This is a genomic window from Chitinimonas lacunae, assembly GCF_042650885.1.
Classification (GTDB): Bacteria; Pseudomonadota; Gammaproteobacteria; order Burkholderiales; family Chitinimonadaceae; genus Chitinimonas_A; species Chitinimonas_A lacunae.
The window spans coordinates 4,103,800-4,161,315 of sequence record NZ_JBHSBU010000001.1; the positions used below are offsets into that span (position 1 = coordinate 4,103,800).

Sequence of the window (57,516 nt, forward strand, 5' to 3'; positions counted from 1 at the left end):
TCAGGTCGGCGATCCGGTTGGAGTTGACCATCAGCTCGACCGCCGGCACCAGCCGGCCTTGCTTGTTGCGCACCAGCCGTTGCGAGATCACGGCGCGCAGCGCCACGCTCAAGTCCATCAACAGGGCTTCGCGCGCGTCGTGCGGGAAGAAGTTGATGATCCGGTTCATCGAGTGGTAGCTGTTGTTGGCGTGCAGCGTCGAGATGCACAGATGGCCCGCCTGGGCGTAGGTCAGCGCGTGCTGCATGGTCATCTTGTCGCGGATCTCGCCGATCATCAGCACATCGGGCGCCTCGCGCATGGCGTTCTTCAGGGCGTCGGAGAAGCTGTGGGTGTCGATGCCGACTTCGCGCTGGCTGACGATGGACTTGCGGTGCGGGAAGATGTATTCGACCGGGTCTTCGATGGTCAGGATATGGCCGCTGTGGTTGGCATTGCGGTGTTCCAGCATCGCCGTCACGGTGGACGACTTGCCCGAGCCGGTCGAGCCCACCACAAAGATCAGACCGCGCTTTTCCATGATCAGCGAACGCAGCGCCTCGGGCAGCCGCAGCTCTTCGATCGAGGACGATACCGAGCGGATATAACGCACCACCACGCCAACACTGCCGCGCTGACGGAACACGTTGACGCGGAAATTGCCCACTCCTTCCACCGGATAGCCGAAGTTCATTTCCCATTCCGACTCGAAAGTCTGGATCTGCTCTTCGCTCATCATCTCGTAGGCCAGCCGCTTTGAATGCTCGGGCTGCAACACCTGCTGGTTGACCGGATGCAGGATGCCCTGGATTTTGACCTGGATCGGCGCACCGGCGGTGACGAACAGGTCGCTGGCCTGGCGTTCGGCCATCATCTTGAAGAAAGGTAGTAGGTTCATGGCGATAGTCCGACGGGATGCAAGATTTTGCGGCAGTTTACCACGTTGTCATGACGGCCAAACTGAGCCGATGGGGCGACGCGATGCTTTACTCTAGCCCGGCCATTGCCGCTTTGCCCCGCCGCAAAATCACAGCCCGCCGAATGGCGGGCTGTGGCGGAGCGCGATAACGATACCGGTTCTATTGCTGATTGAGCTTGGCCATTTCCTCGTCACGCAAGGCGCGACGCAGGATCTTGCCGACGTTGGTCTTGGGCAGCTCGGCGCGGAATTCGACGAAGCGCGGCACCTTGTAGCCGGTCAGATTCTTCTTGCAATGCTCGATCAGATCGCGGTCGGTCAGGGTCGGATCTTTCTTGACCACGAAGATCTTCACCACTTCGCCCGACTTGTCGTCGGGCACGCCGATACAGGCCACTTCGAGCACGCCCGGATGCATGGCCACCACGTCCTCGACTTCGTTCGGATAGACGTTGAAGCCCGACACCAGGACCATATCCTTTTTGCGGTCGACCAGCTTGACGAAGCCGTCGGCGTGGATCACCGCCATATCGCCCGTGCCGAACCAGCCGTTGCTGTCGATCGACTTGGCCGTTTCTTCGGGACGGTTCCAGTAGCCCTTCATCACCTGCGGTCCGCGCACCCACAGTTCGCCAGGCTCTTCAAAGCCCAGGGTACGGCCTTCGGCATCGCGCACTTCGATCTCGGTCGAGGGCACCGGCAGGCCGATGGCGCCGTTGTACTCGCGCAGATACATCGGGTTGATACAGACGGCCGGCGAGGTTTCGGTCATGCCATAGGCTTCGATCAGCGGCACGCCGGTCAGTTGGCGCCAGCGGTCGGCCACGGCCTTTTGCACGGCCATGCCGCCGCCCAGGCACATCTTCCAGGTCGAGAAATTGAGCTTGAGAAAGTCCGGGTTATTGAGCAGCGCATTGAACAGGGTATTGACCCCGGTCATGCAGGTGACGGGATAGCGGCCCATTTCCTGGATAAAGCCGGGAATGTCGCGTGGGTTGGTGATCAGCACATTGAGGCCGCCGATCTTCGAGAACACCATGCAATTGGCGGTCAGCGAGAAGATATGGTAGAGCGGCAGGGCCGTGATGATGATCTCCTGGCCTTCCTGGACCAGGGGTTTGAGCCAGGCATGGGCCTGTTGCATATTGGCGATGATATTGCGGTGCAGCAGCATCGCGCCCTTGGAGACCCCGGTGGTGCCGCCGGTGTATTGCAGGAAGGCAATATCCTCATGGCCGATCGTCACCGGCTTGAGTTCGCGCCGGCGGCCCAGATCGAGCGCAGCACGGAACGACTTGGCCTGGGGCAGGGAGTAGGGCGGCACCATCTTCTTCATCTTCATCAGGAAGTTGAGGATGCTGCCCTTGAAGCCGAACAGGTCGCCCATTTCAGTGAGCAGCACATGCTTGACCTGGGTACGTTCGATCACTTCGGCCAGCACATGGGCGAAATTGGCCACGATCACGATCGTGGTGGCGCCCGAGTCCTTGAGCTGGTGTTCCAGCTCGCGCGGGGTATAGAGCGGATTGACGTTGACCACCGTCATCCCGGCACGCAGCGCGCCGAATACGGCGATAGGGTATTGCAGCAGATTGGGCATCATGATCGCCACGCGCTCGCCCTTGGCAAGGCCGAGATCATTTTGCAGATAGGCGGCGAAGTCGCGCGACAGCGCATCGATCTCGCCATAGCTCATCACGCGATGGGCGAATTTGATGGTGTTGGCAAAAGCGGGACGGTCCCGGAATTTCTCGGCGCTTTTCTCAAACACCTCGCTGACCGATTGGAACTCGTTGAGGTCAATTGTCTCGGGCACCCCGGACTGGTAGTTCTTCAGCCAGACTTTCTCCATCGCTTGTCTCTCCGTTTTGCTTGGCATAAGTCCGGGCCTGGCCGCCGCAACGACCTCGGTCCGGGGAAATTCTATATAAATCGTTCGGCGGGAATGTACCGGAATCGCGCGGCGCAAGCCAAGTCCTAGCGAGCGCCTGCTCGGGTTTTGCTGCGTCGCTATCTAGGCATTCCGTTCAATGCAATAACTTGATAGAATTACGAAGATTTTCGATTCTTAGTTTTCTAGGATGGGCTCAACGGCCCATTTTTTATTTCCGCTTCGCGCGGGGGCAAGATGGATTTGCAAGGTCTTTTGGAAAGCACGCTGCCGGGGATGGGTTACGAACTGGTCGACCTGGAGTTGGCCCACAACGGCCTGGTACGCGTGTTCATCGACAAGTCCGAGGGCATCACCCTCGATGACTGTGTGACGGTCAGCAATCACCTGACCCATCTGTTTACGGTCGAGAATATCGACTACGAGCGGCTGGAAGTCTCGTCGCCCGGTCTCGATCGGCCTCTGAAGAAAGAGGCCGATTTCGTCCGTTTCGCCGGCCAGCAGGTCAAAATCAAGCTGCGCCTGCCGCTTGACGGTCGCAAGAACATCCAGGGTGAACTCAGGGGGATGCTCGATGGCGCCGTACAGGTGGCGACCGGCCCTGAGTCCATTGTGTCGATCCCGCTGACCCAGATCGATAAGGCCCGGCTGGTGCCTCAGTTCTGAGCACGGAGCGGATCAAGGGATTGGGCGACTGCCCGACGGAATTTGGCTGGAGGTATGCGAAAAATGAGTCGTGAGATCCTGTTGCTGGTCGACGCTCTGGCACGCGAAAAAAACGTGAGCCAGGACATCGTATTCAGCGCTCTGGAAATGGCGCTGGCGTCGGCTACCAAGAAGCGCTTCACCGATGAGGTGGACGTGCGCGTTTCCATCGACCGCCAGACGGGCGATCACGTCAGCTTCCGTCGTTGGGAAGTGGTCGAGGATAACGATCACGAAGAGCCGTCGCGCCAACTGGCGATTACCGATGTGCTCGAAAAGAACCTGAAACTCGAGATCGGCGACTTCTACGAAGAGCCGCTTGAACCGGTCGAATTCGGCCGTATCGGTGCCCAGACGGCCAAGCAGGTCATTTTGCAGAAGATCCGCGACGCTGAGCGCGAGCAGATTCTCAATGACTTCCTGCAACGGCGCGAACACCTGGTGACAGGCACGATCAAGCGCATCGAGCGCGGCAATGCCATCGTCGAGGTCGGCAAGCTCGAAGCCAAGCTGCCGCGCGAACATATGATCCCGAAGGAAAACCTGCGGGTTGGCGATCGGGTCCGCGCTTATCTGCTCAAGATCGACCGCGACGGTCGTGGCGCCCAACTGGTGCTGAGCCGTACCGTTCCCGAATTCATCATGAAGTTGTTCGAACTCGAGGTACCCGAGATCGAGGAAGGCCTGATCGAGATCAAGGCCGCTGCCCGCGATCCCGGTGCCCGAGCCAAGATTGCCGTCAAATCCAACGATCAGCGTGTCGATCCGCAAGGTACTTGCATCGGTATGCGTGGATCGCGGGTACAGGCAGTGACGGGCGAGCTGTCCGGCGAGCGCGTCGATATCGTGTTGTGGTCCTCCGACCCGGCCCAGTTCGTGATCGGTGCGCTGGCGCCGGCCGAGGTCAATAAGATCATGGTCGATGAGGACAACCACAGCATGGATGTGGTGGTGGACGAGGACAACCTCGCCATGGCCATTGGGCGCGGCGGCCAGAACGTGCGTCTCGCCTCCGAACTGACCGGCTGGAACCTCAATATCATGACGGTCGAGGAAGCCGAGCAGAAGCATCAGGTCGAGTTCTCGCGCGTGCGTGAACTCTTTATGGCCGCGCTGGATGTCGATGAGGAACTGGCCGACGTGCTGGTGCAAGAAGGCTTCTCGACGCTGGAAGAGGTGGCCTACGTACCGATCCAGGAAATGCTCGATATCGAAGGCTTCGATGAGAGCATCGTCAATGAATTGCGCAGTCGCGCCCGCGATGCCCTGCTGACCCAGGCCATCGTCAAGGAAGAACAGGTCGAGCATGGCGCTGAAGAGCTGCTGGGACTCGACGGTATGACCCAGGAAATCGCTCGTGCCCTAGCCGCCAATGGCGTGGGGACGCGCGACGATCTGGCCGAGCTTGCCGTCGATGAACTGACCGAGATGACCGGTATGGATGCCGACTCGGCCAAGCAACTCATCATGACCGCTCGCGCCCACTGGTTCGAGCAACAGTAAGGACGCGCCCGCTCGTCTGACAGGAGAAAGAATGACCCAGCTGAACGTGAGCCAATTCGCGGCCGAACTGAAGATGCCGCCGGAACAGCTCTTGGAACAATTTCGTGCCGCAGGCGTGGATAAACGCAGCGCGGCCGATCCGCTGACCGAGGCCGACAAGGCCCGGCTGCTGGATTATCTGCGCCGTATGCATGGCCAGAACGACGAAAAGCAGCGGATTACACTGGCGCGCAAGCAGACCACCGAGATCCGCAAATCAGACGCTACCGGCAAGGCCCGTACCATCCAGGTCGAGGTCAAGAAGAAGCGGGTAGTGCTGGCCAACGATGTGATGCCGGTGTCCGCTGAAGAACCGGCAGAAGAGCCGGTCGAAGCAGTCGTCGAGCCGGTGCAGGAACTGGCCCCGATCGAGCCGCCGGCACCCGAGCCGGTGGTCGAGGTGGTGCCCGAGCCCGAACCGCTGCCCGAGCCGGAACCCGAGCCTGAGCCGGAACCCGAACCGGTGGTCGCCCCGGAAGTGGAAGCCGAACCGGCAGCCGAAGCCAAGCCGGAACAGTCCGCTCCATCGCCGACCCCTCTGTCGCGTGCAGCGGTGCTGGGCGCCGCCGAGCTGGCCCAGCGCGAGATCGAGGCTCGTCGGCAGCAGGAGCTGCTGGCCCGTCAGGCTGCCGAATTCAAGGCCAAGCAAGAACGCGAACAAGCGCGCCGCCGCGCTGCCGAGCAGGCCGCCCAGGCCAAGCTGGCCCCGCCGGCACCCGCCCCGGCCCCGGCTGCGGCTCCGACGGGCAAGCTGAGCGCACCGGCCAAGCCTGCGGCGAAAACCGCGGCGACCGACCATACCCTGCATAAGCCGCAACCCAAGCCTGCGACCGAGCAGAAACCGGCTACCCCGGCGCCCAAGCCCGAGAGCAAGGAAGCCAAGAAAGACGCCAAGAAGGAAGTCAAGAAGGAAGGTTGGAACGAAGGCGCCAACCGCCGTGGCGGCCTGAAGACCCGTGGCGGTGATACTTCCGTTGGTGGCTGGAAATCCAAGAAGGGCGGCAGCAAGCACAAGGGCAATGACAGTGCGCATGGCTTCCAGGCGCCGACCGAGCCGGTGGTGCGTGAAGTGCTGGTGCCCGAGACCATCTCGGTGGCCGATCTGGCCCATAAGATGGCGGTCAAGGCCGTTGAAGTGATCAAAGTGCTGATGAAGATGGGCATGATGGTCACGATCAACCAGGTGCTGGACCAGGAAACGGCCATGATCGTGGTCGAGGAAATGGGCCACAAGGCCACCGCCGCCAAGACCGACGATCCGGAAACCTATCTCGACGCCACCGCTGAAGCGGCTGAGCACGAGATGACCACCCGGCCGCCGGTCGTGACCGTGATGGGTCACGTCGATCACGGTAAGACCTCCTTGCTCGACTATATCCGGCGCGCCAAGGTGGCTGCCGGCGAAGCGGGCGGGATTACCCAGCATATCGGTGCCTACCATGTCGATACGCCACGCGGTGTAGTCACCTTCCTCGACACCCCGGGTCACGAGGCGTTTACCGCCATGCGAGCCCGTGGTGCCAGCGCGACCGATATCGTGATTCTGGTGGTGGCTGCCGACGATGGCGTAATGCCCCAGACCATCGAAGCGATCCACCATGCCAAAGCGGCCAAGGTGCCCATCGTGGTGGCGGTCAACAAGATCGACAAGCCCGAAGCCAACCCGGAAAAGATCCGCCAGGAACTGGTGGCCCACGAAGTGGTGCCGGAAGACTGGGGTGGCGACGCCATGTTCATCGATGTCTCGGCCAAGACCGGCCAGGGTATCGACGATCTGCTCGAAGGCATCCTGCTACAGGCCGAAGTGCTGGAACTGCGTGCTCCGGTCGATGCGCCGGCCAAGGGCATCATTATCGAAGCCCGTCTCGACAAGGGCCGTGGTCCGGTAGCGACCATGCTGGTGCAGTCGGGTACGCTGCGTAAGGGTGATGTGGTGCTGGCCGGTGCCGTATTCGGCCGGGTCCGTGCCATGCTGGACGAATCGGGTCGGCCGATTACCGAAGCCGGTCCGTCGATCCCGGTGGAAATCCAGGGTCTGTCCGACGTCCCCAATGCCGGCGAAGACGCCATGGTGCTGACTGACGAGCGCAAGGCGCGTGAAATCGCCCTGTTTCGTCAAGGCAAGTTCCGTGATGTGCGACTGGCCAAGCAGCAGGCCGCCAAGCTGGAAAACATGTTTGCCCAGATGGCCGAAGGCGAGGTCCAGACCCTGCCGCTGATCATCAAGGCCGACGTGCAGGGTTCGTTCGAAGCGCTGAGCCACAGCTTGCAAAAGCTGTCCACCAACGAAGTGCGGGTCAACATCCTGCACTCGGGCGTTGGCGGCATCACCGAGTCGGACGTCAACCTGGCGCTGGCCTCGAAGGCGGTGATTATCGGCTTCAACGTGCGGGCCGACTCGGCTGCACGCAAGCTGGCCGAATCCGAAGGGGTTGATCTGCGCTACTACAACATCATCTATGACGCCGTAGACGATGTGAAAGCTGCCCTGTCGGGCATGCTGGCCCCCGAGAAGAAAGAACAGATCATCGGTCTGGTCGAGATCCGTCAGGTGTTCCATGTGTCCAAGGTGGGCGCAGTGGCCGGCTGTCTGGTTCTCGACGGCGTGGTCAAGCGTGGCGCCGGCGTGCGTCTGCTGCGCAACAACGTGGTGGTGCACCAAGGCGAGCTGGAAAGCCTCAAGCGCTTCAAGGATGACGTCAAGGAAGTCAAGGCCGGCTACGAATGCGGTCTGCAACTGAAGAACTACAACGACATCCAGGAACGCGACCAGCTCGAAGTGTTCGAAATCGTCGAAGTGGCCCGCACGCTCTGATCGCGGCCGGCCATACCGCCTCGGGGAGGGGGAAGAGCGAGGGGAGGGGCGACAGCCCCGTCCTTCCTTCTTCCCCCTTCCCGTTTACCTATTCACGACCAGGATTCGTTTCACTATGCCCAAGGATTTTTCCCGGTCCGACCGGGTAGCCCAGCAGATCCAGCGTGAGCTGGCCGAACTGCTGCAAATGGAAATCAAAGACCCGCGTCTGGGCTTCGTCACCCTGACCGGGGTCGAAGTCAGCCGCGATATGAGTCATGCCAAGGTGTTCTATACGGTGCTCAACGGCGACGGCGAGGAAACCCGCCGCATCCTGCAACGCTCGGCCGGCTTCCTGCGCAGTGAGCTGTCGCGCCGGATCAAGCTGTTCAAGATGCCGGAGCTGCATTTCGACTACGATCATTCGGTCGAGCGCGGCCTCAGCCTCGACAAACTGATCGATGAAGCCGTCAAGACCCGTGCCGCCGACGATGACAGCGAAGCGCAGTAAACGTCGTCTCGATGGCGTGCTGTTGTTCGACAAGCCGATCGGTATGTCGAGCAACCAGGCACTCCAGAAGGCACGTTGGCTGTTCTGTGCCGAAAAGGGTGGTCATACCGGCGTGCTCGACCCCCTGGCCACCGGCTTGTTGCCGCTGTGCTTTGGCGAGGCGACCAAGTTTGCCCAGCGCATGCTCGATGCCGACAAGCGCTACATCGCCACCGTGCGGCTTGGTATGACCACGACCACCGGCGATGCCGAAGGCGAGGTGGTGCTCAATCGACCGGTGGCGGTGACGCCGACGGCGTTGACAGCCGCCCTGGCCGGTTTCGTCGGCCCGATCGAGCAGACGCCGCCGATGTATTCGGCGCTCAAGCATCAAGGCAAGGCGCTCTACGAGTACGCCCGCGACGGTATCGAGATCGAACGGGCGGCGCGGTCGGTAACGATCTATGCCATCGAACTGCTCGAGTTCGACGGCGCTGCTACCTTCCGTATCGATGTGCGTTGTAGCAAGGGAACGTATATCCGTACCCTGGCCGAAGACGTTGGCGAAAAACTCGGCTGCGGCGCTCATCTGATCGGTCTGCGCCGCACCGAAACGGCGGGTTTCCGGCTGACCGAGGCGGTGACGCTGGAAGCGCTCGAAGCCATGAGCGAGGCCGAACGCGATGCCTTGTTATTGCCTCCCGACGCGCTATTGGCCGATCTGCCCGAACTCACGCTCGATGCCGCCCTGACGGCCCGAATGCGTCATGGAATGTCCGTGCGCTATCCGGGTAAAAGTGCGATAATCCCGGCCTTGCGTCTGTACGGTGACGTCGGCGACGGAAGTCGCTGTTTTCTCGGTCTGGGCGAACTGACCGAGGACGAAATCGTCCATCCACGCAGATTGCTATCGACCATCGTCGCCTGATGGTCGAAATTTTGAGGAGTCGGGAGGGGTCAAGGCTCGCCCGGCTTGTCCGCGCCACCAGGCGCACCGTAACTGGAGTTTGTAGAAAAATGATCACCGTCGAACAAAAAGCTGAGATCGTCAAGCAGTACCAACGCGCTGCTGGTGATACCGGTTCCCCCGAAGTGCAAGTCGCCCTGTTGACCGCTCGGATCAACGACCTGACCGCCCACTTCAAGGCCAACCAGAAGGACCACCACAGCCGTCGCGGTCTCCTGAAGATGGTGAGCCGTCGTCGCAAGCTGCTCGACTACTACAAGCGCACTAACCTCGAAGGCTACCGCGAGCTGATCGCCCGCCTGGGTCTGCGCAAGTAAGCATCACCAAAAGTCGCGGGAAACCGCGACTTTTTTGTTTTATACATAAGACGTTCTTCGCTCTTCCCGCAGCTTCTCCACATTTTTTATGTTGCGCACGTTCAGTGATTCCAGCGGCGTGCGCTGTCCACGGACCGGACGACCCCGGCACGCTGCCTCCCCTGGGAGCAGCGCGCGCGATCGGCCGGCCGGTAGTCGGCTGGAATCCCGGTGTCCGCGCCAGCGGAGTTCAGCGCGCCGGACGGCTACTCGTCGCCGACGCTGACGGCGGCATGTCGTGTGAAAAAAAGGACAGACGCGTGTTCAATCGCATCCAGAAATCGTTTGCCTATGGCAAACACACTGTCACCTTCGAAACTGGCGAGATTGCCCGCCAGGCCTCCGGCGCCGTGATGGTGTCGATGGACGATACCGTGGTGCTCGTCACCGTGGTAGGCGCCAAGAATGTCAAACCCGGTCAGGATTTCTTCCCGCTGACCGTCGATTATCAGGAACGCACCTACGCCGCCGGCAAGATCCCAGGCGGCTTTTTCAAGCGTGAAGGCCGGCCTTCGGAAAAGGAGATCCTGACTTCGCGTCTGATCGATCGCCCGATCCGCCCGCTGTTCCCTGATGGCTTCTACAACGAAATCCAGATCGTCGCCACCGTGTTGTCGGTCGATCCGGAAATCGATCCCGATATCCCCGCCATGCTGGGTGCCTCGGCTGCGCTCGCCATCTCGGGCGTGCCGTTCCAGGGCCCGATCGGCGCTGCCCGCGTCGCCTATATCGACGGTCAGTATGTGCTCAACCCCTCGGCCAGCGAACTCAAGGTCAGCGAGCTTGACCTGGTGGTCGCCGGTACCGAGCAAGCCGTGCTGATGGTCGAATCGGAAGCCAAGCAACTGCCCGAAGCCGTGATGCTGGGCGCCGTGGTGTTCGGCCACGAACAGATGCAGGCTGCGATCAAGGTGATCAACGAGCTGGCCGACGAAGTCAACCCCGAACTATGGGACTGGGCTGCTCCGGCCCAGGACGAGGCGCTGCAGGCCCGTATCGCCGAGCTGGCCGAAGAAGGTCTGAAGCAGGCTTTCCGCATTCCCAAGAAGTCCCTGCGCTCGCAAAAGATCAACGAAGTCTGGGATGGCGTCGCCGCAGCCCTGATCAACGAAGAAACCGATACCACCACCGCCAACCAGATCAAGGATATCTTCCACGGTCTGGAGGCCCGGATCGTGCGTAACCAGATCCTCGACGGCTACCCGCGTATCGACGGTCGCGATACCCGCACCGTGCGTCCGATCGTGATTCGCTCGGGCGTGCTGCCGCGCACCCACGGCTCCGCCCTGTTCACCCGTGGTGAAACCCAGGCACTGGCCGTGGCGACACTGGGCACCAAGATGGACGAGCAGATCATCGACGCGCTCACTGGCGAATACAGCGAGCGCTTCATGCTGCATTACAACTTCCCGCCCTACTCGACCGGTGAAACCGGCCGCGTCGGTGCCCCGAAGCGCCGCGAAATCGGCCACGGCCGTCTGGCCAAGCGTGCTCTGGTGGCCGTGCTGCCGACCCCGGAAGAGTTCAGCTACTCGATGCGCGTGGTGTCGGAAATCACCGAATCGAACGGCTCCTCCTCGATGGCCTCGGTCTGCGGCGGCTGCCTCAGCCTGATGGACGCCGGTGTGCCGCTCAAGGCCCATGTGGCCGGTATTGCCATGGGTCTGATCAAGGAAGGCAACCGCTTTGCCGTGCTGTCCGACATCCTCGGCGACGAAGATCACCTGGGCGATATGGACTTCAAGGTGGCCGGTACCGAGAACGGTGTCACTGCCTTGCAGATGGATATCAAGATCAACGGTATCACCAAGGAAATCATGCGCGTGGCCCTTGACCAGGCCAAGGAAGGTCGCATGCATATCCTCGGCCTGATGCGCGAAGCGATGGGCGGCCACCGTGCCGAAGTCAGCCAGCACGCCCCGCGCCTCTACACCATGAAGATCAATCCGGAAAAGATCCGTGATGTGATCGGCAAGGGCGGCGCCGTGATTCGTGCCATCACCGAAGAGACCGGTACCACCATCGATATCCAGGACGACGGCGTGATCACCATCGCCAGCGTGTCTTCGGAAGGCGCCGATGAAGCCCGTCGCCGTATCGAGCAGATCACCGCCGAACTCGAAATCGGCAAGGTCTACGAAGGCACCGTGGTCAAGATTCTCGACAAGAACGTGGGCGCCATCGTCCAGGTCCTGCCGGGCAAGGACGGTCTGGTCCATGTGTCGCAGATCGCCAATGAGCGCGTCAACAACGTCGCCGATTACCTCAAGGAAGGCCAGCAGGTCCGGGTCAAGGTGATCGAGCAGGACGAAAAAGGCCGCGTCCGTCTGTCGATCAAGGCCGTCCTGAACGACGAGGCTCCCCCGCCTGCCGAAACGCAGGAGTAATCCTGCCCCGGCATCCAAGCCCATCGACCGCAGGGTGCGTCAGACCGAAGGTCGTCACGCACCGCTGTGTCCGATCTCACTGCGGTGAGTGACGGACACGGAAGCCGGTCAAAGCCTGCGATGCCCATGGGGATACGGCTGCGTTTTCCGCCGTTCAATGCCAGTCAGCCCTGCTGACTGGCATTTTTCATGATGGAAGACGAAAAGACGCGCGAGGAAGAGGAGGGCGGGCCGGCAAATGCTCCTCGCTGAAAAATGCAGGAGCGAGTCATCCCGTTGCAGCCTCCAGACCTGTCGATCGTAGGGGGCGTTAGACCGAAGATCGTAAGGCACCGCTGTGTCCGATCTCGCTGCGGTGAGTGACGGAGGCAGAAGCCGGTCAGCGCCTGCGATGTCAATCGGGAGACGACTGTGTGCTCCACCGTTCAGTGTCTTTCATGATGGGAGACAAAAGGGAGCAGGGAGGAGAGGCGGACGGGCCGGTAAGTGCGCGTCACTCAAAAAGCTGGGGAAAATAAATGTTTTACGCATAATATATGCTAATTAATTAGCCAAATATAAAGAAAAAATATAAAAATACGCAGTATCCGCTTCCAGCAGTACCTAATCTCCTTCCCCGCTCTCCCCCGCTGATTCCCCACCAAAGAACCCGCGCTTTTCTCATATAAAGCAAAGGTTTGCGCAAAGCAGGGGGCTGACCAATACTGCAAGCACGTCTTTGCCCGGCGCCCGCTCCATGGTTGTCAGCTCCCCTCCGCGCCCTACCTCATTGCCGGGAACCACCTACTGGTTATCGTTGCCGCTACTGTGGCTGGCGGGCCTGCTGCTGCCGGTGTTGCCCATGGTGCTCGGGCCGGCGCTGGTGTTGTGGTGGGGACCGCGCGTCCTGCCGGCGCTGTGGCTCCATGGTGCTTGGATGGCCGATAGCGCCGAGCCGTGGCGCTGGTTTGGTTCCGGGATGGCCGAAGCGTTGCCGGCCGGTCTGGCTGCCTGGATTTTTCTGCGTCACTGCGGCGGAGAGGCGGCGCTGACGCAGCGGCGTGATCTGCTGCGTTTTATCGGCTTTGCCTGTCTGATGCCGCTGGCCCTGGGTTGCATGCTGGACGCGCTATGTCGGCCGGCCGCAGCGCAACAGGGTTGGCCGGCGTTGCTGGTCTGGCGGCTGCTGTTGCTATGCGTAGTGGTGGTGCCGTTGCTGTCGTTGAGCAGCGCTGCCTTGGCACGACGCGGCTGGAGTCGTCTGGCCAGCCATGAGCGGGTCCGCTTCGAGCGCATTCGAGGCTGGCGCCGGCTCGAATTGCTGTTGTGGCTGGCCCTGCCGCTGCTGCTTGGCTATTGGTTGCCGCTGACCGAGTACTACTACGGTTATGGTCTGCTGCCACTGCTGGTCGCCCTGCGCTTTGGCAGCGCCGGCGCGCTGCTGGCCAATGGCTGGCTGGCTTGGCTGATCCTGACGCCACTGGTGCAGCATGGGCCGGCTGACAGCGAACTCGACGTCGTGGTCTGGCTGGCCTCGACCAGCTTTATCGCCCTGGTCTGTGGCAGCACCATCGACAGTCTGCGCCGGGCGGCGATGGCGCAACGGGCCAGTGCTGCCGAACTGGCAGCCGCCGAGCGCGGTCTGCGCCGTTATCGCCAGATGGTGGAAAGCAGCGCCGATCTGATGAGCTTTATCGATCGTGACGGCTATTACCGGATCGCCAATCCGGCGCTGTGCCGCAGCCTCGACCTGCCCTCCTCGGCCCTGATCGACCGGCCGCTGGTGGAAGTCTGGGGCGAAGACCATGTTGCCCGTTACCAGACGCTGCTTGATCGGGTCATGCAGGGCGAGCATCTGGACTTCCAGGTCTGGACCCAGCTTCCCGGCCGTGGCCGCTGCTTTCTCGATGTCCATTACGACCCCTACCGTGACGAACAGGGTCTGATCGTCGGCATGCTGGTGACTTCGCGCGACCTGACCAAGGAAGCGCGGCTGACCGAACTGTTGCAGCAGACCCAGCGGCTTGCCGGGGTGGGGGGATGGGAATATCTGCCCGACAGTGGGGTCTGCCTGTGGAGCGAGGAACTGTTTCGCCTGCTGGGGCTGGATCGCCAGACCGAACCGAGTCTGGCGGCCATCGGCGACTGTCTGGGGCTGGTGAGCCGGGGAATATGGGAGGAAGCGGTGCGGGAGGCACTGGCCAATGGCCGGCCCTTCGATCTGGAACTGGAACGACTGGTCCGCGGCCGGGAAGCGCAGATGCTGCGTATGACTGCCCAGCCGCTCTATGACGGCGAAGCAATGGTGCGGCTGATCGGCGCCTGCCAGGATGTCACGGCCCACCGGGCGGCGGAGGCCAACTGGCGGCTGGCGGCCCAGGTGTTCTCGACCAGTCAGGAGTCGATCCTGATTACCGATGCCAACCGCCGGATCGTCCTGACCAACGATGCCTTCAGCCGGGTCAGCGGTTATACGGCCGAGCAGGCCCTGGGGCGGGAGCCGGATTTCCTGCTGGCCCAGATCGAAGACGACGAGGCGCGTATCGCACGCTGGCAGTTGGTCGAGGCGGGCAACCCATGGCAGGGCGAGTTATGGCAGCGCCGGCCCGATATAGGCACCTACCCGGTCTGGTGCAGCATCACCCCAGTCTTCGACCCGGCGCAGCGGCTGACCAACCATATCGTGATGTTTACCGATATCAGTGCCCGCCGGGCGGCCGAGGCACAGGTCGAGCATCTGGCCCACTACGATGCGCTGACCGATCTGCCCAACCGAGTGCTGTTCAGCGACCGCGCCACCCAGGCGCTCACCGCGGCGGCGCGCAGTGGCCGGCGAGTGGCGCTGCTGTTTATCGATCTCGACCGTTTCAAACATATCAACGATTCGCTCGGCCATGGCGTCGGCGACGAGGTGCTGCGTCAGGTGTCCACCCGGCTGCGCTGGTGCCTGCGCGGCAGCGATACAGTAAGCCGGCTGGGTGGCGACGAGTTTGTGGTGCTGTTGCCCGAGCTCAATGACTGCGACGACGCGGCGGCTGTGGCGAGCAAGATTCTCGATACCACCGCCTGGCCTTTCCAGGTCGAGGGCCATGAACTGTCGGTGACGCCTTCGATCGGCATCGCCCTCTACCCTGATCATGGCGAGGATCTCGACGCCTTGCTCAAATGCGCCGATACCGCCATGTACCACGCCAAATCGAGCGGTCGAAACAATTACCAGTTCTTTGCCCCGGCGCTGCGCAGCTATGGCTTTGAGCTGCTGCAGTGGGAAGCGGCCTTGCGCCGGGCCATCGAGCGACAGGAATTCGTGCTTCATTACCAGCCACAGGTATCGCTGGGCAGCGGCGCCCTGATCGGGGTCGAGGCATTGGTGCGCTGGCACCATCCCGAACATGGACTGGTGGCGCCCGATCGTTTTATTCCGCTGGCCGAGGAGTCGGGCCTGATCGTGCGGCTCGGGGAATGGGTGCTGCGCGAAGCCTGCCGGCAGAACCGTGCCTGGCAGATGGCCGGGCTCGCGTCGGTTCCGGTGGCGGTCAATCTGTCGGCGCAGCAGTTCCGGCAGGATATCTGCGCCCTGGTCGCCGCTGCGCTCGACGAGAGTCAATTGGACCCGGCCTGTCTCGAACTCGAATTGACCGAACGGGTGCTGATGGACGACGAGGTGCTGAGCACGCTCCAGGCACTCAAGCGCATGGGGGTGGGCCTGTCGATCGACGACTTCGGCACCGGCTATTCCTCGCTGGGCTATCTGAAACGTTTTCCGCTCGACCGGCTCAAGGTCGATCGCTCCTTTGTGGCCGATATCGGCCAGGATGGCGATGACGAGGCCATCGTCCAGGCGATTGTTCAACTGGGCCGCACACTGCGCCTGCGGGTGGTGGCCGAAGGGGTGGAAGCCTGGCGGCAATGGCGCTTTCTGGCGGCGATCGGTTGTGACGATGTGCAAGGCTTCCTGACCGGACGGCCGGTCGAGGCGGGGGAACTCGAACGGCTGTGGCGTGCCTGGCGACCGGCTGAATGGTTGCAGCACCACAGCAAGAATTAAGAAAGTATTTATTTTTTGTTATTTGGCGCTATCTGTCTTGCAATCATATTACCTATATTTTTATTTTTGGCTTGACGCGTCCCATGGCGGCGCATGCTTTGCCATTTACGGAAAATCATGGGAATCTGACGGCAAGATTGCGCCGCCGGGCGGTGCGTTGGCGTTATTGGACAGGCTGCTAAGCTGATAGGAATTGCTGCGATGCCTCAATGGCGCGCTGCACCTATTCGCCCATGAAGCTTCCTCTCACTAGAAGCGCGCTATGCAGCCAGAGCCTCATTCCGAGCTTTCTGCGGCAGATGATCCCGAGTCCTCCAGCAATACGCTTCCTTGGCGCTGGTTGGGGCGGCCCTGGCATTGGCTGCGCAGTTGGCTGACCCGGCTGTCGATGCGGCAGTTGTTTGTGCTGGCGGTACTTGCCGGTCTGGGCCTGCCTGGTGTGCTGGTCACGCTGGTCAACCGCGAATTCCGCCGCCAGGAGCTGGAAAACCAGTTCCGGATCGAACAGGAGCGGGCGCTGGAAATCCTGTCGCTGGGGATGCGCCAGCCGCTATGGGATCTGTCGCGGCTGACCGGCAAGCCACTGGTCGAGTCGGTGATGAAGGACGAGCGGGTCGTGGCCGTGCGCATCGATGGCAGTTTCTCGAACGAGCCTTTCCTGGCGGCGGTCGAGCCCTCGCGCCAGACCGGCCAGTTGGCGCGGCTGACCCGGCAGGTGTTCTATGACGGCCAGAGCATCGGCAGCGTCACCATCGATTTCGACGACGGCCATTTGCAGGCCCGCCTGGCCAAACAGACCGTCGAATACACCTTGTTGATCGTGCTGGAGCTGACCGCCAGCCTCGGTCTGATCCTGTTCCTGCTCGATGCCCGCTTTCTGCGGCCGCTGCGACGACTGTCACTCCAGGCATCGGCGCTGACCCAGCGCGTATTCCAGCATGCCTTCGTGTGGGACCGCAGCGATGAAATCGGCGACGTGGGGCGCCAGCTCGAATGGTCGCGCCGCGAATTGCTGCGCTTATTTGACGAGCTGCACCACAAGAACCGCGAACTCGAACTCGACATCATCGAGCGCAAGAATGTCGAAGTGGCGCTGCGCGCCTCGGAGGGCAAATATCGCGAGCTGTTTCTGTCCAACCTCGACGGTATTTTCGTGGTCGATCTCGACGGACGCTGCCTCGATGCCAATCCGGCCATGGAGGCAATGCTGGGCTATCCCACCGGCCGGCTCGCCGGAGTGGAGAGCGACCAACTGGTGCCGTCGCGCTGGCGCGACTATGACCGCGATATGCGGCACAGGGTGCTGCTCGACGGTCATTGCGGTGAATATGAAATCGAATTGCGTTGCTACGATTGCAGCGTGATTCCCGTCAGCGCCAAAGGGGTGCTGATGCGCGACGAACAGGGCCGGCCGGTCGGCGTCTGGCGCATCATGCGCGACCTGAGCGAGCGGCAGGCATCGGCCGCGCAGATGGAATTGGCCTCCAAGGTATTCGACAACACCACCGAGGCGATCCTGGTCACCGATCAGGATTCGCAGATCATCTCGATCAACCGTGCCTTCACCGATATGTTCGGCTACACGCCCGACCAGCTGGTCGGCCGCGATACCGAAGTGCTGCGCGATCTGGAGCGCGATGGCGGCGCCTACGCGCTGGCACGGCAGTCGCTGCTGCGCGACGGGGCCTGGCAGGGCGAACTGCCGCTGTGCCGGCGCGACGGAGAGAGCTTTACCGCCTGGGTCCAGGTCAATGTGGTGCGTAATGTTACGGGCCAGATCAGCAATGTGGTGATGCTGATGCGCGATATCAGCGCGATCAAGGTGGCCAATGAGCGGATTCTCCATCTGGCCCGTTTCGATGCCCTGACCGAACTGCCCAACCGCGCCTATTTCCGCGAACTGGTCGACGCGGCCATCACGGCCACTGCGCGCCACGATGATCGCTTCGGACTGCTGTTCGTCGATCTCGACCATTTCAAGACCGTCAATGACTCGCTGGGTCATGCGGTGGGCGATGCGCTGCTGCGCGGCGTGGCGCAATGCCTGAACGAGGCGATCCGCGCCGGTGATGTGGTCGGCCGGCTCGGCGGGGATGAGTTCGTGGTGCTGCTACAGCGGGTAGACAGCAATAACGACGCCGCCTTTGTCGCCGCCCGCATTCTTGAGCGGCTGGCGCAGCCGTTCCGGATCGGCGAACACGAGCTGGTCGTTACCCCATCGGTCGGGATCGCGCTCTATCGCGAAGACGGCGAAGACTACGACACCCTGATCCGCAACGCCGACGCCGCCATGTACCACGCCAAGGAGTCGGGCCGGAACAACTACCAGTTCTATACCGCCGATATGAATGCGCGCGCCAGCGAAATCCTGCTGGTCGAATCGCAGTTGCGCCGGGCGCTCGAGCGCGATGAGTTCGTGCTGCACTACCAGCCCCAGGTCGATATGCGCAGCGGCCGGCTGGTCGGGGTCGAGGCGCTGATCCGCTGGCAGCATCCCGAGCGTGGCCTGGTCGGCCCCAATCAATTCATTCCGATTGCCGAAGAGCGCGGCCTGATCGCGGCGATCGGCAACTGGGCCTTACGCGAAGCCTGCCGGCAGAACAAGGCCTGGCAGCGCGCGGGGCTGCCGGCGATCGAGGTGGCGGTCAATCTGTCGGCCCTGCAATTCCACCATCAGGACATCGCCAACTTTATCGCTGCCCAACTGGCCGAGTTCGAACTCGATGCCTGCCATCTGTGCCTCGAAGTCACCGAGAGCATCATCATGGAAGATGCCGAATCGACCGTCAGCACCATGAGCGTGCTCAAACAGATGGGGCTGCGGCTGGCCATCGACGATTTCGGCACCGGCTATTCCTCGCTGTCCTATCTCAAGCGTTTCAAGGCCGACAAGCTCAAGATCGACCGCTCGTTCGTCGCCGATGTCCCCGGCGACAGCGACGACAGCGCCATCACCCGCGCCGTGATCAGCCTGGCACGCAATCTCAATCTCCAGGTGATCGCCGAAGGTGTCGAAACGGCGGCGCAGTGGCAGTTCCTGCAAAGTGAAGGCTGCGATGAGGTGCAGGGCTATCTGATCAGCCGGCCCTTACCGGCCGCCGAGCTGGGACTGCGTCTGGCGGCCGGCGAGTGGCTCGGGCGGGAGATCCTGGCTTGAGATGGGCCAGACCATGCGGTGTCAGCGTGCCCGGAGGCGGGTAACGCTCAGCCAGGCCGGGCAGTGCCGCCGGTTTACCCGGACATGCGGTAAAAGGAAAATTTCAGGAAGAAAGACTGCAAGATATTTTGCGGTATACAAACAAAATGGATTGCAAAGTGCAATCCATTTTGTTTGGGCCTGCGGGCCTGCGCCAACTGTCCGGGGCGGCCCCGCAAGCTGTCCCGGCTGCCTTAACGACTTTCCTGCAATTGTTGCAGGATGGCCGGATTTTCCAGCGTCGAGGTGTCCTGAGTGATGGTCTCGCCGCGGGCGATGGCGCGCAGCAGGCGGCGCATGATCTTGCCCGAACGGGTCTTGGGCAGATTGTCGCCAAAGCGGATGTCGTCGGGCTGGGCGATCTTGCCGATCTCGTGCGCCACCCAGTTGCGCAACTGCTCGCTGATCTGCCGGGCCTCCTCCCCCTGCGGCCGCGCGCCCTTGAGCACCACGAAGGCCACCACGGCCTCTCCCTTGATATCGTGCGGCTTGCCCACCACGGCGGCTTCCGCCACCAGCGGATTGGCCACCAGCGCCGATTCGATCTCCATGGTCCCCAGCCGGTGGCCCGACACGTTCAGCACATCGTCGATCCGGCCCATGATCCAGAAATAGCCGTGCTCATCACGGTGGGCCGAGTCGCCCGCCAGATAGAACTTGCCGTTGAATTCTTCGGGGAAATAGGTCTTGCGAAAGCGCTGCGGGTCGCCCCAGATCGTGCGCACCAGCGAAGGGAAGGGCTGCTTGATCACCAGATAGCCACCCTTGCCCGGTTCAACCGGTGCGCCGGCCTCGTCGACGATATCGGCCATGATGCCGGGCAGCGGCAAGGTGCAGGAACCGGGCTTGGTGGCAATCGCGCCCGGCAGCGGCGAAATCATGGCCGAGCCGGTTTCGGTCTGCCACCAGGTATCGATGATCGGGCAGCGGCCACCGCCTACCGTTTCGTGATACCAGATCCAGGCTTCCGGATTGATCGGCTCGCCCACGGTGCCAAGCAGACGCAGACTGGACAGATCGTGCTGGCGCGGCAGGTCGGCACCGAGCTTGATCAGCGAGCGGATGGCGGTCGGGGCGGTATAGAAGATCGTGACCTTATGCCGGGCGATCATCTGCCAGAAGCGGTTGGCATCGGGATAAGTCGGTACCCCTTCGAAGATCACCTGGGTCGCGCCATGGCCAAGTGGGCCGTAGCAGACGTAGCTGTGGCCGGTGATCCAGCCCACATCGGCGGTACACCAGAAGACATCGTTGGGCTTGATGTCAAATACCCAGCGGAAGGAATTGAGCGCCCCCAACAGATAACCGGCGCTCGAATGCTGGATGCCCTTGGGCTTGCCGGTCGAGCCCGAGGTGTAGAGGATGAACAGCGGATCTTCGGCATTCATCCACTCGGGTTCGCACTGCTCCGACTGGCCTTCGGTGAGCTTATGCCACCAGATATCGCGCTCGGCGTGCCATTCGTTGCAGCCGTTGTTGGTGCGCTGATAGACCACCACCTGGCGGATCGTGTCGCAATGGCCCAGGGCCAGCGCCTCATCGGCCACGCTCTTGAGCGGCACGGCCTTGCCGCCACGCAGGCTTTCATTGGCGGTGATCAGCGCAACCGCGCCGGCGTCGCCGATCCGCTCTTGCAGCGACTTGGCCGAGAAGCCGCCGAACACCACCGAATGGATCGCCCCGATCCGGGCGCAAGCCTGCATCGCCACCACCGCTTCGATGCTCATCGGCATATAGATCACCACTCGGTCGCCCCGGCCGATACCCAGGCTCTTCAGACCGTTGGCGAACTGGCACACCCGGCGGTGCAGTTCGGCATAGGTGACACGGGTGACGGCGCCGTCGTCGGCTTCGAAGATCAGGGCGATCTTGTTGCCGTTGATCGGCAGATGACGGTCGAGGCAGTTGTAGCTGACATTGAGCACGCCATCGTCGAACCATTTGAAGAACGGCGCCTCGCTATCGTCGAGCACCCGGGTGAACGGCTGCTTCCAGCTGATCAGCTCGCGCGCCATATTGCCCCAGAAACCCAGATAGTCTTCATTGGCCTGCTCGCACAGCGCATGGTAGGCCTCCATGCCCGAGACGGTAGCCTGGCGGCGGAATTCGTCGCTTGGGGCGAAGATGCGGGTTTCCTTGAGAATGGAATCGAGGGTAGACATTGGACCTCCTGAAATAGGGTAGGGCCGGGCCTTGCTGGGCTGCCCGGCCGGCAATCGATCAATGTTGCGAAGCGCCTTCGGCACCGATGCCGGTCATCGAGCGGATGAATTGCGGCAGATAGGCCCGCTTTTCGGCTTCGGCCTTGCTGCTATGGTCGAGCACCGAGAACAGCCAGGTGGTGAAGAAGGCCAGGGTCATCGAGAACAGGGCCGGATTCTTGTAGGGGAACCAGACCGATTCCTTGCTGTGGTGGAGCACATCGACCCAGACGGTCGGGCCCAGCACGATCAGCACCACGGCCGAGATCAGGCCGGTAAAGCCGCCGATCACGGCACCACGGGTGGTCAGACCCTTCCAGAACATACTGAGGAACAGCACCGGGAAATTGGCCGAGGCGGCAATCGAGAAGGCCAGACCCACCATAAAGGCGATGTTCTGCTCTTCAAAGGCGATGCCCAGCGCAATCGCTGCCACGCCCAGCAGCAGGGTGGCGTACTTCGATACCCGGATTTCCTGCGCTTCATTGCTGCGGCCACGGGCAAATACATTGGCGTAGAGGTCGTGGCTGACCGCCGAGGCACCCGACAGCGTCAAACCGGCCACCACGGCCAGGATGGTGGCAAAGGCCACTGCCGAGATAAAGCCGAGGAAGAAATCGCCGCCAACCGCCTTGGCCAGATGGACTGCCGCCATATTGGTGCCACCGATCAGCTTGCCGGCCGCATCCTTGAACTCGGGATTGGTTGACACCAGCATGATGGCGCCAAAGCCGATGATGAAAGTCAGGATATAGAAGTAACCGATAAAGCCCGTGGCATAGAACACCGATTTACGCGCTTCGCGTGCATCGGCCACGGTAAAGAAACGCATCAGGATATGCGGCAGGCCCGCTGTACCGAACATCAGCGCCAGCCCCAGCGAAATCGCATCGATCGGATTGGAGACCAGCCCGCCCGGCGCCATGATCGCTTCTTTCTTGGCGTGTACGGCAATGGCGGCCTGGAACATGCCATCGAAGCTGAAGCCTGCGTGGTAGAGCACCATGATGGCCATGAAACTGGCACCTGAGAGCAGCAGCACGGCTTTGATGATCTGCACCCAGGTGGTGGCCAGCATGCCGCCGAACATCACATACATCACCATCAGCGCCCCGACCAGGATCACGGCCGACTGATAGCTCATGCCGAACAGCAGCTGGATCAGCTTGCCGGCGCCCACCATCTGGGCGATCAGATAGAGCGCCACCACCACCAGCGTGCCGACTGCGGCGAGCGTGCGCACCGGACCCTGTTGCAGCCGGTAGCTCGCCACATCGGCAAAGGTGTACTTGCCGAGATTGCGCAGCCGCTCGGCCACCAGAAACAGGATGATGGGCCAGCCGACCAGAAAGCCGATCGAGTAGATCAGCCCATCGTAGCCCTTCTCGAACACCATGGCCGAGATACCGAGAAACGAGGCGGCCGACATATAGTCGCCGGCGATGGCCAGACCGTTCTGCATGCCGCTGATACCGCCGCCGGCGGCGTAGAAATCCTTGGCCGAACGCGTGCGGCGGGCGGCCCAGTAGGTGATGCCCAGGGTCAGCGAGACAAAGGCGAAGAACATCACGATGGCGTGCCAGTTAAGGCTGCGCGCCGCGACCGGGCCGCTGATGGCATCGGCCGCAGAAGCCAGCAGCGGGCTCGCTGCCAGCGTCACGGCCAGAAAAAGACGGGTGTTCATTGGCCGATCTCCTGCACGATCTCGCGGTTGAGCTGGTCGAATTCGCGGTTGGCGCGCCGTACATAGATGCCGGTCAGCACAAAGGCCGACAGGATGATGCCCACTCCAAGCGGAATGCCCAGAGTGACGGTGCCGGCGATGGTCTGGCCCAGCGTCGCCGGACTGAAGGCCACCACCAGGATAAAGCCGTAGTAGATGACCAGCATGACCAGGGAAAGTGTCCAGCCCAGGCTGGTTTTCTTGCGTACCAGTTCGGCGAACTTGGGGTTCGCCTCGATCCGTGCAATGGTGGTGTCGTTCATCTGTCTGCTCCGTGTTTTTTGAATTCCCCGACGGTCTGCTGACCGTGTCGACTCAATCTACGCCGCCTGTTTACCCTCCATCCAATCGGAAATTCGGATCGGCCGAATCAGCCGCGCGCCCCGGCCGCGACGGATGCCGCCCACCAAGCGGCCTCGCGCCGTGTCCCGTGGGTAGATTGATTGCTGCCATCAAAACGGCTGATGGATTGCGTAACAGTCGTCCGAGCAGGGCGGCCAGGCTTGTCGGCAACAGGCCGACATTCGAGAATGCCGCCATCGGCTCAGAAAAAGGCCCGGCTATGGAAATCTACCAATTAAGAACTTTTGTCGCGGTGGCCCAGCAAGGGCACCTTACGCAAGCGGCAGAAATATTGCACTTGAGTCAGCCGGCGGTGACGGCCCAGATCAAGGCCCTGGAGGAGGAAACCGGCGTTGCCCTGTTCGAGCGCACCTCGGCCGGGGTGATGCTGACCGAGGCGGGCAAGCTGCTGCTGCCCGAGGCCGAGGCGATTCTGGCCGGTACGCGCCATCTGCTGCATAAGGCCAAATCGTTCAAGGGCCAACTGGGCGGCAAAGCCCGGGTCGGCACCATTCTGACCCCGACCCAACTGCGGCTCGGCCCCTGGCTCGCCACTTTGAAACAGCGCTATCCGCTGCTACAGATCAGCACCTTTCAGGGCATTTCGGGCAGCGTGCTCAATGAGGTGCGCAAGAAAGAGCTCGACTGCGGCTTCTATATCGGCCGCAACCCCTACCAGAACGTCCATGGCCTGCTGCTGGCCGAGCTGCCCTATGTGGTGGCGGCACCCGCCGCCTGGCGCGAATCGCTCGAAGGCTGCGACTGGCGCACGCTCGGGCGCCAGCCCTGGGTCGGGGTGAGTCAGTTTTCCAGCCTGTCCAAGCTGCACAGCGAAATCTGGCGCGAACGCAATATCGCGCCCAAGAAGGTGCTCGACATCGATCAGGAACAGACCATGGTGGCCTGTGTCGAGGCGGGAGTGGGATTGTGCCTGGTGCGACGCGATGCGGCCGAAGCGGCGGCGGCGCAGGGCAGCCTGTGGATCTGGGGCGATGCGGCCATCGATGTGCCGCTGACCTTTATCTATCCGGGTGAGCGCAGCGACGATCCTTTGGTGCTGGTAATGATCGAGACGCTGGAGGCGGTGTGGCAGAAGCCCTTGCGAGGGGTGGACTGAGCAATAAAAGATATCTGCATATCATGTACTAGACATGCGGATGTAAAAAAGAAATATTAAATATTTTACTGAATCCTTTTGAGTCGGCGTCACCGCTAAGCCTGATCGGGGCCGATGGGCCGGCATCTTGAGGTTCGGACACCTTGACGCCGAATGGCCGGGAAATGCTCTGGCGTCTAAGCCGTGTCGATGCCATCCCCCCCTTGTCCGTAGCTTGCAGCAATCCAGTCGGCCATGGCTGTGATCACCGGCTCGGCTTCACCGAGCGCTGCGCTTTGAATGATCTCGACACCTTGATGGCGCTGCCGCGCCGCTTGGAGCAATAAGGGCAGATCACGCCGCAGATGGGCGCCACGTGCCATAAACGCCGGAATCACCACGATACGGCGACTGCCCTGGGCGACGGCCTGGTCGATGCAGTCGGGCAGCGCAGGGGTCATCAATTCAAGAAAGGCCAGGCTGACACGCTGCCCGGGGGTACGGGCGGCGAGCGTCTGCGCCAGTTTTTGCAGGGGTTCGGCCCAGGCGGGATCACGGGCGCCGTGGGCAAACAGGATCAGGGTCTGGAGCATGGAAAATTCCTGGAAAGCCAGCACTGGCGCGGCCTGGGTGTTTGCCTAGCTGTGCCGCAGAGGTGTGGTCGATAGCATACCGTCATTGCCTGCAATGCGCGGGCTGCTGCTTGGTATAGAGGTTGGTCGCAATGGAATGCCTGCCACCGTTGAGCGAATTAAGGCTGTTGCCAGCCACGGAGGCCGATGCGGCCGACTGGCTGGTCTCCGCAGTGCCAGGGCGCTGGCAATGGCAGCCCCGTAGCGGCCGGCTGGCAGTCGATCAGGCGACGTTGCGTCTGCTGGGCTACCAGGTTGACCAACTGAAAATGGTACCGCGCTGGGACCAACTGATCCATCCGGCCGACCAGGACCGACTGTTGAGCGCCTGGCGCAATGCCAGTTGCCAGGGCTGGCAGTTGGGTCTGCGCCTGCGCACCCGGCGCGGCCGTTGGGGATGCGTGGGCCTGCGTGCCCGCGCCGCCAATGCCGACGGCGTGGTATCGGGAGTGGTCTGGCCGCTGCGTACCCTGCCGGTACAGCACGATCCGCATTTCCCCCAGGTGCTGGGCCTTGACGAGGCGGTGCTGCTGCATGACGTCAACGGTGCCATCGTCGCCTGGAATGCCCCGGCCGAACGGCTGCTCGGCATGAGTGGCGAGCAGCTGCGTGGTCGTTCCCTGACCGATCCTTGCTGGCGCACCCTCGATGAGGATGGCCGGCCCCTGGCCATCGACAGTCATCCCTTATGGCTGTCGCGTGCCGCTTCCCAACCCTGTCGAGATATGGTGCTGGGTCTGCTGCGGCCCGACGGGCGCTGGGTCTGGCTCAGCCTCGATATCGAACCGGTACAGTGGCCCGGCTCGCGTGCCGTATCGATGACCACCTTGCGCGATATCACGGCTGAGCGCTGCGCCAGCGAAGCGCGGCGGTTGGCCGCGGCGGTATTCGAGCAGGCGCGTGGCAGCATCACCATTTGCGATCCGGCCGGCCGGCTGGCGCGGGTCAGCCAACCGATTGCCGCGCCGCCTATCCAGCCAGCCGCCGAGGCCCTGCTGCCCGAGCCGGCGGAACCCGCTTCCGTGGGCCGGCGCCACAGCCAGCCGACCGTGGCGGCCTATTGCGATGCCCTGACCCAATTGCCCAACCGACTGGCGCTGCTCGATGCGATCCAGGCAGCGTTGCACCAGGCCGACAATACCGGCGGACTGGTCGGGGTTGCCTTTATCGACCTCGACCGCTTCCGTGGCATCAACGACCGCTGGGGCCATGCGGTGGGCGATCTGTTGCTGATGGAAGTGGCGCAGCGTATCCGCGCCCTGTTGCGCAGCAACGATATGGTGGCGCGGCTGGGCGGCGATGAATTCGCCCTGCTGTTCGATCACGCCGCTTCGTGGCGCGAATGTGTGGGGAGCCTCGAGCGCGTGCTGATCGAAGTCGCACGGCCGGTACTGGTCGAGAGCCGTCTGCTGCGGGTGACCGCCAGTATCGGGCTCACCGTCTACCCCGACGACCGGGCCGGCGCCATCGAGCTGCTGCGCCATGCCGAACATGCAATGCAGTCGGCCAAACTGGCCGGGGGCGACCGCTATGGTCTGTCGCGGATTGTCGGGAAATTCCTCGACTGGGGTGGAAAGAAAGAAATCCGCCAAATCGATGCCACAAGCCGAGGTCTATACAAGAAATTCTAAATAAATCAGTTGAAACACAGCCAAAACAAAACCCCCGCCTAGGCGGGGGTTTTCGACTGCGTCGCACCAGCTTGAGAGACTAAGCGCGGAGCCCAAGCGTCGGTTTACTTGAGCTTGGTCTCTTTGTAGATGACATGCTTGCGGGCGACGGGATCAAATTTCTTGATCTCCATCTTTTCCGGCATGGTGCGCTTGTTCTTGGTGGTGGTGTAGAAGTGGCCGGTACCGGCGGTCGATTCGAGCTTGATCTTATCGCGCATGGTATGTCACTCCCGGATTACAGTTCGCCACGGAGGCGGAGGTCAGCCAGCACCACATCGATGCCGACCTTGTCGATGGTGCGCAGAGCAGCGTTGGAAACACGCAGACGCACCCAACGGTTTTCGCTTTCAACCCAGAACTTGCGATATTGCAGGTTGGGCAGGAAACGACGTTTGGTCTTGTTGTTGGCGTGGGAAACATTGTTCCCGACCATCGGCCGCTTGCCGGTGATCTTGCATACTCGAGCCATGTTTGGACTCCCGACTTATCTCTTCAAAGGTTTGTTCAACAGAGCCGCACCACAAGGGCATGACTCGAAAACGCAAAGAGGGCGGATGTTACCGGCATCGCAAGCGCTTGTCAAACCTACGCTTTTAGACTTGCCATCAATGCGGCAGATTCGCCGCGCCCGCCCGCCTGCACTACAAAAAACCGGCAGCGACCGCTATGCCAACACGGCCGCTGCGGCAGCTTTCACACCAGCCGGTTCTCGCTGACCGGATCGAACAACAAGGCCTTGCCCGGATCGATCAGCAAGCGCATCGCCTCACCGGGCCGCGCCACTGCCTGCGGATGACAGCGTGCCACGGCCTTGACGCCATTGATGCTGATCGTCACCAGGGTATCGGGGCCGGTCGGCTCGGCGATCTCGACCCGGGCATCGAGCGCCTGCAAGCCCGGCCGCTCGTTATGGGCGCTGCCCGGATCGGTCAACTGCTCGGGACGCAGTCCGAGGATGACTTCACGTCCCAGCAGGCCACGCTGGCTGTCGCTGAGCCGACCCAGCCGCAGCGGCTGCACCGTACCGGCGCTGTCGAGCCGCACCACGGCACAGCCTTGTTCCTGTTCAAGCCGGCATGGAATGAAATTCATCGCCGGCGAGCCGATAAAGCCCGCCACATAGAGATTGGCCGGCTCGTCGTAGATCTGCTGCGGCGTGCCGAACTGTTTGACCTCGCCATCCTTCATGACCGCGATCCGGTCACCCAGGGTCATCGCCTCGATCTGGTCGTGGGTGACATAGACGATGGTGGTGCCAAGACGCTGGTGCAGCAGCTTGATCTCGCTGCGCATCTCGACCCGCAGCTTGGCGTCCAGATTGGATAAGGGCTCGTCGAACAGAAACAGCGCCGGATCGCGCGCCAGCGCCCGGCCCATTGCCACGCGCTGACGCTGGCCGCCCGAGAGCTGTTGCGGTTTGCGATCGAGCAGATGTTCGATCTGTAGCGTCTTGGCTACCCGGGCGATGATCTGTTCCTGCTCGGCCCGCGGCACTTTGTGGATTTCCAGGCCGAAGGCGATGTTCTTGCGCACCGTCATATTGGGATAGAGCGCATAGCTCTGGAACACCATGGCGATATCGCGATCTTTGGGCGACAGATGGTTGACCACCCGGTCGCCGATCAGGATCTCGCCGGCGCTGATATCGTCGAGTCCGGCGATCATATTGAGCAAGGTGGACTTGCCACAGCCCGATGGCCCGACCAGGATCAGAAACTGGCCTTTGTCGATCTCCAGATTGATGCCCTTGAGAATATGGGTATCGCCATAGGATTTCTTGACGTTGCGGATGGAAAGCGCGCCCATTGCTGTCTCCTTAACCTTTGACGGCGCCGGCGGTCAGGCCGCGCACGAAATATTTGCTGCCCACCACATAGACGAATAGCGTCGGCAGGGCGGCGATAATGGCCGCAGCCATCTCGACGTTGTATTGCTTGACCCCGGTCGAGGTATTGACCAGGTTATTGAGCGCCACCGTCATCGGCTGCGCTTCGCCGGCCGAGAACACCACGCCGAACAGGAAGTCGTTCCAGATCTGGGTGGTCTGCCAGATCAGACACACCATCATGGTCGGCACCGAGATCGGCAGCAGGATGCGGAAGAAGATCCGGAAAAAGCCTGCGCCGTCGATCCGCGCCGCCTTGACCAGTTCGCCCGGCACGGTAACGTAATAGTTGCGGAAGAACAGGGTGGTGAACTGCAAGCCATAGACCGTATGCACCAGCACCAGCCGGGCGGTGCTGTCCTCGATGCCCAGCATCGCCAGCACCTGGGCCATCGGCAGGATCACCACTTGGAACGGCAGAAAGGTGCCGATCAGCAAGGCCATGAAGAAGGCGTCGGAACCTCGGAAGCGCCACATCGACAGCACATAGCCGTTGAAGGCGCCCAACAGCGTAGACAGCAGCACCGAGGGCACCAGCATCTTCAGGCTGTTGGCGAAATAGCCTTTGACGCCGTTGCAGTCGATGCCGGTACAGGCCGAGCCCCAGGCGATGCTCCAGGCATCGAAGTTGAGTCCGGCCGGCAGCGCCAGCAGATTGCCGGCCCGAATCTCATCGAGACTCTTGAAGCTGGTGGTCAACATCACATAGAGCGGCGCCAGATACCACAGTGCCATCACGATCAGCACCGCATAGATGGCAAACCGTGCCGCTCGCGCAGCCGGGGTGCGATGGTAGGCGAGATCAGCCACGGCGTTCCCTCCTGAGTTCCGAATAGAGCAGCGGCATCACCACCGCGCAGGCAGTGAACAGCATCATCATGGCCGAGGCGGCGCCCAGGCCGAGCTGACCCCGGGTAAAGCCATGCTGGTACATGAAGATCGACGGCAGATCGGTGGCAAAGCCCGGCCCGCCGCTGGTCAGCGCCATCACCAGGTCAAAGCTCTTGACCGCGATATGGGCCAGGATCATAAACGCCGACAGAAACACCGGCCGCAGACTCGGAATGAGGATGCGGGCGTAGATGGTCGGCAGGCCGGCGCCATCGACCTGGGCTGCCTTGATGATCGAGTCGTCGATACCGCGCAGTCCGGCCAGAAACAGCGCCATCACAAAACCCGACGATTGCCAGACCGCCGCAATCACCACCGTGTAGATGGCCATATCGGGGTTGACGATCCAGTCGAAGCGGAAATCGGTAAACCCCCAGTCATGCAGCGTCTTCTCCAGCCCGAGCCCGGGGTTGAGCACCCATTTCCAGGCCGTGCCGGTAACGATGAATGACAGCGCCATCGGGTAGAGATAGAGGGTCCGCAGCGCACCCTCGCCCCGGATGCGCTGATCGAGCAGCACCGCCATCACCAGTCCCACAAGCAGGCTGACAGCGATAAACAGTCCGCCGAATACCGCCAGGTTCTGCATCGAGGTCCACCAGCGTTCATTGGCGAACAGTTCCTGATACTGGATCAGGCCGGCCCACTCATAGCGCGGCAGCAGGCGCGATTCGGTAAACGACAGCCAGGCGGTCCAGCCGATAAAGCCGTAAAAGCCGACCAGGCAGGCGACGATGGTCGGCGCCAGCACGAGCTTGGGCAGCACCGTGTCGGCCAGCCGGCCGATCGATAGCCAAGGCGCGACGGCGGCGCCGTGACGGGGTGCGGTCATGGCGGTTTCTCCGTAGACAGGGAGGAAGGCGGAAAGCCGGGTCGAACGACCCGGCATGGTGCCGGGACCGCAGCCCCGGCGCAGGGGGATTACTTCTTCTTGGCAGCCTCGACCAGACGGCGGACGGCGTCCTGGCTGCTCATGGTCGAGTTCATAAAGGCAGCGACCACGTCCTGCACGGCACCCTGGGCAGCCGAGGGCATGGCCATGGCGTGGGCAAACGAAGGTACCAGGCTCGCGCTCTTATTGCTGGCCATGAAGTCGGCCGAGGACTTCTTGGCGCAGTCGTCGAACTTCGTCATATCCATGCCAAGCCGGACCGGGATCGAACCCTTGTTGAGGTTGAAGGTTTCCTGGAAGGCCGGCGACAACACGGTCTGGGCGAAATCGTTGGTGGCCTTCTGGTCCTTGTTCTTTTGCGCGAACACGATAAAGGAGTCGACGTTGAAGGTGAACGCGCCTTCGGTCCCTGGCGCGGCCAGGCACAGATAATCCTTGCCCGGCTGCTTGCCGGCGGCACTGAATTCGCCCTTGGCCCAGTCGCCCATGAACTGCATGGCGGCCTTGCCCTGGATCACCATGGCAGTCGCCAGGTTCCAGTCGCGGCCCGGCATATCCTTATCCATATACTTGCGCACCGTGCGCAGGGTATCGAAGGCTTTCAAGGTGGTCGGGCTGTTGAGGGCGGCCGGGTCGAGCTGGACAAAGGCTTTCTGATACCAGGCGGCACCCCCCACGCCCAGGGCGACCGATTCAAATACCGTGGCATCCTGCCAGGGCTGGCCGCCGTGGGCGACCGGGATAAAGCCGGCTTTCTGGATCTTGTCGGCGACGGCGGCAAATTCGTCCCAGGTCTTGGGCGGGTTGACGCCGGCTTTCTTGAATACTTCGGGGTTGACCCACATCCAGTTGACCCGGTGCACATTGACCGGCACCGCGACATAGTTGTTCTGGTACTTCATGGCGCGCGCGATCACCGGCGGGATCAGTCCGTCCCAGTTGTCGACCTTGGCGACCGCCGTCAGATTGGCCAGCACGCCCTCGCGGCCCCATTCCTGGATCGCCGGACCCTTGACCTGGGCGGCCGTGGGCGGGTTGCCCGACACCACGCGGGTCTTCAGCACGGTCATGGCGTTGTCGCCACCGCCACCGGCCACGGCAAAATCCTTCCAGGTGTGGCCCTTGGCCTGCACCATCTTCTTCAGTTCAGCAGCCGACTTGGCTTCGCCGCCCGAAGTCCACCAATGCAATACCTCGACTTCGCCCGCCTGGGCAGCCTGGACCAGCAAGCCGGCGGCAGCCAGCGCAACGGTAAGGTGACGAACGCGCATTGTCTCGCTCCTAATTGATCTTGGGTGGGAAACGCCTGCCATGCGTAAGCAGACTGTCAGGAAATATAAAGCCAAGAATCCGGGTTGTGAACAGGGTTTTGTAAGTTTTAGGTAAGTTTCGATGCTGCGGCGCAGCAGCCTGCTGTAAGCCGGACCGGTTTGTTATAGCAAAAACAGTATTTCCATCGCTGCCGCACGCGATGATTGGGATGACTGTTACGAAAAATATCCGATCTTTGAAAGCTGGCACAACCAGTCAATCAAGACCCGGCAGAGAGAAGCGAGCCGATAGCGCGGCAAAAAGCAGGAAGGCGGCGGAGGGGAGGAAAAATAGAAAAAATCAGGAAAAATGACCGAAAGTCATGATGCGGAAAATAAAGAAAATATATATTTTTCAGCCTCCAATTAAATTGAGCAGGGCGATCTGGCCCGAAAACGCCGCCAGGCGCTGCCGGGCCGGACGCTGTTAGCGGAACTGCTGCACTTGCTTCTTGTATTCGGCCGATTCGCGCACCTGGGCCACCGTATCCCACACCTGGCGGGCAAAGTCGGGGTGCTTGGCCACGAATTGTTTCGACAGCATCAGGAAGTAGGGTTTTTCCGACAACGGTGGCGAAACCTTCTCGACCTTGTCGCGGAATTCGGTTGAGCCGGCGATGGTGTTGTCGGCTTCCTGGGTCTGGAGCGCGACGGCGCTGACCCGGCCGGCCAGCAGCTTTTTCAGATTGTCGTCGGCGCTGCGGGCGCCGTCGTCCACTTTGACGCCCATGCCCTTCAACTGCTCGACCACCGAAAAGCCGAGCTGGGCGCCGACCGAGCCGTCGGCCTTGAGCGTCTTGCCATCCCAGTCGAGCTTGCTGCCTTTGAGTTTGTACAGGGTATAGCTCTCGTCGAGCATCCGTTTACTGGTGTCAGGCTTGTCGCCCTGCATCGGATAGAGGCCGAATTCAAGCCGGTCGGCCTTGAAGCTCGATTTGAAGGCACCGTCAACGGTGCCGTTCTTCAGTTCGTCCAGACAGCGCTTCCAGGGCAGCGCCGCCAGCTCGACCTTGGTGCCGAGCTGCTTCTCGACCTGTTTCATCATGATCAGGTTGAGACCGGGACGGTCGGCCACCAGCCAGGGATAAGATTCGTTGTTCTCATGACAGAACTTGACGCTGGCGGGTTTGTCTGCGGCGTTGACTAAGCTGATCGACAGCAGCAGAGAGAAGGCGATAACTGGGCGCATAAGCGTCTCCTGGTTCGTATTGTTACGAAGTGCGATCCTGCGTTTTCCAGCTTAGCTGGCCTGTTCCGATTGTCATGCCATTTCTGCGTCGGGCTGCTGGCCGGTCATGCTAAAATCCGCGCCCCATCAGGATCTTAGCCATGCTCCACACCCTCAATCCGCCGCAGCAGGCTGCGGTGCGCCATCTTGACGGCCCATTGCTGGTCTTGGCGGGCGCCGGTTCGGGCAAGACCCGTGTGATCACCCAGAAGATCGCCTATCTGATCGAGCGGGCCGGCTACGAGGCGCGCCATATCGCCGCCATCACCTTTACCAATAAGGCCGCCCGCGAAATGCAGGAACGGGTGGCCGGACTGCTCGACGCCCAGCGCACCCGCGGCCTGACCGTCTCGACCTTCCACTCGCTGGGTCTACAGATCGTGCGCCACGAGGCTAAGGCGCTGGGCTATAAGCCGCGCTTCTCGATCCTCGATAGCGCCGACGCCTATAAGATCGTGTCCGATATCCTGGCCACCACCGACAAGGAGGAGATCAGAAAGACGCTCGGCCTGATCTCGCGTCTGAAAAACGACTTTGTCGGCCCCGAACAGGCGCTGCTCAACGCCGGCAGCGACGGCGAACTGCGCCTGGCGCGGATCTATCGGCAATACCAGGACACGCTGTTTGCCTACCAGGCCGTCGACTTCGACGATCTGATCCGCCTGCCGGTGGAGCTGTTCGAGCGCGACGGCGAATTGCTGACCAAATGGCAGATGCGGCTGCGCTATCTGTTGATCGACGAATACCAGGACACCAATACCTGCCAGTACCGGCTGGTGCGCCAGCTGACCGGCTTTCGCGGTCTCTTCACTGCGGTGGGCGACGACGATCAGTCGATCTACGCCTGGCGGGGCGCCAATGTGGACAATCTGCGCCTGCTGCAACAGGACTTCCCGCGGCTGGAAATCATCAAGCTGGAACAGAACTACCGCTCGACCGCCCGCATCCTCAAGGCGGCCAATGCCGTGATCGCCAACAATCCCAAGCTGTTCGACAAGCAGTTATGGTCGGAGCTGGGCGTGGGCGACCCGATCCAGGTGGTGGAGACCCGCGATGAGGAGCACGAGGCCGAAACGGTCGCCATGCGGCTGCTGGCGCATAAATTCGAATGCCGCACCCGCTTTGCCGATTACGCCATCCTCTATCGCGGCAACCACCAGGCACGGGTGATCGAGCAGCAATTGCGCAACCACAAGATTCCCTACCAGATCTCGGGCGGCCAATCGTTCTTCGACAAGGTCGAGATCAAGGATGTGATGGCCTATCTGCGCCTGATCGCCAACGAAGACGACGATCCAGCCTTTATCCGCGCCATCACCACGCCTAAGCGCGGCATCGGCAACGTCACGCTGGAAAAGCTGGGGGCACTGGCGGCTGAGCGTCAGCTCAGCCTGTTTGCCGCGCTGCGGCTGCCAAGCTGCGAGCAGGCGCTGCCGGCGGCCCAGTTCGAGGCACTTCGTACTTTCCAGGGTTTTATCGAACGGATGCAGGGCCGTGCCGGCCGTGAACCGGCCGGCGCGCTGCTGAAGGAGATTCTTGACGCGATCAGCTACGAGACCTGGCTCTACGACAGCGACGAGCAGCGCCCGGCCGAGACGCGCTGGAAGAACGTGCTCGAACTGGTCGCCTGGTTTGACCGCAAGCACGAGGAAGAGGGCAGCAGTCTGATCGAGATGACCCAGAAGATCGCCCTGATCACCTTGCTCGAAGGCCGTTCCGAAGAAGAGGTCGACGTGGTGCGGCTGTCCACGCTGCACGCTTCCAAGGGGCTGGAATACGGCCATGTATTTCTGATCGGTTGCGAAGAGGGCATCCTGCCGCACCAGCAATCGATCGATACCAATATGGTCGAGGAGGAGCGCCGCCTGATGTATGTGGGCATCACCCGCGCCCAACGCAGCCTGACCATCAGCTATTGCGCCAAACGCAAACGGGCCGGCGAATGGCAGGTGGTGGAACCGAGCCGCTTTCTGCGCGAACTGCCAAGCGATGAGATTCGTATCAGCGGCCGACTGGCTGCCGGCCGGAAAGAGCAGGTCAGCAAGGAAGAGGGACGGGCCAAACTGGCCAATCTGCTGGCTGGATTGGGGCCTAAACCGGGGTAAGAGGCTGATGTAAACTTATCTGCAAAATTTTTGCTAGATAAGGAGCGGACTGTAGAAGAAATATAACAATATGTATTGAGCTGCTGAGGGCGTCCGATGCGATTGTCGGTGGAGATGGCAAGCTGTGGTGGATACAATTGCGCGGGAGGCTGCAAAAATTTCCGCGGTGGGCTTGGGGGCAAGTCCTTGAAATAACGGCGATCGTCGGCGAAAAACGGCTGAAGTGCGAAAAAATTTACAAAAAGTGCTTGCACGAGCCTGAAGGCATCCCTATACTGCGCATCTCTTCTGCAAACGCAGCAACACCGCGAAGCAGAAAAACAGGCGCGTAGCTCAGCTGGTTAGAGCACCACCTTGACATGGTGGGGGTCGTTGGTTCGAGTCCAATCGCGCCTACCAAACATAGGGATAAACAATCATGTTCCAAATCCGAACTACCACTACCGGCTTCAACGGACAGTGAGTCGGCTTTAGAAAAAATCGGTTTATTCGAAAAAAAGTGCGGCTCAGCCGCACTTTTTTTTTGGCCGTGCGGCGCCGCAACCCGTGCACATCATCAGGTTCAGAAAGGCGGAATCGAAATGCCCATCGTCACCTTGCCCGACGGCTCCCAACGCAGCTTCGATCAACCCGTCCGCGTCGCCGACGTGGCCCAGAGTATCGGCGCCGGCCTTGCCCGCGCCGCGCTGGCAGGCAAGGTGGACGGCCGGTTGGTCGATACTTCGTTTGTGATCGACCGCGACGTCCAGCTCGCCATCGTGACCGAACGCGATGCCGATGGCCTCGATATCATCCGCCACTCCACCGCCCACTTGCTCGCTTACGCGGTCAAGGAGCTGTTCCCGGACGCCCAGGTCACGATCGGTCCGGTGATCGAAAACGGCTTTTACTACGACTTCAGCTACAAGCGCCCGTTTACGCCCGAAGACCTCGAAGCGATCGAAAAGAAGATGGCCGAGATCGCCAAGCGCGATCTGCCGGTCGAGCGCTACGAACTGCCGCGCGACGAGGCGATTGCCTACTTCAAGAGCATCGGCGAGCACTACAAGGCCGAGATCATCGAGAGCATTCCGCAAGGCGAAGTGCTGTCGCTGTACCGCGAGGGTGACTTCACCGATCTGTGCCGTGGCCCGCATGTGCCGTCCACGGGCAAGCTCAAGGTCTTCAAGCTGATGAAGCTCGCGGGCGCCTACTGGCGCGGCGACAGCCGCAACGAGATGCTGCAACGCGTCTACGGCACGGCCTGGACCAAGAAAGAAGACCTCGACCAGTACCTGCATATGCTCGAAGAAGCCGAGAAGCGCGACCATCGTCGCCTCGGCAAGCAGCTTGATCTGTTCCACCTGCAAGATGAAGCGCCCGGTATGGTGTTCTGGCATCCCAAGGGCTGGCGGCTGTGGCAGGCGGTCGAGCAGTATATGCGTCGTCGTCTCGACCAGGCCGGCTACCAGGAAATCCGCACGCCGATGGTGATGGACAAGGTGCTGTGGGAGAAATCCGGCCACTGGGACAACTATCGCGAAAACATGTTTGTCACCGAGTCGGAAAAGCGCGACTACGCCGTGAAGCCGATGAACTGCCCGGGCCATGTCCAGGTGTTCAACAGTGGTCTGCGTTCCTACCGCGACCTGCCGATGCGCCTGGCCGAGTTCGGCGCCTGCCATCGCAACGAGCCGTCCGGCGCGCTGCACGGCATCATGCGGGTGCGTGGCTTTGTGCAGGACGATGCCCATATCTTCTGTACCGAAGACCAGGTGGTCGAAGAAGCGCGGGTATTCAACGAACTGACCATGTCGGTCTACAAGGACTTCGGCTTTGAGGATGTCTCGGTCAAGCTGAGCCTGCGGCCGGAGAAGCGGGCCGGCTCCGACGAGGTGTGGGACAAGGCTGAAGCCGGTCTGCGCAGTGCACTGCATGCCTGCGGCATCGAATGGGAAGAGCTGCCTGGTGAGGGGGCCTTCTATGGTCCCAAGGTCGAATACCATATCAAGGACGCGCTCGGCCGCTCCTGGCAGTGCGGCACCTTGCAGCTCGACTTTGTGCTGCCCGAGCGGCTGAATGCCGAATATGTGGCCGACGACAACGGCCGGCATCGCCCGGTAATGTTGCACAGAGCGATTCTGGGTTCGCTCGAGCGCTTCCTGGGCATCCTGATCGAGAACCACGCCGGTGCCTTCCCGCTGTGGCTGGCGCCCGTGCAGGCAGTGGTGATGAGCATCAGTGAACATCAGGCCGATTACGCCGCCCAAGTGACCGCCAGCCTGCGTGAGGCAGGCTTCCGCGTCGAAGCGGACTTGAGAAGCGACAAAATTGGCTATAAAATCCGCGAACATAGCCTGCAAAAGCTGCCTTATCAGATCGTAGTTGGCGATAAGGAAAAAGCAGGTGAATTGGTTGCCGTGCGTTCTCGCGGTGGTGAAGACCTGGGACAGATGACCGTGCAAGCGCTGATCGAGCGCTGGCGCAGCGAACTCCCCAGCGTTTAAAGCCGACAGCCTCACAAGAGGCTGTCTTACGTTCAGAGACGCGCGGTTTTCGTTTTTCTCTTGGGGAGTAAAAGCTATCGCTCAGGAAAAAGAGCCACGGATCAACGGCGAGATTACTGCTCGCGAAATCCGTCTGGTTGGCGATGAAGGTGAGCAACTTGGCATCGTGACATTGGGCCAAGCCATGGCCATGGCAGAGGAACGCGAGGTCGATCTGGTTGAGATCGCGCCCAACGCGCAGCCGCCTGTGTGCCGCCTGATGGACTACGGCAAGTTCAAGTACCGCGAGAGCAAGAAGCGCCATGAGGCCAAGCTCAAGCAGAAGCAAATCCAGGTCAAGGAAGTCAAACTCCGTCCGGGTACTGACGAGAATGACTATCAGGTCAAATTGAAGAACCTGATCCGTTTCCTGACGGAAGGCGACAAGGCAAAGGTGACCCTGCGCTTCCGTGGCCGTGAAATGGCCCACCAGGAAATCGGTTTGGCCCAGCTCAAGCGTATCGAGGCCGACCTGGCCGAGCTTGCCGTCGTCGAGCAGTTCCCCAAGCTCGAAGGTCGCCAGATGATTATGATGCTGGCGCCAAAGAAAAAAGTGTAAGCGGTTTCCGACTTCGGTCGAACGGGTGGCGGCAGGCCCGGATTTTCCTGCCGTAAAAGCGTGGCGTTGGGCATTAAGCGTGCGAAAGCACCACCCAAGGCCGGATATAACTCATAGGAGTTGTTCGTCATGCCGAAGATGAAAACCAAGAGCGGCGCCGCCAAGCGCCTGAAGGTGTTGGGCGGTGGCGGCGTTAAGCGTTCCAAAGCGTTCAAGCGCCACATCCTGACCAAGAAGACCACCAAGAACAAGCGCCAGCTTCGTGGCACCACCATGGTCCATCCGACCAATATGGTGTCTGTCCGCGCCATGCTGCCGTATTCCGCCTGATCTTCTTAGAAGGATGTAACCATGCCTCGCGTCAAACGTGGTGTAACTGCCCGCGCCCGTCATAAAAAAGTCCTGGCTCTGGCTAAGGGTTATCGCGGCCGTCGTAAGAATGTCTATCGCATCGCCAAGCAAGCGGTGATGAAGGCCGGTCAATATGCTTACCGTGACCGTCGTCAACGTAAGCGTCAGTTCCGTACCCTGTGGATTGCCCGTATCAACGCCGCCGCGCGTGAACTGGGCCTGTCCTACAGCAAGTTCATGAACGGCGTGAAGCGCGCTGCGATCGAGATCGATCGTAAGGTTCTGGCTGATCTGGCCGTGTTCGACAAGCCGGCTTTTGCCCGCATCGTCGAGCAAGCTAAGGCTAGCCTCGCGGCCTAAGCGACCGGAAGGTGGAAAAGGGAGGCGCAAGCCTCCCTTTTTTTGTCTACGGAATGATCCGATCTATCTGCCAGCGGCGGGGCGCTCGCCCTGGGGTTTGCCCCTCAGACCCCAGCGCCAGCGCATTACAGGAGCGTAAGCACCATGAGCAATGTCCAGGCCATCCTCGACGAGGGTATCGCCCTTCTGAACTCGACCCATGACCCGGTCGAACTCGAGAACGTCAAGGCGCGTTACCTCGGCAAACAGGGCGCTTTGTCCGAATTGCTGAAGCAATTGGCTACCCTGCCGCCCGAACAGAAGCGCGAACACGGCGCTGTGATCAACCAGGCCAAACAGGCTTTCGAAGCGGCCCTGCACAGCCGGCGCGAAGCCGTGGCGGCCGAGAAGCTGGCCCGTCAACTGGCGGCCGAAGCGCTCGACGTCACCCTGCCGGGGCGTGGTCAAGGTGGCGGTGGTCTGCATCCGGTCACGCTGACCCAGGAGCGGATGGTCGCCCTGTTTCAATCGATGGGTTTCGATGTGGCCGATGGCCCGGAAATCGAAACCGACTGGTATAACTTCGAAGCGCTCAATTTCACGCCCGACCATCCGGCCCGGGCCATGCAGGACACCTTCTATGTCGAAGGCGGTCGCCTGCTGCGCACCCATACCAGTCCGATCCAGATCCGTTACATGCTGGATAACCCCCCTCCGATCAAGATCGTATCGCCCGGCCGTGTCTATCGGGTCGATTCCGATGCGACCCATTCGCCGATGTTCCACCAGATGGAAGGCGTATGGGTGGCAGAAAACATCAGTTTCGCTGACCTTAAATCCACGTTGATCGACTTCCTGCGGCGCTTTTTTGACCGCGAGGATCTACAGGTCCGTTTCCGTCCTTCATTCTTCCCCTTTACCGAGCCGTCGGCCGAAGTCGATGTGCTGGGCGAGCGCGGTTGGCTGGAAGTCGGCGGCTGCGGCGTGGTCCATCCCAATGTGTTGAGGAATGTCGGCATCGACCCGGAAACCCATTCCGGCTTTGCCTTTGGCGTCGGTATCGATCGCTTCGCCATGCTGTATTACGGCGTCAACGATCTGCGTCTGTTCTTCGACAACGATCTCGCTTTCCTGCGCCAGTTCCGCTGAGCCAGATTCGCACCTAATGCCCATCACGTCCGCCAATGGACGTGCCCAATCTTCGCGAGGGATTGCATGAAATTCTCCGAACAATGGCTGCGCGAGCTGGTCGATCCGGCGCGCGACAGCGAGCAACTGTCCGAGTTGTTGACGATGGCTGGCCTGGAGGTCGAGGAAAACCATCCGGCCGCGCCGGCCTTCAGCGGTGTGGTCGTGGCCGAGGTGCTGGCGGTGCGCCGGCACGAGAACGCCGAAAAGCTCAATGTCTGTACCGTCGATGCCGGTCAAGGCGGTGAGCCCTTGCAGATCGTCTGCGGCGCCCCCAATGTGGCGCCCGGGGTCAAGGTGCCGTGTGCCCTGGTGGGAGCGGTGCTGCCGGGGGAGTTCCGGATCAAGGAAGCCAAGCTGCGCGGTGTCCCTTCGTTCGGCATGCTGTGCTCGGCCAAGGAGCTGGGTGTCGATGAAGATGGCAACGGCCTGCTGCTGCTGCCGGCCGACGCCCCGGTCGGGCGCGATTTCCGCGATTACTACCAGCTCGACGACCGGCTGCTGACCCTGAAGCTCACTCCCAACCGGGCCGACTGCCTCAGCCTGACCGGGATTGCCCGCGAAGTGGCTGCCCTGACCGGCAATCCGATGCGTTCGGTGGCGGTGTCGCCGGCGGTGCCCGGGCATGATGAGCGCCGTACGGTTCGGCTCGATGCCCCCGAGGCTTGCCCGCGCTATTGCGGCCGGATCATCAAAAACGTCAAATCGTCCGCTCCGACGCCCGAATGGATGGCGCGGCGCCTGCTGCGCTCGGGCGTGCGGCCGATCTCGGCCCTGGTGGATATCACCAACTATGTGCTGCTCGAACTGGGCCAGCCTATGCATGCCTTCGACAATGTCCGCCTGAACGGCGACATTGCCGTGCGTTATGCCCGTGAAGGCGAAGAGCTGGCACTGCTGAACGGCAAGACCATCAAGCTCGACCCCGATATGCTGGTGATCGCCGACGAGCGCCGAGCCTTGGCGCTGGCCGGCATTATGGGCGGCGAGGCCAGTGCGGTAGTGGCTGGACGCACCCGCGAGGTATTCCTGGAAAGTGCCTTCTTCACCCCGGCGGTGATTGCCGGCAAGTCGCGTCGCCTGGGCTTTGGTTCCGATTCGAGCCACCGCTTCGAGCGTGGTGTTGACTTCGGTGGCTGTGTGGCTGCCCTGGAGCGGGCAACGGCGCTGGTACTCGAGATCTGTGGTGGTGAAGCCGGTCCGGTGGTCGAAGCCGTGGCGGAGTTGCCCAAGCGACCAGCCGTGACGCTGCGTCCGCAGCGGGTAACTCGTCTGCTGGGTCTGGAACTGCCCACCACGACCATTGTCGATATGCTCGGCAAGCTGGGCCTCAAGGTCGAACAGACCGGCGAGTCACTGTCGGTGACGCCGCCTTCGCACCGTTTTGATATCGAACGCGAAGAAGACCTGATCGAGGAAGTGGTGCGGCTGTACGGCTACGACAACGTGCCGACCCGGCCGCCGGTGGCGCCGCAGACCATGCGGCCGCAGAATGCCGCGCTGCGTCCGGTGCTTCAGACCAAACGGCTGTTGGCTGCCCGCGACTACCACGAGATCGTCAGCTACGCCTTCGTTGAAGAGCGGTGGGAAAGTGATTTTGCCGGCAACGACACACCGGTGAAGCTGCTCAACCCGCTGGCCAGCCAGATGAGTGTGATGCGTTCCACCCTGATTGGTGGTCTGGTGTCGCATCTGGCGCACAACCTGAATCGTCGTCATGGCCGGGTGCGGTTGTTCGAAGTGGCGCGGGTGTTTCTGCGGGCCGGTGAGGCGCTGGAGCAGCCGGAGCGGGTTGCCGGGCTGGCTTTCGGACCGCGTGCGCCGGAACAGTGGGACCAAACCGATCAGCCGGTTGACTTCTATGACGTCAAAGCCGACGTCGAGGCGCTGCTGGCGCCGCGGCAGGCCCGTTTCGAGCGGGCCAGCCATCCGGCTTTCCATCCGGGACGTTGTGCCCGGGTGCTGTTGGACGGTCGCGAGATTGGCGTGGTGGGCGAACTGCATCCGAAATGGGTGCAGAGCTACGACCTGCCGGCCGCGCCCGTACTGTTCGAGCTGGACTTTGCGGCAGTGCAGTCCCGCGCTGCCGTGACGGTCCAGCCGGTATCGAAATTCCAGCCGGTGCGGCGCGATTTGGCTTTCGTGGTCGATGATGCAGTGCAGTACCAGGATATGCTCGACCTTCTGATTTCGTTGCGCAACCCTTTGGTAACGGCGGTCGAATGCTTCGATCTGTACCGTGGCAAGGCCGTGGCGGAAGGGAAAAAGAGCATTGCTTTCAAGGTGATATTGCAAGATACTCAGCGCACGCTGACGGACGAGGAGGTCGAGGCGGTTGTGACCCAGTTCGTCGCTGCGTTGCAGCAGCGCTTTGACGCCCGGCTGAGAGCCTAGGCCATCAACGCGACGGATTTTCATCTATGACACTTACTAAAGCCGAGCTCGCAGATCTATTGTTCGACAAAGTCGGCCTCAACAAACGTGAGGCCAAGGACATGGTGGAGGCCTTCTTCGAAGAAATCCGCCTGTCACTCGAAGCCGGTGAGAGCGTCAAGCTCTCCGGTTTTGGCAATTTCCAACTGCGCGATAAACCGCAACGCCCCGGCCGCAACCCCAAGACCGGGGAGGAAATCCCGATTTCCGCGCGCCGCGTCGTCACCTTCCATGCCAGCCAAAAGCTGAAGGGCATGGTGGAAGCCAACTATGCAGACGGAAAACTCGTTACCGAGAATTGAGTTGCCGCCCATCCCCGCCAAACGCTATTTCACTATCGGTGAGGTCAGCGATCTCTGTGCCGTGAAGCCGCATGTACTGCGCTATTGGGAGCAGGAATTCACCCAATTGCGCCCGGTCAAGCGGCGCGGCAACCGGCGCTATTACCAGCACCACGAGGTGCTGCTGATCCGCCGTATTCGTACCTTGCTGTACGATCAGGGCTTTACCATCAGCGGCGCCCGCAACCAGCTCGAACAACAGGCCCTGGCCTCGTTCGAGCCGACATCGGAGCTGCCTGCCACGGCCGTGTCGGATGGCGCCGAATTGATTGCGCTGCGTACCGAATTGAAATCGCTACTGGCCTGGTTAAAAAGCGAGTAAATAGCTTGCTTTTCGGCGGAAACTCATTATAATTCGACGCTCTTCGGTCGGAGCGTGGCGCAGCCTGGTAGCGCACCTGCATGGGGTGCAGGGGGTCGGAGGTTCGAATCCTCTCGCTCCGACCAATCAAATTCAAAAGGCCAGAGATCCATTCTCTGGCCTTTTATTATTTGCGTCATTCCCAACCATTCCTTTCATGACTGGTTCAAATAGCCAGCCGTTTTTTGCCAAGCCGAATCTCTGCTTCGCTAACGGCGACGCGCTGGTCATCCCGACAATCTCCGCAGCAAATCAATTTCTCAGTATAAAAAATACTGTCAAGTCGAGTGCTTTTGTTCAAGGCTTGGTTGAAACTATTTTCAAGAAATATGTAAAATTATTGTTTTGTGATTTTCTTTTTTGATGGATGCTGCCAATGCGTACTCTGATTAGTCTTCTCGTTGTGACAACTTTGACTTCCGGCTGTGTCTCGATCAATAGGCTGCCGCTCGATGGAAAGCTGGCCCCCACGCTCAAAGACCAGGTAATCACCCATACCGTGCGCGAAAAGCCCAGTTTTGTGGCGATGACTCCCGGTAGCGCTGCATTGGGGATATTGGGTGCGGCGGCAATGATTTCCCAGGGTAATTCGATTATTCGTGAAAATAAGGTGGCAGACCCCGCAGACAGTATCGCGGCGGATGTGGCCAAGTTGCTCAGTGAGCAACACGGCACCCGTTTTGTCACCAGCCCGATTTCGGTCAACTCGAATAATGTGGCCCAGATCGCGACGGCAGTAAGTGGCAAAGCCCGCTTTGTGGTCGATGTGGAGACGCTGGACTGGTCTTTTGTCTATTTCCCTACCGACTGGTCGCACTATCGGGTGAGCTATCGCGCCCGTGCCCGTGTGATCGATGCAGACAGCAAAACGGTCATTGCCGAAGGTGCCTGCCAGCGTATGCCCGATCAAGCGGCCAATGCCCCGACCTACGACGAACTGCTCGCCGCCGAGGCCACGCTGCTGAAGAAGGAACTGGCGCTTGCGGCAGAGGCTTGTGTAAAGACCCTGCGCACTGAAATGCTGGTGCTCTGACCGCCACGGATATTGCACAGATCAGGCAGCTTCGGCTGCCTTTTCTTTTGCGCTCAGGGGGCTGCTGGGAGGCCGAGAAGAGGGAGTTGAGGCAGACTCCACAAAAATAAAATTTCAGGAAAATAGCTTGCTAGGACCGTAGCCATCTACAAGCAAAACTGAAAATTTACGGATGGTTCTGCTTTTTGCCACCTGCCTCAATCACTACTACTGCTGCTCGAACTGCTGCTATCCGACGAGGAGGACCCGCTGTCGTAACTGCTGCTGCCGCTGTCATGCGAAGACGAGCTGTGGTGATGATCCGGCTCGATATGGTGATGATGGAAGGTCGGGGTGACGTCGCTGACGGCATCAGCCGCCACCAGGGCACCGGGAGAGGCTTCGACACCGCTGGCGGCATAGACCGTGGACGATGAGGGCTCATCGCTGCTGTCCCCGCCGCTGTGACGCTGGCGCAGCCGCTCGCGCTTGCGGCGGTTGATAAAGATCAGCACCCCCAGGGGCAGCAAGCCGCAGAACAGCAGCAGAAAGATCCCCATCCCGGCGTGGCCCGTCATCAGACAGACCACCCCGACAGTCACGATCACATAGAAATAGCCCAGAGCGACGATCAGCATGGTGGCAATTATTCAAGCAAGCGCTTGAATGAAAAGTTAAAATCGAAGCCTATTGTGTCATCGAGTGGAGCCTTGCGTCATGCGCACCCGCCTTACTGAGCTGTTTGGCATCGATCACCCCATCGTTTGCCCCGGCATGAGCTATATCGCCGTTCCCGAACTGGTCGCCGCGGTCGGCAACGCCGGCGGTCTGGGCATTCTCGCTACCGGACCGCTCAATGCCGAGCAGACCCGTGCCGCGATCCGGCGCGTCCGGGCCTTGAGCGATCGGCCGTTCGGGGTGGGCGTCACTCTGCTGATGCCTGGTGCTGCCGATAACGCCCGGGTGGCGCTCGAAGAAAAAGTCCCGGTGATCAATTTCTCACTCGGCAAGGGTGACTGGATCGTCAAAGCCGCCCACGCTTATGGCGGTCGGGTGGTCGCCACCGTCACCACCGAAAAGCACGCCCGGTCGGCTCAGTCGGTCGGGGCCGATGCGCTGCTGGTAACCGGCCATGAGGCGGCGGCCCATGGTGGTTCCGTGACCAGCCTGACGCTGATTCCGACGATCCGCGACGCCGTGGACCTTCCGCTGATCGCTGCCGGCGGCTTTGCTGACGGTCGTGGCCTGATTGCCGCCTTGGCGCTCGGGGCCGACGCAGTGGCAATGGGTACGCGGCTGGCGGCCACGCGCGACAGTCCAGTCCATGCCGACACCAAGGCGCTGATTGTGGCCAAGCAGGTCGATCAGACCCTGTACAACAAGAATTTCGACGGCCTCTACTGCCGCATCATGGATACCCCCACCGCACGGCGCAAAAGCCGCCGGCCGATGAGCCTGCTCGAAGCGCTGCCACGCGCGCTGCTGGCGGCGCGGCGGATCGGGATGCCGCTTGCCAAGGTCCTGGCCGGGGCGGTGGCTGAACCGGCAGCCATCAAACAATTGGCCCAGTTTGGCGCGGCGACCGAGTCGATCCGTCTGGCTATCGAAGAAGGCGACCATCAACGCGGCGTGCAATTGATCGGCCAGGCGCAAGGGCTGGTCCGCGACCTGCCCAGTGTGGCGGAGCTGTTCGAACGGGTGCTGGCCGAGGCCGAACAGGTCGGCAGAAACGTGGCGCTGGCGTCCTCCCACGCCCACCGCGAGCACAAAGCGCCGCAAGTTGCCTGATTCCCTGCCAATCCAATAGCGCCGCCAGCGACCTGGCGTCTTCCTGGCGGCGTTTTGGTTTGGCTGGCGGGAAGAGGCGGCAGCAATGGCGCATTGCCATGTAAACCGGCGTCGCTGCTGAGTCTGGTGGAGCGCTGTACGCCTGCGCTCTGAGATCCGGACACGCTGATGCCGGATGGGCTGGAAATGCTCTGGTGCCGGGTCTGTTGTGTCGATCGCTGGTGGGCGCAGCGAAGAGGCGGAGCGTGCCGTTGAACCGAAAACGGTGGGGGCGAAGTTACCCCGCGGAGTACGCCCTGAAGACCCTGCGCCGCCTGTCCCTGCTGGCTTGGCTCGTGCCTGTGCAAGCCGCTGGACCAGCCGTCTCCTGGCCACCACAGCCAGAGGAAATCAAAGCGCTCTACAGCCGCTTCTCCCACTCTGGCTGGCGCGAAATCCAGACCACCATCGGTCCTGATGGCCAAGTGGTCTGTATCCATCACGCCCGCGGCGAGGAAAGCCGCTATCGGCTCAAGCTGTCGGCACAACGCTGGCTGCAACTGAGGCAGTTGCTGGTGCAGCACCGTCCGCAGCCCAATGTTGCGGCGGGAGAGCTGCAGGACCCCCATCGCGCCACCCTCGATCTGACCTTGCGCCTGAAGTCGGGTGAAGTGCTGCGGCAGTCCTTGCAGATCGCTGCCCATGGCGACCGGGCGGCGACGGTGCTTCATCAAGCCATTGACGCGGTGTATCGGGCGGCAGAAGAAAACCGTCTGATGCGGCAACAGTGGCAGAAATCGAGACAGCCTGATCCACTGCTTGCGGCGATGTGGTGGTGATGAAAAAATTTATTTTTAAATGTAATCAGCCATAGATCTTGCGGTTGTTTTGCGGAAAATTTGTATTCTGGGTGAGGCAGCAGAAAAAGCGCCGATCTGACCGGCTGGATCAGATCGGCGCGTGCTGACTGGCTTATTCCTTGTCTTTTTCCTTGGACGTGCCGTTGTCGGGCTGGATCGCATCGAGCATCAGGCCGACGATGCCTTCAATCGGTTTGGCGGTTGCCAGCACCTTGTCGATGCGCTTGCCGTCCATATCGACCACTTCGAAATTCCAGTCGCCCCATTCGGTGACGTCGGCGGTATTGGGCAGACGGCCCAGCAGCAGCATCATCATGCCTGACAGGGTGTGGTAGCGGCCCTTGTCTTCCTCGGGGACATTCTTGAGGCCAAGCCTGTCCTTGAGTTCGGGAATCGGAATCAGGCCGTCGAGCAGCCAGGAGCCGTCATCGCGCTGTACCGCCCAGGCATCTTCGACCCGGCCCGGCTGGAATTCGCCGGTGACGGCTTCGAGCACGTCTTGCAGCGTGACCAGGCCTTCGACCTCGCCGTATTCATCGATCACAAACACCATCTGCATGCTGGTGACGCGGAAATGCTCCAGCAGGCCGGTACCGGTCAGCGACTCGGGCACATAGACCGGCGCCTGCAGATTGGCGCGCAGATCGGGCTTTTTGCCTTTGAGGGTCTGGCTGAGCAGCTGCTTGGCATTGACGATGCCCAGCAGGTTGTTGAGCCCGCCTGCACAGACCGGGAAGCGGGAATGCTCAGACTCGGCCACCTTGGCCAGATTGACGTCGAGCGGCTCTTCGACGTCGAGATAGACGATATCGGAGCGCGGAATCATCAGCGAGCCGATCTGTCGGTCGTCGAGCCGGAACACATTGCGCACCATCTCGTGCTGGTGCTGCTCGATCACGCCGGCTTCCGAACCTTCTTCGAGCAGGGCGTGGATTTCTTCTTCGGTGACGCTCGGACCGTTCTGATCCTTGACGCCCATCAGCCGCAGCAGGGTATTGGTCGAGAAGGTCAGCATACGCACAAACGGTCGGGACGCGACCGCCAGGCCATGCATCGGCTTGGCGACCAGCCGGGCAATGGCCTCCGGGCTGATCTGGCCAATGCGCTTGGGCACCAGCTCGCCGACCACGATCGAGACATAGGTAATCACCACCACCACCAGCACCGTCGAGGTGATATCGCTGGCGCGGTCGGCCATGCCAAGGCTCTTGAGCCAGGCGGAGAACGGCTCGGCCAGCACCGACTCACCGAAGATACCGTTGAGCAGGGTGATCGAGGTAATGCCGATCTGGATGGTGGAAAGGAAACGGGTGGGGTCTTCCCCGAGTTTGACGGCCAGGGCGGCACTACCGTCGCCATCGGCAGCCAGTTTGGCCAACCGGGCCTTGCGCGCTGTCACCAGCGCGATTTCCGACATGGCAAATACCCCGTTGAGCAGAATCAGCCCGATCAGGATCAGTACTTCCATATGGCGCCTCCTCGAGTCCGGGATGGGGGGAGGCCGGGCGCCATTGTCGGGCGCAGCGGGGGGATTGTGAATACAATGAATGGCGGACGACTACCCATAGCACGGGGACGGCTTGCGTCCCCGCTTTTCCTTTCTGTGTTGTCAAGATAGGGTTCGTCCATCATACATACCCAAGCCGCTGGCGGCCACCTGAGCCGCCGCCGTGCCCGACCCAGGAGGAAAGCCCATGGCCAGGTTGCTCAATAAATACGCCCTGATCACCGGCGCCGCCCACGGCATCGGTCGTGCCACCGCCCTGTTGTTTGCGCGTGAAGGCGCCCAGGTGGCGGTGTGCGATATCGACGACCGTGCCGCCGAGCAACTGGCTGATGAAATCCGCGCCGCCGGCTATATGGCCGTGGCCAGAAAGCTCGATGTGGCCGATGAAGGCTCGGTCAGTGCGGTGATGAAAGCCCTCCACGCCGACTGGGGCCGGCTCGATGTCCTGGTCAACAACGCCGGCATCGTCGGCAGCAATGCCCCCACCCATAAGCACGAAGTGGCCGACTGGGATCTGGTGATGGCCGTCAATGTGCGGGGCGTCATGCTGTGCACCAAACATGCCATTCCTTTGTTGCGTGCTGCCGGCGGCGGCAGCATCGTCAATCTTTCCTCGGTCTACGGCATCGTCGGCGCACCCGATTCGCCGGCCTACCATGCCAGCAAAGGCGCGGTACGGCTGATGAGCAAGACCGATGCATTGCTCTACGCCAAGAATAAAATCCGGGTCAATTCGCTTCATCCCGGCTTTGTCGCCACCCCCTTGCTCGATGCCCAGGCCGGAGCAAGCGGCAATCCCGAGCTGTTCCGCCAGTATCTGCTCTCCCACCACCCGATCGGCCGGCTGGCCGAGCCGGAAGATATCGCCTATGGCGTGCTGTATCTGGCCTCGGACGAGTCGTCCTTCGTCACCGGTTCGGAACTGGTGATCGATGGTGGGTATACCGCAAGATAAATATTTCCTTTCTGTATATAGGCCGCTCTGTGTCTTGCAGAGTATGGGCTGGATATTTTCTAATAAGCCCTCTTGCCACAGAGAGACGAAGGAGTGGGCCATGCGAGTGCTGGTGCAGCGCGTGAGCCAGGCGGCAGTCGAGGTCGAGGGCCGGACGGTTGGGCGGATCGGCCCGGGGATGCTGCTGCTGGTCGGGGTCGAAGCCAGTGATGGCGACAGCGATATCGACTGGCTGGTGGAGAAGCTGGTCAAGCTGCGGATCTTCCCCGACGAGGCCGGGGTGATGAACCGCTCGCTGCTCGACCGTGGCGGCGAAGCGCTGGCGGTGAGTCAGTTCACCTTGTTTGCCAGCTATCGCAAAGGCAATCGGCCATCGTGGAGCCGGGCGGCGGCAGGGGAATTGTCGCGGCCGCTGTTCGAGCGCTTTGTGACGCAACTGTCCCAGCGACTGGGGCGGCCGGTGCCGACCGGGGTATTCGGGGCCGATATGCAGGTACAGCTCACCAATGATGGCCCAGTCACGCTATGGCTCGATTCGCGCGCGCCCGAATAAGATCGGGCCCGATTCGCCATTGACGAGCGAACGGATTTTTCGCTAAATTCGCCGGGTTAGCGCCGATTTGACCGACAGCTTGCGGGCGCTCAATAAATCCGGCTAAAGCGTGGTCAATCGCCGAGACGGTTCGCCGTCCCGATCGCCCGCGAGCCGAATTCCGGCCGCGGGCTTTTTGTTTTGCCGGCAAGGTGCGCCTCTTGCATGGTGGACACAGTCGCCGCCATGAAAGCGTTGCCCGCTGTCAACGGGCGGCGCAGCTCAACGTTAGTGCTGGGAGATACCCGATGTACGATTGCCTGCTCGAAGATAATCCGGCTCAGTTCGATACCGCCGCCACCCCGGTTGCCCGTCCTGTCACCCTGGCCTGGAGCGGTTTCCGACTCGAAAAGCATTATGCCGGACGCAGTTGGGCACGCTTTTCCGTGCGGCGCGACGACGATTACGGCGTATTGAGCCGCTTGCGCGAGGCAGCGTTGTACCTCGGATGCGAGGTGGACAGACTGGACGACGGCAGCATCGTCGTCGTCGGCCTGACCTTGAACGAAACCCTTGCGCTCAGCGAACGCTTCGGCGAACGGCTGGCGGTCGAAGCGACCCTGGCCGGGCAGGCGCGCTTTTGACCGACCGACCATAGTGACGACCGACGACACTGTTTCCGTTTCCTCCTCCATCCAAGACCCGCGCCGCCATCTGGCACTTGAAGCCTTGAAGCGGTTTCGGGTCCTGTTCAAGTCGGCCAGCAATCCTTACGAATCGGCCGAACAATGTGCCGGTCTGACCGGTGCCCAGCTCTGGGCCCTGGCCGAAGTTGCCCAGGCTGACAATCTGACCGTCAATGGCCTGGCCGAGGCAATGGCGGTCCATCAATCGACTGCCAGCAATCTGATCGACAAACTCGACCACAAGGGTCTGGTGCTGCGGCTGCGCGACCCCTACGACCGCCGGGTCGTGCGGCTGCGGCCCACTCCGAGCGGCCAGGCGGTTCTGGCCTCGGCACCGGGACCGGCGGCCGGCATCCTGCCCGACGCCTTGCTGCGACTGGCGCCGGAAAAGCTCGAACAGCTCAACGAACTGCTCAACGAGCTGGCCCATCTGCTCCATCCCGCGAGCGGCGAAGCCAGCCAGTTGTCGCGCTAAGTTCCGCCCCCTGGGTTGAATCACACAAAGTCCCCGTCGTTACTCCGGCACAGCCGGCGGGTCCGGCGCCTATTGGCCGTTTCGTCTGATGCGAAACGGCATCTGGCCGCTTTGGCGGCTCCCGCTCGTTGATCACAGCGATTCTGTCCTAGTGTTTTAGTGACTTCTGTCTCTTCCCTTGGCCTGGGGCTTGGGTGGATATTTCCTGGAGTCGGTATAAGATCACGCATCTCCGCCGGCAGTGCGCTGCCGGCCGGCCGTCGTCGTTTCTGATCGGCGACGCAATCTCCCATCCGGAAAGTCTCAACTATGTCCTATCCCCGTCTCAACTCCTGGACTGACGTCCGCCGTGAAGTGGCGGCGCTGTGGAGTCTCGCCTGGCCCATCCTGACCGGCCAGCTCGCTTCCATCGGTATGGCGGTGGCCGATGTGGCCATGGCCGGCCACTATGGCGCCGAGGATCTGGCCGCCGTATCGCTTGGTGCCTCGGTCTGGTCGATTGTCGTCGTCACCTTGATGGGGCTGATGATGTCGATCAACCCGACCGTGGCCCACCATGTCGGTGCCGGCGAATCGGACCGTATCGGCCATGTGGTGCGCCAGGGGCTGTGGAAGTCGCTGATCGTGGGCCTGGTCGCCTTTACCCTGACCAATCTGGCGGCCCTGGTGTTCGATGTCATGCAGATCGAGCCGGGCGTGCGCGACAAGGCCAAGATGTTTGTCCATATCAGCAGCTTCGGTCTGCCTGCGTTTGCAGCGTATCGGGTGCTGTACGGCTATAGCGCCAGCCTTAACCAGACCAAGCCGATGATGGTGATCTCCATCGTGGCGCTGGCATTCAATATCGTGGCCAATTACGGGCTGATCTACGGCAATTTCGGTCTGCCCGAGATGGGCGGGGTCGGCTGTGCCGTGGCCACTGCGCTCGGTCTGTGGCTGGTGCTGATTGCCATGGTCTGGTGGATTCGCCGTGCCCCGGTCTATCGCGACACCAATCCGTTCGAGCGCTTTGAGGGGCCCAAGCGTGAAGAAATCTCCACGCTGTTCAGGATCGGCATTCCGATCGGCATCACCTATTTTGCCGAATCGAGTGCCTTTGGCCTGATTGCCTTGCTGGTGGCCAAGTTCGGCGCCGTCGAAGTGGCGGCCCACCAGATCGCGCTCAATTTCTCCTCGCTGGTATTCATGGTGCCGCTGTCGCTGGGTCTTGGCCTGATCACCCGGGTCGGCCACGCCCTGGGCGAAGGCGATCCGCGTGCTGCCCGTTTTCGTTCCTGGGTCGGGGTGGGACTTGCGCTGATCCTGGCCGTGTTGTCGGCCACCTTGATCGCGGCCGGCAACGATCTGATCGCGGCGGCCTATACCAGTGATCTGGCGATTGCCCGGCTGGCGGCCCATCTGCTGATCTTTGCCGCGCTGTTCCAGTTGTCGGACGCCACTCAGGTCGCCACGTCGTGCGCCATCCGGGGCTATAAGGTGACGCGGCCGCCGATGGTGATCCATATGACTGCCTTCTGGGGCTTCAGCCTGCCGCTGGGCTGCGCGCTGGGGCTGGCTCCCGACTGGCTGCCTTGGCGGCCCGAGCGGCCGCTGGCGGCGGAAGGATTCTGGATCAGCCTGGTGGTCGGCCTGACCGTGGCGGCGGTGCTGCTGTGCTGGTTCCTGGCGCGGCTGACGCGCCGTTGGATCGATGAGCGCGAGCCGGACAAGACGGCGATTGGGGAGAGATTGGCAGGAGAGCAAAAATAAAATAATAGGTAAAAACTCTGCAAGGTCTGGTGATAAAAAAGGAGGATAAATAAAATATCCTCCTTTTTCTTTTGCTGTATCCACCTTAGTCCATCAGCCCCTGGAACAGCGCGGTGGACAGATAACGCTCACCGTAGGACGGAATCACCACCACCAGCAATTTACCGGCACTGTCCGGCCGGGCCGCGACCTGCAAGGCTGCCCAGACTGCCGCGCCCGAAGAAATGCCGACCAGCAGCCCTTCCTCGGTCGCCATCCGGCGGGCGGTGGTAAAGGCGTCCTCGTTCTTCACCCGGATCACCTCGTCGTAAATCGCCGTATTGAGTACCGCCGGTATAAAGCCGGCGCCGATGCCCTGGATCGGATGCGGCCCCTTGCTGCCGCCTGACAGCACGGGGCTCGCGTCGGGTTCGACCGCCACTGCCTGGAACGAGGGTTTACGGGCTTTGAGCACTTCCCCCACGCCCGTGATGGTGCCGCCGGTGCCGACGCCGGCGATCAGGATATCGACCTGGCCGTCGGTATCGTTCCAGATCTCCTCGGCAGTGGTATCACGGTGGATGGCCGGGTTAGCCGGGTTTTCAAATTGTTGCGGCATGAAATAACCAGGGTTATTGGCAACGATCTCGCGTGCCCGGTTGACCGCGCCGGCCATGCCTTCGGGGCCTGGGGTCAGCACCAGCTCGGCACCGTAGCCACGCAGCAGGGCGCGTCTTTCCTTCGACATGGTTTCGGGCATGGTCAGGATGCAGCGGTAGCCGCGCGCCGCACACACCATCGCCAGACCGATGCCCGTATTGCCCGAAGTCGGCTCGACCACCACGGTGCCGGGCTGTAGCCGTCCCGCTTGTTCGGCGGCGTCGATCATGGCGACGGCGATGCGGTCCTTGACGCTATGGGACGGGTTGAAGAATTCCAGCTTGGCCACCAGACGACCGGGCAGCCCGGCGCCGAGGCGCTGTAGTTCGACCAGCGGGGTATTGCCGATCAGATGGGTGATATCAGGCGCGATACGCATAAAAAGCTCCTGCAAGCAGATAGGGAATGAATGGCGCTCAGTCAGCGTCCGAGCCGTTTCGCCAGCGAGGCGCAAAGACAATCCGGACACTGCCCAAGCCGGTGGTTGGCTGTATTGCCCGCCTTGAGCCTGCGCGGGACCGAGGTGGAATCCATCCGCCTTGTTCGGGGTTTCGTCGCAAAAGGGTGGGGTGAAGACAGGCTGGCTGACTAGGCTGCACCAGCTTGTCACCGGCTTCGGACGACAGGTTCGATATCCAATAAACGTAAATCTTAGGAGAACTTGATCATGTTGCGTATCTTGCTGTCGCTGGCATTGCTGGTTCCGGTTGCCGCTGCCGATACCGATTTCATTTACCGTGATGGTGAGCCGCTTGCCGGCTCCCATATTCGCCCGATCCGTCTGCGTTCCCCCTTGCCCTACGACAAGCGCTACGACCAGCTGGACGCCCGCGAGCGCGAGCGGCTGCGCGCCAATTACCGGGAGATGCCGGTCAACTGTGAACCGCCGTTCCCCGAAGCGGGTCTGAAGCCACTGTTGCGGGAACTGGTGCGCTTGCAGGATCAAAAAGGTCTCGACGGCCAGGGCAGCTTGAGTCTGCTGGCCCAGGTCGATGCCAAGGGCGAAGTGGCCTCGGTGGCCGCCTTGGAGAGTCCCTCACCCGAACTGGGCGCGCTGGGCAGCGTCATCCTGTTCAATACCCGCTTCAAGCCGGCCCGCTGCGATGGCACGCCGCTGGCGATGGACTATCTATTGGAAGTGGAACTGGTCGATCTGCTCAGCCAGGGTGTCTCCGGCCGGGCGCTGACCCGCCGCTGACCCGCCGCTGAACCAGACAGATCGACCACAGCGTCCCACCTCGGCTTAAGATGCCGCACTGCGCCGACGCCTGGCCGTCGGCGCATTCTATTAAATCACTGTGGAAGATCCTTTATGTCTCGCATGCTGTTGAGTCTGCTGTGCTTTGCCACGGTGGCCGCCGCTGAGCCTTATACCTACCGCGACGGTGAAGCCTCCGGTGCCGGCGAGGCACCCGCCCGGCTGGTTTCACCGGTGCCGTTCGATAAACGCTACGAACAACTCAACGAGGCAGAACGCACTGCCCTGCGCAGCCGCCAGACCCTGCCGGCCGAGTGCGAGCCGCCGTTTCCGCTCGAAGGCTGGCGCCCACTGTTTGAACAATTGACCCGCTATCAGGCCCGCAGCGGTATCGATGTGGCAGGGCAGATGGCCTTTACCTTGCAAGTCGATCAGGCCGGCACCGTTACCGACGTGACCATACAGCGCAGCCCGTCGGAGCGGCTCAACCGGATGGCCAGCCAATTGCTGCGCGATGTGCCGTTCAAGCCGGCCCGCTGCAAGGGCGAGGCCAGTGCCATGGCCTATAAGCTCGATTTCGAGCTGCTGGCGCCGCCCAATCGGGTCGAGAGGGACTGAGGCCGATGAAAAGCTATCTCGTGGGTGGCTGCGTCCGCGACAAACTGCTCGGTCTGCCGCAGCAGGACCGCGACCATGTGGTGGTCGGCGCTTCGGCCGAGCAGATGGAAGCGCTGGGCTACAAGCCCGTCGGCAAGGACTTTCCGGTCTTCCTCCATCCGCAGACGCACGAGGAGTACGCCCTGGCCCGCACCGAGCGCAAATCGGGGCATGGCTACCGCGGCTTCACTGTCTATGCCGCGCCCGATGTCACGCTGGAACAGGATCTGGCCCGGCGCGACCTGACCCTGAACGCCATCGCCGAAGACCACGATGGCCGTCTGATCGATCCCTTCGGCGGCCAACGCGATATCGAGGCCGGCATCCTGCGCCATGTGTCGGCCGCCTTTGCCGAAGACCCGGTGCGTATCCTGCGGCTGGCGCGTTTCGTGGCCCGCTTCGGCTTTCGCGTCGCGCCCGAGACCATGGCGCTATGCCGACAGATGGTCGACCAGGGCGAAGTCGATCATCTGGTGCCCGAGCGGGTCTGGCAGGAAGTCGCCAAGGGCTTGCAGGAAAGGCGGCCGTCACCGATGTTCCGCACCTTGCGCGAATGCGGCGCACTGGCCCGGCTGCTGCCCGAGCTGGCACAGCATTTCGACTCGGCCGGCGAGCGTGCGCTGCGCGTGCTCGATGCGGTGGCGCAAGCGCAGGCTTCGCTGGAGATCCGCTTTGCCGTGCTGGTCAGTGCGCTGCCATCGGTGGCGGCCATGGAGACGCTGAGCCAGCGTCTGCGCGCTCCCAATGACTGCCGCGATCTGGCGGTGATGGGATGGCGGGAGCGCGAGGCCATCGCGGCGGCCGAATCGCTCGATGGCGCAGCGGTGCTCGATCTGCTGTTGCGCTGCGATGCGCTGCGTAAACCTGCCCGTTTTGCCGATCTGCTGCGGGTCTGCGGCGCGCTGGCGACCGATGGCGGCCATGATTACCACCCAGCCGATTGGCTCGTCCGTCGTCTGGCAGCCGTTGCAGCCGTCGATGGCGGTGCGATTGCCAGAACCTGTGCAGCGCCGGCCGATATTCCCGCCGCTGTGCGCGCGGCCCGGCTGGCGGCTATCGAGCAGCTGGAAGACTGAAGTCGGCTTGGACGGTTCGTCGGACGGGCCGTTTTTCGCGTGAGCCGCATGGCGGCTGATTGTCGGTTCCCGGACCCCCGTCAGCCACTGTGCGGCTCAGTCTTTATGGGGAGGTGGCTGCCGTTGTCTTCTGCCGGTCGGGAGCTGATCTTGTCGAGGAACCGTCCTTGCCTGTCATGGACAGGAGACATGAGCGGTGCGGCTGGACTCAAGGGGAGGGGAGGCGGGACGCGGCTGCGCCCCGGCCGGTAGGGTCAACCGCCGCGGATCTTGAAAGTCCGCACCAGTGGGACCGCAGACTGCGGGCCAAACCAGCGCTTGAAGATACGGTCGGCTTCGCCGTTGTTTTCCATCTCGATCAAGGTGTCGTTGACGGTCTTGAGCAGCCGTTTTTCCCCTTTGCGCACGCCGATGCCATAGGCTTCGGTCGAGACCGAGAAGCTCGACAGCTCATAGGCCGTGCGATTGGGCATCTTGGCCAGCAGACCGGCCAGAATCGGCTCGTCGGTGCTGATGCCATCGAGTTTGCCTTCTTCAAGGAATTTGAGCGCTTGCGGGTTGTCATCAAAGGACACCACATTGGCGGCCGGGAATTCCTTGCGCAACTGGGCTTCCGAGGTGGTGCCGCGCGCAACGCCCACGGTGGCGCCACGCAGCTCATTGACGGTGGGGAAGCGGCCGCGCTTGGCCAGTACCTTTTGACCCGTCACAAAGTAGCCATAGCTGAAATCGATCTCACGTTCGCGCTCATGGGTCTTGGTCAGGGTGCCAATGACCAGGTCGACCTGGCCGTTCTTGAGCATCGGCAAGCGTTCGGCCGGCAACAGATCGCGCACGGTCAGCTTGGCGCCGAGCTTCTTGGCGATGGCCGCGCCGAAATCAACGTCGTAGCCCGAGACAGTCTTGTCGGGATTGAACATCCCGAACGGTGGCGCATCGGCAATCACGCCGACCACCAGGCTGCCTTTGCGTTGAATATCGTCGAGTTGGTCAGCCTGGACCGAGCCGGCCAGCAAGGCCAGCAGCACGGCGGCTAATCGTGGGAATTTCATTGGAATCTATCCTTAGCGGAGGG

Annotated in this window: 48 protein-coding genes and 2 tRNA genes (1 of these 50 only partly in view); 33 read left to right on the forward strand and 17 right to left on the reverse strand. The window is 61.6% G+C overall.

Annotated elements, in window-relative coordinates:
* Together ACFOW7_RS17645 and ACFOW7_RS17650 are read right to left on the reverse strand one after the other, a co-directional pair.
* On the reverse strand, positions 1-877 hold the 5' portion of the coding sequence (locus tag ACFOW7_RS17645; protein ID WP_378166803.1) for a PilT/PilU family type 4a pilus ATPase. Its footprint begins 281 nt before the window's first position; the window shows 877 of its 1,158 coding nt (coding positions 1-877); its start codon is at positions 875-877; its stop codon lies beyond the left edge, outside the window.
* A gap of 181 nt (positions 878-1,058) precedes the next feature.
* Positions 1,059-2,750, reverse strand: a complete 1,692-nt coding sequence (locus tag ACFOW7_RS17650) for an AMP-binding protein (RefSeq protein WP_378166805.1) — start codon at positions 2,748-2,750, stop codon at positions 1,059-1,061.
* A gap of 276 nt (positions 2,751-3,026) precedes the next feature.
* Here ACFOW7_RS17650 and rimP point away from each other — a divergent pair, with 276 nt between their 5' ends.
* The 9 genes from rimP to ACFOW7_RS17695 all read left to right on the forward strand — a co-directional run bounded on the left by rimP (position 3,027) and on the right by ACFOW7_RS17695 (position 19,214).
* Positions 3,027-3,455, forward strand: a complete 429-nt coding sequence (gene rimP, locus ACFOW7_RS17655; RefSeq protein WP_378166807.1) for a ribosome maturation factor RimP — start codon at positions 3,027-3,029, stop codon at positions 3,453-3,455.
* Positions 3,456-3,518: 63 nt separating this feature from the next.
* Positions 3,519-4,997: a transcription termination factor NusA gene (gene nusA / locus ACFOW7_RS17660; protein WP_378166809.1), complete on the forward strand. Its 1,479-nt coding sequence runs from the start codon at positions 3,519-3,521 to the stop codon at positions 4,995-4,997.
* Between the two features lie 31 nt (positions 4,998-5,028).
* A complete protein-coding gene (gene infB / locus ACFOW7_RS17665; RefSeq protein ID WP_378166811.1) occupies positions 5,029-7,851 on the forward strand; it encodes a translation initiation factor IF-2 in 2,823 nt (940 codons plus the stop codon).
* Positions 7,852-7,966: 115 nt separating this feature from the next.
* Positions 7,967-8,341 carry a 30S ribosome-binding factor RbfA gene (rbfA, locus tag ACFOW7_RS17670; protein WP_378166813.1) on the forward strand — a complete coding sequence of 125 codons (375 nt, stop codon included), beginning with the start codon at positions 7,967-7,969 and terminating at the stop codon, positions 8,339-8,341.
* Positions 8,322-9,248 carry a tRNA pseudouridine(55) synthase TruB gene (gene truB / locus ACFOW7_RS17675; RefSeq protein WP_378166815.1) on the forward strand — a complete coding sequence of 309 codons (927 nt, stop codon included), beginning with the start codon at positions 8,322-8,324 and terminating at the stop codon, positions 9,246-9,248. The genes rbfA and truB overlap by 20 nt, the downstream gene beginning before the upstream one ends.
* A gap of 89 nt (positions 9,249-9,337) precedes the next feature.
* Positions 9,338-9,604: a 30S ribosomal protein S15 gene (rpsO, locus tag ACFOW7_RS17680; protein ID WP_378166818.1), complete on the forward strand. Its 267-nt coding sequence runs from the start codon at positions 9,338-9,340 to the stop codon at positions 9,602-9,604.
* 272 nt (positions 9,605-9,876) lie between these two features.
* Complete coding sequence (gene pnp / locus ACFOW7_RS17685; protein ID WP_378166820.1) at positions 9,877-12,030, forward strand: polyribonucleotide nucleotidyltransferase; 2,154 nt, start codon at positions 9,877-9,879, stop codon at positions 12,028-12,030.
* A gap of 796 nt (positions 12,031-12,826) precedes the next feature.
* Positions 12,827-16,057 (forward strand): sensor domain-containing protein, encoded by a 3,231-nt coding sequence (locus tag ACFOW7_RS17690; protein ID WP_378166822.1) that lies wholly within the window; start codon positions 12,827-12,829, stop codon positions 16,055-16,057.
* 262 nt (positions 16,058-16,319) lie between these two features.
* On the forward strand, positions 16,320-19,214 hold the full coding sequence (locus ACFOW7_RS17695; protein WP_378166824.1) for an EAL domain-containing protein: 2,895 nt from the start codon (positions 16,320-16,322) through the stop codon (positions 19,212-19,214).
* 233 nt (positions 19,215-19,447) lie between these two features.
* On the opposite strand, the gene acs is transcribed toward ACFOW7_RS17695, so the two are convergent.
* The 3 genes from acs to ACFOW7_RS17710 are packed head-to-tail and all read right to left on the reverse strand — an operon-like array spanning position 19,448 to position 23,440.
* Entirely contained in the window at positions 19,448-21,415 is a 1,968-nt protein-coding gene (acs, locus tag ACFOW7_RS17700) for an acetate--CoA ligase (protein WP_378166826.1), read from the reverse strand.
* A gap of 58 nt (positions 21,416-21,473) precedes the next feature.
* On the reverse strand, positions 21,474-23,138 hold the full coding sequence (locus tag ACFOW7_RS17705; protein ID WP_378166828.1) for a cation acetate symporter: 1,665 nt from the start codon (positions 23,136-23,138) through the stop codon (positions 21,474-21,476).
* Entirely contained in the window at positions 23,135-23,440 is a 306-nt protein-coding gene (locus ACFOW7_RS17710) for a DUF485 domain-containing protein (protein WP_378166830.1), read from the reverse strand. Before ACFOW7_RS17710 ends, ACFOW7_RS17705 begins: the two co-directional genes overlap by 4 nt.
* A gap of 299 nt (positions 23,441-23,739) precedes the next feature.
* Here ACFOW7_RS17710 and ACFOW7_RS17715 point away from each other — a divergent pair, with 299 nt between their 5' ends.
* Entirely contained in the window at positions 23,740-24,636 is an 897-nt protein-coding gene (locus ACFOW7_RS17715) for a LysR family transcriptional regulator (protein WP_378166832.1), read from the forward strand.
* 176 nt (positions 24,637-24,812) lie between these two features.
* Here the strand turns inward: ACFOW7_RS17715 and ACFOW7_RS17720 are convergent, their stop codons facing one another.
* Positions 24,813-25,208, reverse strand: coding sequence for a sirohydrochlorin chelatase (locus tag ACFOW7_RS17720; protein WP_378166834.1), 396 nt, complete (start codon positions 25,206-25,208; stop codon positions 24,813-24,815).
* A gap of 131 nt (positions 25,209-25,339) precedes the next feature.
* Between ACFOW7_RS17720 and ACFOW7_RS17725 the strand changes: the two genes are divergently transcribed.
* Positions 25,340-26,878, forward strand: a complete 1,539-nt coding sequence (locus tag ACFOW7_RS17725; protein WP_378166837.1) for a diguanylate cyclase domain-containing protein — start codon at positions 25,340-25,342, stop codon at positions 26,876-26,878.
* A 104-nt stretch (positions 26,879-26,982) separates the two neighbouring features.
* Here the strand turns inward: ACFOW7_RS17725 and rpmG are convergent, their stop codons facing one another.
* From rpmG to ACFOW7_RS17760, 7 genes are all read right to left on the reverse strand, one after another.
* Positions 26,983-27,138: a 50S ribosomal protein L33 gene (rpmG, locus tag ACFOW7_RS17730; RefSeq protein WP_028453358.1), complete on the reverse strand. Its 156-nt coding sequence runs from the start codon at positions 27,136-27,138 to the stop codon at positions 26,983-26,985.
* A gap of 17 nt (positions 27,139-27,155) precedes the next feature.
* Positions 27,156-27,389, reverse strand: coding sequence for a 50S ribosomal protein L28 (gene rpmB / locus ACFOW7_RS17735; RefSeq protein WP_378166840.1), 234 nt, complete (start codon positions 27,387-27,389; stop codon positions 27,156-27,158).
* Positions 27,390-27,613: 224 nt separating this feature from the next.
* Entirely contained in the window at positions 27,614-28,726 is a 1,113-nt protein-coding gene (locus tag ACFOW7_RS17740) for an ABC transporter ATP-binding protein (RefSeq protein WP_378166842.1), read from the reverse strand.
* 10 nt (positions 28,727-28,736) lie between these two features.
* Positions 28,737-29,615 (reverse strand): carbohydrate ABC transporter permease, encoded by an 879-nt coding sequence (locus ACFOW7_RS17745; RefSeq protein ID WP_449252238.1) that lies wholly within the window; start codon positions 29,613-29,615, stop codon positions 28,737-28,739.
* Positions 29,608-30,528 carry a carbohydrate ABC transporter permease gene (locus tag ACFOW7_RS17750; protein WP_378166844.1) on the reverse strand — a complete coding sequence of 307 codons (921 nt, stop codon included), beginning with the start codon at positions 30,526-30,528 and terminating at the stop codon, positions 29,608-29,610. The genes ACFOW7_RS17745 and ACFOW7_RS17750 overlap by 8 nt, the downstream gene beginning before the upstream one ends.
* An 89-nt stretch (positions 30,529-30,617) precedes the next feature.
* Positions 30,618-31,859 (reverse strand): ABC transporter substrate-binding protein, encoded by a 1,242-nt coding sequence (locus tag ACFOW7_RS17755; protein ID WP_378166845.1) that lies wholly within the window; start codon positions 31,857-31,859, stop codon positions 30,618-30,620.
* 466 nt (positions 31,860-32,325) lie between these two features.
* On the reverse strand, positions 32,326-33,087 hold the full coding sequence (locus ACFOW7_RS17760) for a substrate-binding periplasmic protein (protein ID WP_378166847.1): 762 nt from the start codon (positions 33,085-33,087) through the stop codon (positions 32,326-32,328).
* Positions 33,088-33,227: 140 nt separating this feature from the next.
* On the opposite strand from ACFOW7_RS17760, the gene ACFOW7_RS17765 reads away from it, so the two are divergent.
* The 12 genes from ACFOW7_RS17765 (at position 33,228) to ACFOW7_RS17820 (ending at position 44,361) form a co-directional block, all read left to right on the forward strand.
* Positions 33,228-35,231 carry a UvrD-helicase domain-containing protein gene (locus ACFOW7_RS17765; protein WP_378166850.1) on the forward strand — a complete coding sequence of 668 codons (2,004 nt, stop codon included), beginning with the start codon at positions 33,228-33,230 and terminating at the stop codon, positions 35,229-35,231.
* Positions 35,232-35,553: 322 nt separating this feature from the next.
* Positions 35,554-35,630, forward strand: a tRNA-Val gene (locus ACFOW7_RS17770).
* 182 nt (positions 35,631-35,812) lie between these two features.
* On the forward strand, positions 35,813-37,717 hold the full coding sequence (thrS, locus tag ACFOW7_RS17775; RefSeq protein ID WP_378166852.1) for a threonine--tRNA ligase: 1,905 nt from the start codon (positions 35,813-35,815) through the stop codon (positions 37,715-37,717).
* Between the two features lie 76 nt (positions 37,718-37,793).
* Positions 37,794-38,315 carry a translation initiation factor IF-3 gene (gene infC, locus ACFOW7_RS17780; RefSeq protein WP_378168068.1) on the forward strand — a complete coding sequence of 174 codons (522 nt, stop codon included), beginning with the start codon at positions 37,794-37,796 and terminating at the stop codon, positions 38,313-38,315.
* 129 nt (positions 38,316-38,444) lie between these two features.
* On the forward strand, positions 38,445-38,645 hold the full coding sequence (gene rpmI / locus ACFOW7_RS17785) for a 50S ribosomal protein L35 (protein WP_378166854.1): 201 nt from the start codon (positions 38,445-38,447) through the stop codon (positions 38,643-38,645).
* A 21-nt stretch (positions 38,646-38,666) separates the two neighbouring features.
* Positions 38,667-39,026, forward strand: a complete 360-nt coding sequence (gene rplT, locus ACFOW7_RS17790) for a 50S ribosomal protein L20 (protein ID WP_378166855.1) — start codon at positions 38,667-38,669, stop codon at positions 39,024-39,026.
* A gap of 144 nt (positions 39,027-39,170) precedes the next feature.
* Positions 39,171-40,154: a phenylalanine--tRNA ligase subunit alpha gene (gene pheS, locus ACFOW7_RS17795; RefSeq protein WP_378166856.1), complete on the forward strand. Its 984-nt coding sequence runs from the start codon at positions 39,171-39,173 to the stop codon at positions 40,152-40,154.
* 66 nt (positions 40,155-40,220) lie between these two features.
* Positions 40,221-42,587 (forward strand): phenylalanine--tRNA ligase subunit beta, encoded by a 2,367-nt coding sequence (gene pheT, locus ACFOW7_RS17800; RefSeq protein WP_378166858.1) that lies wholly within the window; start codon positions 40,221-40,223, stop codon positions 42,585-42,587.
* A gap of 26 nt (positions 42,588-42,613) precedes the next feature.
* A complete protein-coding gene (locus tag ACFOW7_RS17805; RefSeq protein WP_378166860.1) occupies positions 42,614-42,928 on the forward strand; it encodes an integration host factor subunit alpha in 315 nt (104 codons plus the stop codon).
* Position 42,929: 1 nt separating this feature from the next.
* A complete protein-coding gene (locus ACFOW7_RS17810) occupies positions 42,930-43,289 on the forward strand; it encodes a MerR family transcriptional regulator (RefSeq protein ID WP_449252239.1) in 360 nt (119 codons plus the stop codon).
* 48 nt (positions 43,290-43,337) lie between these two features.
* Positions 43,338-43,414, forward strand: a tRNA-Pro gene (locus ACFOW7_RS17815).
* Positions 43,415-43,704: 290 nt separating this feature from the next.
* Entirely contained in the window at positions 43,705-44,361 is a 657-nt protein-coding gene (locus ACFOW7_RS17820; protein ID WP_378166864.1) for a hypothetical protein, read from the forward strand.
* Positions 44,362-44,558: 197 nt separating this feature from the next.
* Here the strand turns inward: ACFOW7_RS17820 and ACFOW7_RS17825 are convergent, their stop codons facing one another.
* The gene (locus ACFOW7_RS17825) at positions 44,559-44,978 is read right to left on the reverse strand and encodes a hypothetical protein (protein WP_378166866.1); all 420 of its coding nucleotides are present in this window, start codon (positions 44,976-44,978) and stop codon (positions 44,559-44,561) included.
* Positions 44,979-45,057: 79 nt separating this feature from the next.
* On the opposite strand from ACFOW7_RS17825, the gene ACFOW7_RS17830 reads away from it, so the two are divergent.
* On the forward strand, positions 45,058-46,128 hold the full coding sequence (locus ACFOW7_RS17830) for an NAD(P)H-dependent flavin oxidoreductase (protein WP_378166868.1): 1,071 nt from the start codon (positions 45,058-45,060) through the stop codon (positions 46,126-46,128).
* A 335-nt stretch (positions 46,129-46,463) separates the two neighbouring features.
* Entirely contained in the window at positions 46,464-46,946 is a 483-nt protein-coding gene (locus tag ACFOW7_RS17835) for a hypothetical protein (protein WP_378166870.1), read from the forward strand.
* A gap of 133 nt (positions 46,947-47,079) precedes the next feature.
* Here the strand turns inward: ACFOW7_RS17835 and ACFOW7_RS17840 are convergent, their stop codons facing one another.
* A complete protein-coding gene (locus tag ACFOW7_RS17840) occupies positions 47,080-48,435 on the reverse strand; it encodes a hemolysin family protein (protein WP_378166873.1) in 1,356 nt (451 codons plus the stop codon).
* A 226-nt stretch (positions 48,436-48,661) separates the two neighbouring features.
* Here ACFOW7_RS17840 and ACFOW7_RS17845 point away from each other — a divergent pair, with 226 nt between their 5' ends.
* The 5 genes from ACFOW7_RS17845 to ACFOW7_RS17865 all read left to right on the forward strand — a co-directional run bounded on the left by ACFOW7_RS17845 (position 48,662) and on the right by ACFOW7_RS17865 (position 52,871).
* On the forward strand, positions 48,662-49,429 hold the full coding sequence (locus ACFOW7_RS17845) for an SDR family NAD(P)-dependent oxidoreductase (protein WP_378166876.1): 768 nt from the start codon (positions 48,662-48,664) through the stop codon (positions 49,427-49,429).
* A gap of 100 nt (positions 49,430-49,529) precedes the next feature.
* Complete coding sequence (dtd, locus tag ACFOW7_RS17850; protein ID WP_378166878.1) at positions 49,530-49,982, forward strand: D-aminoacyl-tRNA deacylase; 453 nt, start codon at positions 49,530-49,532, stop codon at positions 49,980-49,982.
* A gap of 287 nt (positions 49,983-50,269) precedes the next feature.
* On the forward strand, positions 50,270-50,605 hold the full coding sequence (locus tag ACFOW7_RS17855; RefSeq protein WP_378166881.1) for a hypothetical protein: 336 nt from the start codon (positions 50,270-50,272) through the stop codon (positions 50,603-50,605).
* A gap of 13 nt (positions 50,606-50,618) precedes the next feature.
* Positions 50,619-51,122, forward strand: a complete 504-nt coding sequence (locus tag ACFOW7_RS17860) for a MarR family winged helix-turn-helix transcriptional regulator (RefSeq protein ID WP_378166884.1) — start codon at positions 50,619-50,621, stop codon at positions 51,120-51,122.
* A gap of 309 nt (positions 51,123-51,431) precedes the next feature.
* Positions 51,432-52,871, forward strand: a complete 1,440-nt coding sequence (locus ACFOW7_RS17865; RefSeq protein WP_378166886.1) for an MATE family efflux transporter — start codon at positions 51,432-51,434, stop codon at positions 52,869-52,871.
* Between the two features lie 85 nt (positions 52,872-52,956).
* Here ACFOW7_RS17865 and cysK read toward each other — a convergent pair whose 3' ends face one another.
* Positions 52,957-53,889, reverse strand: a complete 933-nt coding sequence (cysK, locus tag ACFOW7_RS17870; RefSeq protein WP_378166888.1) for a cysteine synthase A — start codon at positions 53,887-53,889, stop codon at positions 52,957-52,959.
* A 288-nt stretch (positions 53,890-54,177) separates the two neighbouring features.
* Here cysK and ACFOW7_RS17875 point away from each other — a divergent pair, with 288 nt between their 5' ends.
* The 3 genes from ACFOW7_RS17875 to ACFOW7_RS17885 all read left to right on the forward strand — a co-directional run bounded on the left by ACFOW7_RS17875 (position 54,178) and on the right by ACFOW7_RS17885 (position 56,441).
* The gene (locus tag ACFOW7_RS17875) at positions 54,178-54,708 is read left to right on the forward strand and encodes a hypothetical protein (protein WP_378166890.1); all 531 of its coding nucleotides are present in this window, start codon (positions 54,178-54,180) and stop codon (positions 54,706-54,708) included.
* A 114-nt stretch (positions 54,709-54,822) separates the two neighbouring features.
* Entirely contained in the window at positions 54,823-55,326 is a 504-nt protein-coding gene (locus ACFOW7_RS17880; RefSeq protein ID WP_378166892.1) for an energy transducer TonB, read from the forward strand.
* A gap of 5 nt (positions 55,327-55,331) precedes the next feature.
* Entirely contained in the window at positions 55,332-56,441 is a 1,110-nt protein-coding gene (locus tag ACFOW7_RS17885) for a multifunctional CCA tRNA nucleotidyl transferase/2'3'-cyclic phosphodiesterase/2'nucleotidase/phosphatase (RefSeq protein WP_378166894.1), read from the forward strand.
* A 254-nt stretch (positions 56,442-56,695) separates the two neighbouring features.
* On the opposite strand, the gene ACFOW7_RS17890 is transcribed toward ACFOW7_RS17885, so the two are convergent.
* Complete coding sequence (locus tag ACFOW7_RS17890) at positions 56,696-57,493, reverse strand: transporter substrate-binding domain-containing protein (protein ID WP_378166896.1); 798 nt, start codon at positions 57,491-57,493, stop codon at positions 56,696-56,698.
* Between the last annotated feature and the right edge of the window lie 23 nt (positions 57,494-57,516).

Excerpts from the sequence above, each read along its gene's own strand:
- ACFOW7_RS17650 (WP_378166805.1), bottom strand. The coding sequence starts at position 2,750 with ATGGAGAAAGTCTGGCTGAAGAACTACCAGTCCGGGGTGCCCGAGACA.
- rimP (WP_378166807.1), top strand. The coding sequence starts at position 3,027 with ATGGATTTGCAAGGTCTTTTGGAAAGCACGCTGCCGGGGATGGGTTAC.
- nusA (WP_378166809.1), top strand. The coding sequence starts at position 3,519 with ATGAGTCGTGAGATCCTGTTGCTGGTCGACGCTCTGGCACGCGAAAAA.
- infB (WP_378166811.1), top strand. The coding sequence starts at position 5,029 with ATGACCCAGCTGAACGTGAGCCAATTCGCGGCCGAACTGAAGATGCCG.
- rbfA (WP_378166813.1), top strand. The coding sequence starts at position 7,967 with ATGCCCAAGGATTTTTCCCGGTCCGACCGGGTAGCCCAGCAGATCCAG.
- truB (WP_378166815.1), top strand. The coding sequence starts at position 8,322 with ATGACAGCGAAGCGCAGTAAACGTCGTCTCGATGGCGTGCTGTTGTTC.
- rpsO (WP_378166818.1), top strand. The coding sequence starts at position 9,338 with ATGATCACCGTCGAACAAAAAGCTGAGATCGTCAAGCAGTACCAACGC.
- pnp (WP_378166820.1), top strand. The coding sequence starts at position 9,877 with ATGTCGTGTGAAAAAAAGGACAGACGCGTGTTCAATCGCATCCAGAAA.
- ACFOW7_RS17695 (WP_378166824.1), top strand. The coding sequence starts at position 16,320 with ATGCAGCCAGAGCCTCATTCCGAGCTTTCTGCGGCAGATGATCCCGAG.
- acs (WP_378166826.1), bottom strand. The coding sequence starts at position 21,415 with ATGTCTACCCTCGATTCCATTCTCAAGGAAACCCGCATCTTCGCCCCA.
- ACFOW7_RS17705 (WP_378166828.1), bottom strand. The coding sequence starts at position 23,138 with ATGAACACCCGTCTTTTTCTGGCCGTGACGCTGGCAGCGAGCCCGCTG.
- ACFOW7_RS17710 (WP_378166830.1), bottom strand. The coding sequence starts at position 23,440 with ATGAACGACACCACCATTGCACGGATCGAGGCGAACCCCAAGTTCGCC.
- ACFOW7_RS17715 (WP_378166832.1), top strand. The coding sequence starts at position 23,740 with ATGGAAATCTACCAATTAAGAACTTTTGTCGCGGTGGCCCAGCAAGGG.
- ACFOW7_RS17720 (WP_378166834.1), bottom strand. The coding sequence starts at position 25,208 with ATGCTCCAGACCCTGATCCTGTTTGCCCACGGCGCCCGTGATCCCGCC.
- ACFOW7_RS17725 (WP_378166837.1), top strand. The coding sequence starts at position 25,340 with ATGGAATGCCTGCCACCGTTGAGCGAATTAAGGCTGTTGCCAGCCACG.
- rpmG (WP_028453358.1), bottom strand. The coding sequence starts at position 27,138 with ATGCGCGATAAGATCAAGCTCGAATCGACCGCCGGTACCGGCCACTTC.
- rpmB (WP_378166840.1), bottom strand. The coding sequence starts at position 27,389 with ATGGCTCGAGTATGCAAGATCACCGGCAAGCGGCCGATGGTCGGGAAC.
- ACFOW7_RS17740 (WP_378166842.1), bottom strand. The coding sequence starts at position 28,726 with ATGGGCGCGCTTTCCATCCGCAACGTCAAGAAATCCTATGGCGATACC.
- ACFOW7_RS17750 (WP_378166844.1), bottom strand. The coding sequence starts at position 30,528 with ATGACCGCACCCCGTCACGGCGCCGCCGTCGCGCCTTGGCTATCGATC.
- ACFOW7_RS17755 (WP_378166845.1), bottom strand. The coding sequence starts at position 31,859 with ATGCGCGTTCGTCACCTTACCGTTGCGCTGGCTGCCGCCGGCTTGCTG.
- ACFOW7_RS17760 (WP_378166847.1), bottom strand. The coding sequence starts at position 33,087 with ATGCGCCCAGTTATCGCCTTCTCTCTGCTGCTGTCGATCAGCTTAGTC.
- ACFOW7_RS17765 (WP_378166850.1), top strand. The coding sequence starts at position 33,228 with ATGCTCCACACCCTCAATCCGCCGCAGCAGGCTGCGGTGCGCCATCTT.
- thrS (WP_378166852.1), top strand. The coding sequence starts at position 35,813 with ATGCCCATCGTCACCTTGCCCGACGGCTCCCAACGCAGCTTCGATCAA.
- rpmI (WP_378166854.1), top strand. The coding sequence starts at position 38,445 with ATGCCGAAGATGAAAACCAAGAGCGGCGCCGCCAAGCGCCTGAAGGTG.
- rplT (WP_378166855.1), top strand. The coding sequence starts at position 38,667 with ATGCCTCGCGTCAAACGTGGTGTAACTGCCCGCGCCCGTCATAAAAAA.
- pheS (WP_378166856.1), top strand. The coding sequence starts at position 39,171 with ATGAGCAATGTCCAGGCCATCCTCGACGAGGGTATCGCCCTTCTGAAC.
- pheT (WP_378166858.1), top strand. The coding sequence starts at position 40,221 with ATGAAATTCTCCGAACAATGGCTGCGCGAGCTGGTCGATCCGGCGCGC.
- ACFOW7_RS17805 (WP_378166860.1), top strand. The coding sequence starts at position 42,614 with ATGACACTTACTAAAGCCGAGCTCGCAGATCTATTGTTCGACAAAGTC.
- ACFOW7_RS17820 (WP_378166864.1), top strand. The coding sequence starts at position 43,705 with ATGCGTACTCTGATTAGTCTTCTCGTTGTGACAACTTTGACTTCCGGC.
- ACFOW7_RS17825 (WP_378166866.1), bottom strand. The coding sequence starts at position 44,978 with ATGCTGATCGTCGCTCTGGGCTATTTCTATGTGATCGTGACTGTCGGG.
- ACFOW7_RS17830 (WP_378166868.1), top strand. The coding sequence starts at position 45,058 with ATGCGCACCCGCCTTACTGAGCTGTTTGGCATCGATCACCCCATCGTT.
- ACFOW7_RS17840 (WP_378166873.1), bottom strand. The coding sequence starts at position 48,435 with ATGGAAGTACTGATCCTGATCGGGCTGATTCTGCTCAACGGGGTATTT.
- ACFOW7_RS17845 (WP_378166876.1), top strand. The coding sequence starts at position 48,662 with ATGGCCAGGTTGCTCAATAAATACGCCCTGATCACCGGCGCCGCCCAC.
- dtd (WP_378166878.1), top strand. The coding sequence starts at position 49,530 with ATGCGAGTGCTGGTGCAGCGCGTGAGCCAGGCGGCAGTCGAGGTCGAG.
- ACFOW7_RS17855 (WP_378166881.1), top strand. The coding sequence starts at position 50,270 with ATGTACGATTGCCTGCTCGAAGATAATCCGGCTCAGTTCGATACCGCC.
- ACFOW7_RS17865 (WP_378166886.1), top strand. The coding sequence starts at position 51,432 with ATGTCCTATCCCCGTCTCAACTCCTGGACTGACGTCCGCCGTGAAGTG.
- cysK (WP_378166888.1), bottom strand. The coding sequence starts at position 53,889 with ATGCGTATCGCGCCTGATATCACCCATCTGATCGGCAATACCCCGCTG.
- ACFOW7_RS17875 (WP_378166890.1), top strand. The coding sequence starts at position 54,178 with ATGTTGCGTATCTTGCTGTCGCTGGCATTGCTGGTTCCGGTTGCCGCT.
- ACFOW7_RS17880 (WP_378166892.1), top strand. The coding sequence starts at position 54,823 with ATGTCTCGCATGCTGTTGAGTCTGCTGTGCTTTGCCACGGTGGCCGCC.
- ACFOW7_RS17885 (WP_378166894.1), top strand. The coding sequence starts at position 55,332 with ATGAAAAGCTATCTCGTGGGTGGCTGCGTCCGCGACAAACTGCTCGGT.
- ACFOW7_RS17890 (WP_378166896.1), bottom strand. The coding sequence starts at position 57,493 with ATGAAATTCCCACGATTAGCCGCCGTGCTGCTGGCCTTGCTGGCCGGC.